Origin of the sequence: Streptomyces sp. NPDC051677, from assembly GCF_044453465.1 — a bacterium.
In the GTDB taxonomy this organism is placed as follows: Bacteria; Actinomycetota; Actinomycetes; order Streptomycetales; family Streptomycetaceae; genus Streptomyces.
Window position 1 is genome coordinate 92,043 of sequence record NZ_JBITCT010000018.1, and the last position, 57,671, is coordinate 149,713.

The 57,671-nt window shown below is 70.3% G+C and carries 38 protein-coding genes and 1 other RNA gene; 14 read left to right on the plus strand and 25 right to left on the minus strand.

What is annotated here, in order from left to right; translation table 11 throughout:
* Window positions 1-143: 143 nt before the first annotated feature.
* From ACIBAF_RS22505 to ACIBAF_RS22560, 12 genes are all read right to left on the minus strand, one after another.
* A complete protein-coding gene (locus ACIBAF_RS22505) occupies window positions 144-425 on the minus strand; it encodes an HU family DNA-binding protein (protein WP_004000874.1) in 282 nt (93 codons plus the stop codon).
* A 299-nt stretch (window positions 426-724) separates the two neighbouring features.
* Window positions 725-2,143 (minus strand): NAD-dependent malic enzyme, encoded by a 1,419-nt coding sequence (locus ACIBAF_RS22510; RefSeq protein WP_399465103.1) that lies wholly within the window; start codon window positions 2,141-2,143, stop codon window positions 725-727.
* A 313-nt stretch (window positions 2,144-2,456) separates the two neighbouring features.
* The gene (locus ACIBAF_RS22515; RefSeq protein ID WP_399465104.1) at window positions 2,457-4,853 is read right to left on the minus strand and encodes a HelD family protein; all 2,397 of its coding nucleotides are present in this window, start codon (window positions 4,851-4,853) and stop codon (window positions 2,457-2,459) included.
* A gap of 59 nt (window positions 4,854-4,912) precedes the next feature.
* On the minus strand, window positions 4,913-5,695 hold the full coding sequence (locus ACIBAF_RS22520; protein ID WP_399465106.1) for an anti-sigma factor family protein: 783 nt from the start codon (window positions 5,693-5,695) through the stop codon (window positions 4,913-4,915).
* Window positions 5,696-5,745: 50 nt separating this feature from the next.
* Window positions 5,746-6,267 carry a sigma-70 family RNA polymerase sigma factor gene (locus ACIBAF_RS22525; protein WP_010039908.1) on the minus strand — a complete coding sequence of 174 codons (522 nt, stop codon included), beginning with the start codon at window positions 6,265-6,267 and terminating at the stop codon, window positions 5,746-5,748.
* A 353-nt stretch (window positions 6,268-6,620) separates the two neighbouring features.
* On the minus strand, window positions 6,621-7,196 hold the full coding sequence (locus ACIBAF_RS22530) for a CGNR zinc finger domain-containing protein (protein WP_399465108.1): 576 nt from the start codon (window positions 7,194-7,196) through the stop codon (window positions 6,621-6,623).
* 229 nt (window positions 7,197-7,425) lie between these two features.
* Window positions 7,426-8,601: a uroporphyrinogen-III synthase gene (locus tag ACIBAF_RS22535; RefSeq protein WP_399465110.1), complete on the minus strand. Its 1,176-nt coding sequence runs from the start codon at window positions 8,599-8,601 to the stop codon at window positions 7,426-7,428.
* Window positions 8,602-8,702: 101 nt separating this feature from the next.
* Window positions 8,703-10,097 carry a nitrate/nitrite transporter gene (locus tag ACIBAF_RS22540; RefSeq protein WP_399465112.1) on the minus strand — a complete coding sequence of 465 codons (1,395 nt, stop codon included), beginning with the start codon at window positions 10,095-10,097 and terminating at the stop codon, window positions 8,703-8,705.
* Between the two features lie 162 nt (window positions 10,098-10,259).
* Window positions 10,260-11,189 carry a hypothetical protein gene (locus ACIBAF_RS22545; RefSeq protein ID WP_399465114.1) on the minus strand — a complete coding sequence of 310 codons (930 nt, stop codon included), beginning with the start codon at window positions 11,187-11,189 and terminating at the stop codon, window positions 10,260-10,262.
* A gap of 162 nt (window positions 11,190-11,351) precedes the next feature.
* Window positions 11,352-12,638 (minus strand): acyltransferase, encoded by a 1,287-nt coding sequence (locus tag ACIBAF_RS22550; protein ID WP_399465116.1) that lies wholly within the window; start codon window positions 12,636-12,638, stop codon window positions 11,352-11,354.
* Complete coding sequence (locus ACIBAF_RS22555; protein WP_399465221.1) at window positions 12,635-14,707, minus strand: glycosyltransferase; 2,073 nt, start codon at window positions 14,705-14,707, stop codon at window positions 12,635-12,637. The genes ACIBAF_RS22550 and ACIBAF_RS22555 overlap by 4 nt, the downstream gene beginning before the upstream one ends.
* 1,335 nt (window positions 14,708-16,042) lie before the next feature.
* Window positions 16,043-16,888 carry a hypothetical protein gene (locus tag ACIBAF_RS22560; protein ID WP_399465118.1) on the minus strand — a complete coding sequence of 282 codons (846 nt, stop codon included), beginning with the start codon at window positions 16,886-16,888 and terminating at the stop codon, window positions 16,043-16,045.
* Between the two features lie 649 nt (window positions 16,889-17,537).
* Here ACIBAF_RS22560 and ACIBAF_RS22565 point away from each other — a divergent pair.
* The 7 genes from ACIBAF_RS22565 (at window position 17,538) to ACIBAF_RS22595 (ending at window position 25,671) form a co-directional block, all read left to right on the plus strand.
* A complete protein-coding gene (locus tag ACIBAF_RS22565; RefSeq protein WP_399465120.1) occupies window positions 17,538-18,905 on the plus strand; it encodes an MFS transporter in 1,368 nt (455 codons plus the stop codon).
* Between the two features lie 168 nt (window positions 18,906-19,073).
* A complete protein-coding gene (locus ACIBAF_RS22570; RefSeq protein WP_399465122.1) occupies window positions 19,074-20,375 on the plus strand; it encodes an extracellular solute-binding protein in 1,302 nt (433 codons plus the stop codon).
* Window positions 20,372-21,292, plus strand: coding sequence for a carbohydrate ABC transporter permease (locus ACIBAF_RS22575; protein WP_399465124.1), 921 nt, complete (start codon window positions 20,372-20,374; stop codon window positions 21,290-21,292). The genes ACIBAF_RS22570 and ACIBAF_RS22575 overlap by 4 nt, the downstream gene beginning before the upstream one ends.
* A complete protein-coding gene (locus tag ACIBAF_RS22580; protein ID WP_399465126.1) occupies window positions 21,289-22,113 on the plus strand; it encodes a carbohydrate ABC transporter permease in 825 nt (274 codons plus the stop codon). The genes ACIBAF_RS22575 and ACIBAF_RS22580 overlap by 4 nt, the downstream gene beginning before the upstream one ends.
* Window positions 22,114-22,142: 29 nt before the next feature.
* Window positions 22,143-24,404 carry an alpha-xylosidase gene (yicI, locus tag ACIBAF_RS22585; protein ID WP_399465128.1) on the plus strand — a complete coding sequence of 754 codons (2,262 nt, stop codon included), beginning with the start codon at window positions 22,143-22,145 and terminating at the stop codon, window positions 24,402-24,404.
* Window positions 24,404-25,414 carry a LacI family DNA-binding transcriptional regulator gene (locus ACIBAF_RS22590; protein ID WP_399465130.1) on the plus strand — a complete coding sequence of 337 codons (1,011 nt, stop codon included), beginning with the start codon at window positions 24,404-24,406 and terminating at the stop codon, window positions 25,412-25,414. The genes yicI and ACIBAF_RS22590 overlap by 1 nt, the downstream gene beginning before the upstream one ends.
* 122 nt (window positions 25,415-25,536) lie before the next feature.
* Window positions 25,537-25,671, plus strand: coding sequence for a hypothetical protein (locus tag ACIBAF_RS22595; protein WP_399465132.1), 135 nt, complete (start codon window positions 25,537-25,539; stop codon window positions 25,669-25,671).
* 194 nt (window positions 25,672-25,865) lie between these two features.
* Here ACIBAF_RS22595 and ACIBAF_RS22600 read toward each other — a convergent pair whose 3' ends face one another.
* The 6 genes from ACIBAF_RS22600 to ftsE form a co-directional block, all read right to left on the minus strand.
* A complete protein-coding gene (locus tag ACIBAF_RS22600) occupies window positions 25,866-26,261 on the minus strand; it encodes a hypothetical protein (RefSeq protein ID WP_399465134.1) in 396 nt (131 codons plus the stop codon).
* Between the two features lie 81 nt (window positions 26,262-26,342).
* Window positions 26,343-26,729: a transfer-messenger RNA gene (gene ssrA / locus ACIBAF_RS22605) on the minus strand.
* A 103-nt stretch (window positions 26,730-26,832) separates the two neighbouring features.
* The gene (gene smpB, locus ACIBAF_RS22610; protein WP_079661909.1) at window positions 26,833-27,381 is read right to left on the minus strand and encodes an SsrA-binding protein SmpB; all 549 of its coding nucleotides are present in this window, start codon (window positions 27,379-27,381) and stop codon (window positions 26,833-26,835) included.
* A 45-nt stretch (window positions 27,382-27,426) separates the two neighbouring features.
* Window positions 27,427-28,614, minus strand: coding sequence for a S41 family peptidase (locus ACIBAF_RS22615; RefSeq protein WP_399465137.1), 1,188 nt, complete (start codon window positions 28,612-28,614; stop codon window positions 27,427-27,429).
* Window positions 28,615-28,681: 67 nt separating this feature from the next.
* Window positions 28,682-29,599 carry a permease-like cell division protein FtsX gene (ftsX, locus tag ACIBAF_RS22620; protein WP_399465139.1) on the minus strand — a complete coding sequence of 306 codons (918 nt, stop codon included), beginning with the start codon at window positions 29,597-29,599 and terminating at the stop codon, window positions 28,682-28,684.
* A gap of 60 nt (window positions 29,600-29,659) precedes the next feature.
* The gene (gene ftsE, locus ACIBAF_RS22625) at window positions 29,660-30,349 is read right to left on the minus strand and encodes a cell division ATP-binding protein FtsE (RefSeq protein WP_020132390.1); all 690 of its coding nucleotides are present in this window, start codon (window positions 30,347-30,349) and stop codon (window positions 29,660-29,662) included.
* A gap of 292 nt (window positions 30,350-30,641) precedes the next feature.
* Between ftsE and ACIBAF_RS22630 the strand changes: the two genes are divergently transcribed.
* A complete protein-coding gene (locus ACIBAF_RS22630) occupies window positions 30,642-30,836 on the plus strand; it encodes a hypothetical protein (protein WP_079661906.1) in 195 nt (64 codons plus the stop codon).
* Window positions 30,837-30,922: 86 nt separating this feature from the next.
* Here ACIBAF_RS22630 and ACIBAF_RS22635 read toward each other — a convergent pair whose 3' ends face one another.
* Window positions 30,923-31,117 carry an LPXTG cell wall anchor domain-containing protein gene (locus ACIBAF_RS22635; RefSeq protein WP_399465142.1) on the minus strand — a complete coding sequence of 65 codons (195 nt, stop codon included), beginning with the start codon at window positions 31,115-31,117 and terminating at the stop codon, window positions 30,923-30,925.
* Between ACIBAF_RS22635 and ACIBAF_RS22640 the strand changes: the two genes are divergently transcribed.
* Window positions 31,092-31,907, plus strand: coding sequence for a hypothetical protein (locus ACIBAF_RS22640; RefSeq protein WP_399465144.1), 816 nt, complete (start codon window positions 31,092-31,094; stop codon window positions 31,905-31,907). The two genes, ACIBAF_RS22635 and ACIBAF_RS22640, sit on opposite strands and share 26 nt — an antisense overlap.
* Window positions 31,908-32,143: 236 nt before the next feature.
* Here ACIBAF_RS22640 and prfB read toward each other — a convergent pair whose 3' ends face one another.
* The 6 genes from prfB to ACIBAF_RS22670 form a co-directional block, all read right to left on the minus strand.
* Window positions 32,144-33,247, minus strand: a complete 1,104-nt coding sequence (gene prfB, locus ACIBAF_RS22645; RefSeq protein WP_399465146.1) for a peptide chain release factor 2 — start codon at window positions 33,245-33,247, stop codon at window positions 32,144-32,146.
* A gap of 170 nt (window positions 33,248-33,417) precedes the next feature.
* Entirely contained in the window at window positions 33,418-33,921 is a 504-nt protein-coding gene (locus ACIBAF_RS22650) for a hypothetical protein (RefSeq protein WP_399465148.1), read from the minus strand.
* A 155-nt stretch (window positions 33,922-34,076) separates the two neighbouring features.
* Window positions 34,077-40,490: an RHS repeat-associated core domain-containing protein gene (locus ACIBAF_RS22655; protein ID WP_399465150.1), complete on the minus strand. Its 6,414-nt coding sequence runs from the start codon at window positions 40,488-40,490 to the stop codon at window positions 34,077-34,079.
* A 120-nt stretch (window positions 40,491-40,610) separates the two neighbouring features.
* Window positions 40,611-43,247 (minus strand): LamG domain-containing protein, encoded by a 2,637-nt coding sequence (locus tag ACIBAF_RS22660; protein WP_399465152.1) that lies wholly within the window; start codon window positions 43,245-43,247, stop codon window positions 40,611-40,613.
* Window positions 43,248-43,755: 508 nt separating this feature from the next.
* The gene (locus ACIBAF_RS22665; RefSeq protein WP_399465154.1) at window positions 43,756-45,009 is read right to left on the minus strand and encodes a serine/threonine-protein kinase; all 1,254 of its coding nucleotides are present in this window, start codon (window positions 45,007-45,009) and stop codon (window positions 43,756-43,758) included.
* A gap of 176 nt (window positions 45,010-45,185) precedes the next feature.
* A complete protein-coding gene (locus ACIBAF_RS22670) occupies window positions 45,186-46,895 on the minus strand; it encodes a serine/threonine-protein kinase (protein ID WP_399465156.1) in 1,710 nt (569 codons plus the stop codon).
* A gap of 334 nt (window positions 46,896-47,229) precedes the next feature.
* Here ACIBAF_RS22670 and ACIBAF_RS22675 point away from each other — a divergent pair, with 334 nt between their 5' ends.
* The 5 genes from ACIBAF_RS22675 to ACIBAF_RS22695 all read left to right on the plus strand — a co-directional run bounded on the left by ACIBAF_RS22675 (window position 47,230) and on the right by ACIBAF_RS22695 (window position 57,202).
* Window positions 47,230-50,835, plus strand: a complete 3,606-nt coding sequence (locus tag ACIBAF_RS22675; RefSeq protein ID WP_399465223.1) for an FHA domain-containing protein — start codon at window positions 47,230-47,232, stop codon at window positions 50,833-50,835.
* 143 nt (window positions 50,836-50,978) lie between these two features.
* Window positions 50,979-52,364 (plus strand): ABC transporter substrate-binding protein, encoded by a 1,386-nt coding sequence (locus ACIBAF_RS22680; RefSeq protein WP_399465158.1) that lies wholly within the window; start codon window positions 50,979-50,981, stop codon window positions 52,362-52,364.
* A 7-nt stretch (window positions 52,365-52,371) separates the two neighbouring features.
* Window positions 52,372-53,715, plus strand: a complete 1,344-nt coding sequence (locus ACIBAF_RS22685; RefSeq protein WP_399465160.1) for a carbohydrate ABC transporter permease — start codon at window positions 52,372-52,374, stop codon at window positions 53,713-53,715.
* An 88-nt stretch (window positions 53,716-53,803) separates the two neighbouring features.
* The gene (locus ACIBAF_RS22690) at window positions 53,804-54,655 is read left to right on the plus strand and encodes a carbohydrate ABC transporter permease (protein ID WP_399465162.1); all 852 of its coding nucleotides are present in this window, start codon (window positions 53,804-53,806) and stop codon (window positions 54,653-54,655) included.
* A gap of 171 nt (window positions 54,656-54,826) precedes the next feature.
* Window positions 54,827-57,202, plus strand: coding sequence for a CDP-glycerol glycerophosphotransferase family protein (locus ACIBAF_RS22695; protein ID WP_399465163.1), 2,376 nt, complete (start codon window positions 54,827-54,829; stop codon window positions 57,200-57,202).
* The last annotated feature ends 469 nt before the right edge of the window (window positions 57,203-57,671 follow it).

Genomic DNA, 57,671 nt, shown 5'->3' on the forward strand with positions numbered 1-57,671 from the left:
CGCGGGCTCGGCAGGCGGCGCGGGCCGGCCCACTCCCCCGGGCGGGCCGTGGTGGCAATGGTGGCGCGCACCCCGGGGGGGGGCGCCCCCCGAACGCGGGGGCCCGCCCCCCTCGTATGGCCTACATCGCTCTCAGCGGAGCGTCACTTGCCCTTGGCCGCTTCCTTGAGCTTCGAGCCCGCGGAGACCTTCACGCTGTAGCCGGCGGGGATCTGGATCGGGTCGCCGGTCTGCGGGTTGCGCGCGGTGCGAGCGGCACGGTGGGTGCGCTCGAAGGTCAGGAAGCCGGGGATGGTGACCTTCTCGTCGCCCTTGGAGACGATGTCGCCGACGACCTCGGCGAACGCGGCCAGCACTGCGTCGGCGTCCTTGCGGGTCACCTCGGCGCGGTCGGCCAGCGCGGCCACCAGCTCACTGCGGTTCATGTTGTTACTCCCGTGTTCTTCTTGCCGTTGAGGCGTGCCACGCGGCGGAGCCGCATGTGGGGCACAGCGAAGTCGTTGTGCTCGCGCCCAAAGACGCATCCTGCCCCTACCTGCGGCGGGAAAGCCAATCCGGCACCCGCACTCAGGCGTGAGACAACCCATGTGTGTCACACGAAGGGGGCTTGGCCCGGCGCAACCCTAGAGGGCCGCGATCGGCGCGAGGTTCCGCGACGCGCCGTCGCGGGGCCGTCGTGGCGATCCTCACAGCCGCACCGGCCCCGCACCTTACGCCCCAGAGCCTACGAGGCCGACGCGCCGACCGCCTTGGCGGCCTCCCGCACCGCCCCCGCCACCGCGCCGGCGACCTTGTCGTTGAAGACGCTCGGGATGATGTAGTTCGGGTTCAGCTCGTCGTCGCTCACGACCTCGGCCAGGGCCTTTGCAGCCGCCAGCATCATGTCGGTGTTGACCGTGCGGGACTGCGCGTCCAGCAGGCCGCGGAAGACGCCCGGGAAGACCAGCACGTTGTTGATCTGGTTGGGGAAGTCGGAGCGGCCGGTGGCCACGACGGCGGCCGTCTGGCGGGCGATCGCCGGGTCCACCTCGGGGTCCGGGTTCGCGAGTGCGAACACGATCGCGCCCTCGGCCATCGCGGCCACGTCGGCGCCGTCGAGGACGTTCGGGGCGGAGACGCCGATGAAGACGTCCGCGCCGCGCACGGCCTCCTTCAGGGTGCCGGTGAGGCCCTCGGGGTTGGTGTTGTCGGCGATCCAGCGCAGCGCCGAGCCGGGGGCCGCGTCGACGAGGTCCTCGCGGTCCGCGTGGACGACGCCGTGGATGTCGGCGACGACCGCGTTCTTCACGCCGGCCGCGAGCAGCAGCTTGAGGATGGCCGTGCCGGCCGCGCCGGCGCCGGACATGACGACCCGGACGTCCCCGATGCCCTTGTCCACGACACGCAGGGCGTTCGTGAGGGAGGCGAGGACGACGATCGCGGTGCCGTGCTGGTCGTCGTGGAAGACGGGGATGTCGAGGGCCTCGCGCAGGCGGGCCTCGATCTCGAAGCAGCGCGGGGCGGAGATGTCCTCCAGGTTGATGCCCGCGAAGCCCGGGGCGATCGCCTTCACGATCTCGACGATCGCGTCGGTGTCCTGGGTGTCCAGGCACAGCGGCCAGGCGTCGATGCCGGCGAACCGCTTGAAGAGGGCCGCCTTGCCCTCCATCACGGGCAGCGCGGCCTTCGGGCCGATGTTGCCCAGGCCCAGCACGGCCGAGCCGTCCGTCACGACCGCAACGGAGTTGCGCTTGATGGTGAGGCGGCGGGCGTCCTCGGGGTTCTCGGCGATCGCCATGCAGACGCGGGCCACACCCGGCGTGTAGATCATCGAGAGATCGTCACGGTTGCGGATGGGGTGCTTCGACGCCATCTCGATCTTGCCGCCGAGGTGCATCAGGAACGTACGGTCGGAGACCTTGCCGAGGGTGACGCCCTCGATGCCGCGCAGCTGCTCGACGATCTCGTCGGCGTGGGAGGTGGAGGTGGCGGCGATGGTGACGTCGATGCGGAGCTTCTCGTGCCCGGAAGCGGTGACGTCGAGGCCCGTCACCGAGCCTCCGTGGGACTCGACGGCCCCGGTGAGCTGGGAGACCGCGGTACCGCTCGCGGGCACCTCCAGCCGGACCGTCATCGAGTAGGAGACGCTGGGCGCCGTTGCCATGGCCGACTTCCTCTGCACTGCTGGGTCGCGGGTTTGCCGTCCGATCGTCGCACCTACCGACGAGTACGTGAAAGCCGCCCGGGATTGCGATCGTTTTGTTCTCAATAAAAGAGGCCCACATCACACGCGGTGATGTGGGCCTCTCCTGCGTTCATGACACCGACCCGCCATGCTCGCCTCGCGGCAAGTGGTCGCTCGTAGCGACGAAGGTTGGGCCCGGGGGCTTGGATCGAGCCGGTGTCACACCCAGGCTAACAAACGGATCCCCGATCGCCATTCCCGTCCGGGCAGTTCACAGGAAACCGTCGGCTGTTCAGTCCCGCAGGAGGTCCGGGACGCCGTTCGCGTCCGGTTCGTCGCGGTCCCCGGAGACGACCGTGAGCTGCTGCGTGGCCCGGGTGAGCGCCACGTACAGCACACGCAGGCCCGCCGGGCTCTCGTCCGCGATCTCCGCCGGAGAGACCACGACCGTGGCGTCGTACTCCAGGCCCTTGGCCTCCAGGCTGCCGAGGGCCACCACGCGGTCGCCGAGCCCGGCGAGCCAGCGTCTGGCCTCCTCGCGGCGGTTCATGGCGACGACGACGCCGACGGTGCCGTCGACCCGGTCGAGGAGCCGCTCGGCCTCCGCGCGGACGGTCGACGCCAGGCTGTCGGTGACGGCCGTGAAGCGCGGTACGACACCCGTCGACCTGACCGCCGACGGGGACTCGGCGCCCGGCATGGCCAGCGCCAGCACCTTCGCGGCCAGCTCGGCGATCTCGGCCGGGTTGCGGTAGTTCACGGTGAGCTGGAAGCGGCGGCGGGGGCGGGTGCCGAGGGCCTCGTCGCGGGCCTCGGCGGCCTCGTCGGGGTCGGACCAGGAGGACTGGGCCGGGTCGCCGACGACCGTCCAGGTGGCGTGCCGGCCGCGGCGGCCCACCATGCGCCACTGCATCGGGGTGAGGTCCTGCGCCTCGTCGACGATGACGTGCGCGTACTCGACGCGCTCCTGCGCGAGCCGCTCGGCGCGCTCGCGCTGCGATTCCTCACGCACCGGCATCAGCTCCTCCAGGCCGGTGAGCTGGTCCAGCGGGTCGAGTTCGCGGCGCTTCCTCGGACGCACCGGGGCGCCGAGGATCGACTGGAGCTCGTCGAGCATGGCGATGTCGTGCACGGAGCGGCCGTCCCGCTTGAGGGAGCGGGCGATCCTGCGGACCTCGCCGGGGTTGAGGATGCGGCGGGCCCAGCGGCCGAGCCGTCGTTCGTCGGCCATGGCCGCCAGGACGGCCTGCGGGGTCAGCTCGGGCCACCAGGCGTCGAGGAAGGCGATGAACGCGTCCTCGGTGGTCACGTCCTCGTCGAAGGAGGAGCGCAGCTCGGCGGCGAGCTCGGGGTCGGTGTGCCGGCCGGCCGCGCCGGAGCGCTCCCACAGGGCGTCCAGGAGCAGCTTGCGGGCGCGGGGGCGCAGCAGGTTCACGGGGGCGGTGCCGCTGAGGGCGCTCTGCCGGACGCGGTCCAGGTCGGCGGCCTCCAGCTCCAGCCGGCGGCCGAAGGCGACGACGCGCAGACGGGCGGGGGTGGCGCCGGCGCCGGAGGGGGCCGGGGGCTCGTCGAAGCTGAGCTGCCCCGCGCCCTGGCCGCCGCCGCTGCCGGCGCCGCTGCCGCTGCCGCCGTTCTCCAGCGCGCCGCGGGCCGCCTTCCGCAGCACCTTCAGCATCCGGTACGAGCCCTTGGCGCGGGCCACCGCCGGGGAGTCGTACAGGGTGGCCTCGGCGCCGTCGACGAGGGAGCCGATGGCGCGGATGGCGACCTGGCCCTCCTCGCCGAGGGAGGGCAGCACGCCCTCGGTGTACGCCACCAGCAGCGGGGTGGGCGAGACGATGAGGATGCCGCCCGCGTACCGGCGCCGGTCCTGGTAGAGGAGGTAGGCCGCCCGGTGCAGGGCGACCGCGGTCTTCCCGGTTCCCGGGCCGCCCTCGACGTAGGTGACGGAGGCGGCGGGGGCGCGGATGACGAGGTCCTGCTCGGCCTGGATGGAGGCGACGATGTCCCGCATGGTGTGGCTGCGGGCCTGCCCGAGGGCGGCCATGAGGGCGCCGTCGCCGATGACGGCGAGCTCGTCGCCGTCCAGGAAGGCCGTCAGCTCGGGACGCATCAGGTCGTCCTCGACGCCGAGGACCCGGCGCCCCTTGGAGCGGATCACGCGACGCCGGACGACGCGCCCCGGGTCGACCGGGGTGGACCGGTAGAAGGGGGCTGCCGCCGGCGCCCGCCAGTCGATGACCAGCGGGGCGTACTCGGAGTCGAGCACGCCGATCCGTCCGATGTGGAGCGTCTCGGCGATGTCGGCGGTGCTGTCGGGCCTGACGGCGCCCTCCGCGGGCTCCACGGCGGTGTAGGCGCCGTCGGGGCCCTTCTTGCCGTCCTTGCCGAGGAGCAGGTCGATCCGCCCGAAGAGGAAGTCCTCGAACTCGTTGTTGAGCCGGTTGAGGTGGACGCCCGCGCGGAACACCTGGGCGTCCCGCTCGGCGAGGGCGCCGGGCGTGCCGACCTGGCCGCGCTGGGCCGCGTCGTTCATGAGGAACTCGGCCTCGTCGATCTTCTCCTCGAGGCGGCGGTACACCCGGTCGAGGTGTTCCTGTTCCACGCTGATCTCTCGGTCCCGCACCGAATCCGGTGCGGCTTCCTGGACCGATACGACCGCGGTTTCCTGCTGTGCCTGAGCGGCCACCGGGCCCCCTTCTGACGTGCTGGGCAGCCGTCAACCGTACGCGAAGGGGGCCGGTGAGGCTACGCGTCGACCTGGACGAGCTTCTTGCCGTCGAAGGTCATGACCTCGAAGTGGTCGATGTCGTTGGGAGCGAAGGCCGCGCCGCCGACGACGTAGAGCGGGTTCTTCGCCTGTTCGGTCTTGGCGTTCGGCAGGCCGTAACCCCACTCCGGGACCGACCAGGAGGAGACCGTCTCGCGCTCGCCGTTCTTGCCGACGGCGATGAGCGAGCACTTCTCCGGGCCCGTCACGTTCTTCAGCTCGACGCCGATCTCCGTGCCCCACGCCTTCTCGCCCATGGCGACGGTCGCGGAGACCTTGGAGGCGGAGTCGGTCGCCGAGACCCGGTCGGAGAGCGTGTCGAAGGTCGACTTGGCGGCGTTGGCGGACTTGGTGGCGCTCGCCTCGGTCCCCTTGGTCCCGCTGTCGCCGCCGGTCGCCGCCAGCACCGTGAGCGGGCCGCCGATGATCAGCGCGGCCGCGGCCGCCACGAGGAAGAAGGAGCGGCGGCGCTTCTGCGCCCGGCGCTCGGACACCTCGTCGACCAGCCGTTCCGCGAGGCGCGGGCTGGGGCGGGCGGACAGGGAGTCTCCGATGGCGGGCGTGCCGGTGCCCGGCAGGTCCGCCAGGGCGGCCAGCATGGGCTCCATGCCGGCTAGCTCGTCCAGTTGCTGAGCGCACCACTCGCAGCCCGCGAGGTGCATCTCGAAGGCGGTCGCCTCGGCGTCGTCGAGGATGCCGAGGGCGTAGGCGCCGACGGTCTCGTGTTCGCTCGGGCTCGGAGATCCCACTGATCCCTGCATGGGGCCAGACATACCCGAACCACCTGCTCCGAATCCCCCGTAACCGCTCATCACGCCGTCACCCCCCGCTCCTCAAGAGCCAGCTTCATCGACCGCAGGGCATAGAAGACCCGTGAGCGCACGGTGCCGCTGGGTATGCCCAGCGTCTCGGCCGCCTCGTTGACGGTACGCCCCTTGAAATACGTCTCGACGAGCACCTCCCGGTGAGCCGGGGTCAGGTCGTCGAGCGCATCGGACAGCGTCATCAGCCACAGCGCCTTGTCGATCTCGTCCTCCGCAGGAATGACCTCCAGCGGCGACGGGTCGACCTCCTGCGGCCGGGCCTGCCGGCTGCGGTGGCCGTCGATGACGATGCGGCGTGCGACCGTCACCAGCCAGGGGCGTACCGATCCGGTCGCTCGATTGAGCTGACCGGCGTTCTTCCAGGCACGGATGAGCGTCTCTTGTACGACGTCCTCGGCACGCTGCCGGTCTCCGGCAACCAGGCGCAGGACATACGCAAGCAGGGGTCCGGCATGCTCCCGATACAGAGCACGCATCAGCTCCTCGTCAGGTTCCGAGGGCTGGGACATGCGATGTCGGGCCCTCGATCCACGTTCATTGGCCACGGCCGCATCCTTGCGCACGCCCACCTCCGGTGTCCGGGGGTTCCCCCAGTCGGTCGCTCGACGACGGGTACGGGAGCGGGGTGTTGAGCGTTCAAACCACGGCGACACTTTTCTTCTGAGTGTCATGACGAGGGGGACATGGCGGCACATTCCCACCCCGTTTTCTTTACATTTTCGCCACAGCGACAAGATCGGGCCGACTGCCCGGGGCGCGACACGAGTAAACGGCATGTAATCGAAATCACTTCGACAGTTGGACCGACCCGACTCCACGAAAGCCGCATACCAGACAGGGCAGTTGGAGAGGCGAAGGTTCGTCAGGTCCGCGCGAGCGCCGCCGCGCGCCGGCGATGCCGGGCGACCCGCTCCCGGTTCCCGCAGACCTCACTGGAACACCAGCGCCGCCGACGCCCCCGGGACGTGTCCACGTACACGATCGGGCAGTTGTCCCCCGCGCACTGCCGCAGCGCCGCCCGGGCGACGGGATCGGTCAGCAGCTCCACCGCGTCCCGGGCCACGGCGGCGAGCAGCGCGGCGCACTCCGGCGGCCCGTCCAACGCCCGCACGAGCGCACCGTCTTCGCCGCGTACGGCACAGGGGGTCGGGGGCGCGGCCCGGGCGACCTCGTTGACACGGGCGAGGGCGAGGTCGTACGACCCGGCGTCGCCCCGGGCGAGCCAGCCGTGCACCAACTGGCCGACGGTGCGACGCAGTTCCCGGAAGGCCGGCGGCCAGGAGGCGTCCGCGTGGCCGAGCGCGGTGCCCGGCGGGACGAGCCCGCAGCCGCGGATCCACGCATCCAACGGCGCCACGGCGTCCAGCCGTTCGAGGGGGTGCGCGGTCGCGAGCAGGTCGAGACAGATCCGTCCGGCATCGAACCGCAGCTCGTCCATGCGCGTGTCACCGCCAGCCGAGAGGCACTCATGAGGAAACCGTTCTTCTTCACAGTGCCAGTGCCGGGGCGGTAACCGGAACCCCCTGGGCCTCGCGACGCAGGTCAGTGCTTCCCAGCCTGTCCGGCGTCTGAGGACGAGGCCCTTTCGGGGCCGAAGCGGGGGTCTGGGGCGGCTGCCCCCGGGACGGCCACCCCGACCCCGGGTGCGGGACAACCCGCCCAAAGACCTACGCGTCCGCGTACTTCGCGTCGGCCGCCGGGTCCAGCGCCAGCCGATACCCCCGCTTCACCACCGTCTGGATCAGCTTCGGCGCCCCGAGGGCCGTCCGCAGACGAGCCATCGCCGTCTCGACGGCATGCTCGTCCCGCCCCGCCCCCGGCAGCGCCCGCAGCAGGTCCGACCGCGGCACGACCCACCCCGGCCGCCGCGACAGCGCCCGCAGCAGCGACATCCCCGCCGGAGGCACCGGCCTCAGGGACCCGTCCACCAGCACCGCATGCCCCCGGATCTCCACCCGGTGCCCGGCGATCGGCAGCGCCCGGGCCCGCCCCGGCAGCTCCTGGCACAGCAACTGCACGAGCGGCCCGAGCCGGAACCGCTCCGGGGAGACGGTGTCCACGCCCAGCGCCTGCAACGGCAGCGCGGTGACCGGGCCGACGCAGGCCGGCAGCACGTCGTGGTTGAGGGCGGCGAGCAGCTCGGCCAGCATCCCGCGCTCCTCAGCCCGCGACAGCAGGGACGCGGCCGCCGGCGCGCTGGTGAAGGTGATGGCGTCCAGTCCGCGCGAGACAGCTGCGTCGAGGAGCCGGTCGAGCGGCGAGATGTCCTCCGGCGGCATCCACCGGTAGACGGGCACCCCGACCACCTCCGCGCCCGCGGCCCGCAGCGACTCCACGAACCCCGGCAGCGGCTCGCCGTGCAGCTGGACGGCGACCCGGCGCCCGTCGACGCCCTCCTCCAGCAGCCGGTCGAGCACCTCGGCCATGGACTCGCTGGACGGCGACCAGTCCTCCGTCAGCCCCGCGGCCCGGATGGCGCCCTTGACCTTGGGCCCGCGGGCCAGCAGCTCGACACCGCCGAGCCGGGCGAGCAGCTGCTCGCCGAGCCCCCAGCCGTCGGCGGCCTCGACCCAGCCGCGGAAGCCGATGGCGGTGGTGGCCACCACGACGTCCGGCGCCTGGTCGATGAGGTCCTTGGTGGCGGCGAGCAGCTCGCCGTCGTCGGCGAGCGGCACGATCCGCAGCGCGGGCGCGTGCAGCACCGCCGCCCCGCGCCGCTGGAGCAGCGCGCCGAGCTCCTCGGCCCGGCGCGCTGCCGTCACGCCCACGGTGAAGCCCACGAGGGGCCCGTGTTCGACGGCGCCCTGGGGGCCGGAGGCCGGTTGTTGCTGTTCCTCGTACATAGCCCTCGTCCCGCACTCAAGTCGCGTGTACACCTACATGCCGACGAGCCTGTCAACGGTGCGTGACAGGCTCGGTTCGGCTACATGTCGCCAGTGTTACGTCACACCTCGGCGTAGCTGAGCTGCGGCTTCGCCTCGGATGCCGAGCTGGATGCCGTCACCCGGCCCGCCGGACGACGAAGGTATACGGCCCAGGTGACCACGAAGCACGCCGCGTAGAAGGCGAGGAAGGCGACGAACGCGCCGGTTCCGGAGCCGTAGGAGAGGAAGGACTGCCGGAAGGCCATGTTGATGCCGACGCCGCCGAGCGCGCCGACCGCGCCGATGAGCCCCATGGAGGCGCCGGACAGCCGCCGCCCGTAGGCAGCCGCCTCTTCCCCTTCGAGCCCCTTGGCGAGGGCCTTCGCCTGGAAGATGCCCGGGATCATCTTGTACGTCGACCCGTTGCCGAGGCCGCTGAGCACGAACAGCACCACGAAGACGGAGACGAAGAGCGGCAGCGACTTCTGCATGCTGGCGAAGACCAGGACGGCGGTGGCGGCGGCCATGCCGACGTAGTTGTACAGGGTGATGCGGGCGCCGCCGTAGCGGTCGGCGAGCCAGCCGCCGACGGGGCGGATCAGGGAGCCGAGCAGCGGGCCGATGAAGGTGAGGTAGGCCGCCTGGAGGGGCGTCCGGCCGAACTGGTTGGTCAGCACCTGACCGAAGGCGAAGGAGTAACCGATGAACGACCCGAACGTCCCGACGTAGAGGAACGACATGATCCAGGTGTGGGCGTCCTTCGCGGAGTCGATCGCCGCGCCGGTGTCGTTCTTCACGGACGCGAGGTTGTCCATGTACAGCGCGGCGAGGGTCGCGGCGATCAGGATCAGCGGGATGTAGATCCCGAGCAGCACGCGCGGGCCGCCGCTCGCGCCGATGACGGCGAGGGCGATCAGCTGGATGACGGGCACGCCGATGTTGCCGCCGCCCGCGTTGAGCCCGAGCGCCCACCCCTTCTTACGGAGCGGGAAGAAGGCGTTGATGTTGGTCATCGAGGAGGCGAAGTTGCCGCCGCCGATGCCCGCCAGCAGGCCGACCAGCAGAAACGTGTCGAAGGAGGTCCCGGGCTTCATCACCGTGAACGCGGCGATCGTGGGGATCAGGAGCAGACCGGCGGAGATGATCGTCCAGTTCCGGCCGCCGAAGATCGCGACGGCGAAGGTGTACGGCACCCGCACGACCGCCCCGACCAGCGTCACCATCGACGTCAGCAGGAACTTGTCGGCCGGGGTGAGGCCGTACTCCGGGCCCATGAAGAGCACCAGCACGGACCACATCGTCCAGATCGAGAAGCCGATGTGCTCGGAGAGGACGGAGAAGAGCAGGTTACGGCGGGCGATCTTCTCGCCCTTCTCGTTCCAGAAGGTCTCGTTCTCCGGGTCCCACTCCTCGATCCAGCGGCTCCCCTTCTTCGCGGGGGAAGGGGGTGCGGGGGCTGTACTCGGGGCTGTCATGACGCCTCCACGGTGCTCCGGGACTCGGGTGATTCGGGGGGATGAGCGGTGATGAGTCCCGAAGGTAGGGAGGGCGCGTTTCCGGGCTGTGCCTGTGGGTGACCGGAAAGGAACGTTGCTCTCACCTTGCGCGGCGGCCCGGTGAGAGGTTTTGGGGAGGGCTCAGCGCGGCGGCTGCTGCCCGTAGGGGCCGGGGGCCGGAGGCGGGTACTGCGCCGGGGGCTGCTGGGGGTGGGGCTGCTGGGGATACGGCTGGGGATAGGGCTGGGCCTGAGGCTGAGGGTACGGCTGCTGCTGGCCGTAGGGGCCGGGCTGGGGATACGGCTGCTGCTGACCGTAGGGCCCCGGCTGGGGATACGGCTGCTGCTGACCGTACGGTCCCGGCTGCTGGTGGGGCTGCGGCTGATGGGCCTGGGGCTGATGGGGCTGGGGCTGCGGGTGTCCGTAGCCACCGCCGCCCGTCGGGACGGCGCCGTACGGATTTTGGCCGTATCCGGCCGTCGCGCCCGGCGGGAGGTAGCGCACCCGTCCGGTCCCGTCGGTCATCGGCGCGAAGCCGGCGGCCTGCAGCCGGGCGGCGAACTTGGCGTTGCGGTGCCGGGTGACGACGAAGCCGATGCCGAAGACGCCCATGAGGACGACCCAGGCGACGGCGGCCGCGATGAAGTCGGTGCTCGTGCCGCCGAGCCGTACGCCGAGGATCGCGCAGCCGGCGGTGACGCCCAGCGCGCCGTACCCCATGCGCTTCTCGGCGCTCTTGCCGGTGAGGTCGAAGTTGATGCGCGCCTTCAGCAGCTCGAAGGCGTCCGGCACGACGGGCGGCAGGGAGACGCCGTCGGAGGCGTTCGGGTACTGCGCCCAGTTCTGTGCGGCACGCGCGCGTGCCTGCGGGGCGGGGTCGGGGACGATCAGCATCTTCAGCGCACTGCCCCGCGAGCCGCCCTGCCGGACGTCCGCGTACTCGTAGCCGAACTGCTGGGCCACGAAGGCGAGCCGGGCCAGTTTCTTCACGGAGGCCATGGGGCTGGTGAGCTCGACGGGCTCGCCTCCCGCCATCAACCGCAGCATGTTCTGCACCTGCCGCTTGCTCACCGGCGCTCATCTCCCCCATCAGCCGGACCACTGTTCACTTGCGCAACGCCCGGGCAGTCTTCCACACCCCCTCACCCCCGGGAATCGGCGGCCGACACGCTTTGACCTGCCCTTTACGACCCCATGCACGCCGGCGAACACCCCCGGCGGGGAAGGCGCGCCTCAGGCGCGGCGCGCTCCCCCTCGGCCGTCCGGCCACAGCCGGGGCCTGCGGCGGGCCGCCAGGTCCTCCACCCAGCCAAAGCAGACGACACAGGCCGCGGTGAGCAGCCAGATGAACGGCAGCTGCGGCCACGGGCTCTCCAGGACCCAGGGAGTGTTGGCCTCCAGCCACGGGACGCCCCACAGGCGGTCCCACACGGCCTCCACGATGCCGATGCACAGGTTGTGCCACAGGTAGATCGTCACGGCACGGGAGTTGAGCAGGGTGATCATCCGGTCCCAGCGGCGCAGCCGGGCCGGCCACTCGGTCCAGGACGGACTGATGTGCAGAAGCAGCAGGACCGCCGCGAACGACCACAGGGACTGCGCGAACGGCATGTCGTCGAGGTCGTGGCCCTCCCGCAGGTGGTGGCTCAGGGCGTACCAGAGGCCGACCCCGGCGACTGCCGGGGCCAGCGACGGGACGACGTAGCGGGGCAGCCGGCGCAGGATGCCCTCCTGGTGCGCCATGCCCAGCAGCCAGCACGCGCCGAACGCGCCGAAGTCGCTGAGGTTGGCCTCCAGCCGCCAGCTGGGCGCCGACAGCGCGCCGAACTCCAGCGCGGCGGACAGCACGACCGGCGCGAGGATCGTCGGCCAGGGCAGTCGGCGCAGGGCGCGCAGAAGAAGCGGGGAGAGCAGCACGAACCAGAGGTAGGCGCGGATGTACCAGAGGGGTACGGCCATGTCGACGGCCCAGTCGTCGCCGATCAGCCCCTGCACACCGGGCAGACCGTCGCCGTACGGCGGGTCGCTCAGCGGCAGGATCCAGTAGCCGAGGTGGAGCCACCACCAGCCGGGGTGCCCGTCGTCGTCCGGACTCCAGCCCGCCACCGCCATGCCCGTCACACCGACCGCGCCCAGCAGCCACAACGGGGGCAGCAGCCGGCGCAGCCGGCCCCGTACGACCTCCAGCGCGGGACGTCTGGCCAGCGAGCGGGCCATGAGGTTGCCGGCGAGGGCGAACATCACGCCCATGGAGGGGAAGACGATGGGCAGCCAGGCCCAGCCCATCAGGTGGTAGAAGACGACACGGAAGAGGGCGATGCCGCGGAGAAGATCGAAGTAGCGGTCACGACCGCCGCCCGGCTTCTTCCCGCTCCTCGACTCGTTCTGTGTCTCGCTCTTCGTCTCGCTCTTCGTCTCGTACTCAGCTGCCGTGCCGGCCGTTGTCGCGGCTTCGGGCATGGGTTGGGTGTCCGTGGGCTGGGTGTCCGTGGGCTGGGTGTCCGTGGGTTGGGTGTTCATCGGGCCGTTCCTCCGTCCATGGCCGGCGTCGGGGCGCCCGGGGGTGCGGCCACCTGGCCCTTGCGCCGCAGTTTCTGCCAGCGCAGCCGGCCGCCGGTGAGGGCGGTGATCCAGGACTGCAGCAGGACGATGTACATCAGCTGGCGGTAGAGGAGTTGCTGGAGCGGCAGGGAGATGAGGGGGGTGAGGCGTTCGCGGTCCAGGACGAAGGCGTAGGCCGCGCAGCCCGCCTGGACGGCGAGGACGCCGAACCAGGCCGCGATGGTCTTGCCGGTCGGGCCGAAGAGCAGGCCGTAGACGAGGAAGAGGTCGATGAGCGGCGCGAGGAGCGGGGCGACGACCATGAAGAGCGAGACGAGAGGGAGGCCGACCCGGCCGAAGCGCCCGGAGGGGCCCCGCTCGACCAGCGCACGGCGGTGCTTCCAGATCGCCTGCATGGTGCCGTAGCACCAGCGGTAGCGCTGGGACCACAGTTGCTGGACGGACTCGGGCGCCTCGGTCCAGGCGCGCGCCTTCTCCGCGTACACGACGTGCCAGCCGTCCCGGTGGATGGCCATGGTGATGTCGGTGTCCTCGGCGAGGGTGTCGTCGCTCATGCCGCCGACCCGGTCGAGGGCGGTGCGGCGGAACGCGCCGACGGCCCCCGGGATGGTGGGCATGCAGCGCAGGACGTCGTACATACGGCGGTCGAGGTTGAAGCCCATCACGTACTCGATGTGCTGCCAGGCGCCGATGAGGGTGTCCTTGTTGCCGACCTTGGCGTTGCCGGCGACGGCGCCGACCTTCGGGTCCGCGAAGGGCTGGACGAGTTCGCGGACCGTGGAGGGCTCGAAGACGGTGTCGCCGTCCATCATCACGATCAGGTCGTGCCGGGCGTTGGCGATGCCCCGGTTGAGCGCGGCCGGCTTGCCCGCGTTGAGCTGGCGGACGACGCGGACGCCGGGCAGGTTCAGGTCCTCGACGATGCGGGCGGTGCCGTCGCTGGAGCCGTCGTCGATGACGAGGATCTCGATCGGGTGCTCGCTCTTCATCAGCGAACGCACGGTGTTCTCGATGCACTTGGCCTCGTTGTAGGCCGGGACGAGCACGGACGCGGGTTCGGTGACGGGCGCGTCGGGGCCCCAGACGAAGCCCTTGCGGCGGGTGCGGCGGGTGTGGATCGCGGACAGCAGCAGCATCAGGCCGAAGCGGGCGAAGACGAGGACGCCGATGACGGCGAGGCCGACGACGAGGACGCCGGTGATGTCGTCGGAGGCCTCGACCAGGAAGACCCAGGCCTTGCCCTTCCACAGGTCGAGCCCGGTGACCGGGGTGTGCGCGCTGGGGGCGCGCAGGGCCTCGGTGAGGTTCTCGAACGTGTAGCGCTTCGCCTGGAGTTCGGGGAGGTAGGCGTCGAGGGCCTGGACCGTCTGGTGGCGGTCGCCGCCGGAGTCGTGCATGAGGACGATCGCGCCCCTGCCGTGCTGCGGTGTGGCGTTGCGGATGATCTGCCGGACGCCCGGCCTGCGCCAGTCCTCGCTGTCGGCGGTGGTGAAGACGGTGAGGTAGCCGCGGGAGCCGACGTACTCGGTGACCGGCCAGGAGACGTCGTCGAGGGCGTCGGCGGAGGAGGAGTACGGCGGCCGGAAGAGGGAGGTCCGGATGCCGGCCGCGCCCGCCAGGGCCAGCTGGTTCTGGGTGAGCTCCCAGTCGATGCGCTTCTTCGACTGGTAGGAGAGGTCGGGGTGGTTGAAGGTGTGCAGCCCGATCTCGTGCCCCTCGTCCACCATCCGCCGGACCAGGTCCGGATAGCGGGAGGCCATGGTGCCGGTGATGAAGAAGACGGCGTGCGCGTGGTGCTTCTTCAGGACGTCGAGGACCTCGGGTGTCCACTTCGGGTCGGGGCCGTCGTCGAAGGTGAGCACGATCTTGTGGTCCGGCACGTCCAGGCTGCTCTGGTGGCCGCTGCGGGTGTCGACGACCGGACCGCCGTCGAGGATCTTCTCCGGCACCTTGTCGGCGGCGGCCTCGGGGTGGATGCGGTAGTCGGCGAGGATCTCGCTGTGCACGTAGCCGCGCAGCATCAGCATCGCCATCATCGCGAACAGCACGAGCAGGGGCAGCAGGTGGCGCAGGCGCAGCGGCACCAGTCGCTTGCGTTCAGGCGGCGGCGCCGCCCCGTGCGCGGCCCCGCCGCCGCCGTGTCCCACGGCCCGCCCGCGCCGCGCCCCCGACCGCCGACCGGCCCGCCGCCCACCACCCGCCGAAGACGAATCGGACGCGGACCCGGGGGCGGCGGGGACGGCCTGACCGCCCGACGAATGCGCGGACTGCCCGACGACGGACCGTCGAGTCGAGCGCCGGCTGGTACGTGGTGCCATGAAGCTACATCTCCGAAAACGGCTCGCCACGCGCCGTGCGCGACGAGGGTGGGCGGTAAGGAGTTCTTCGTGCGGGGAGTTGGCTGGTGCGGGCGAGGAGTTGGCTGGTGCGGGCGGGGAGTTGGCTGGAGAGGGGTGACCCCTACGGGTCAGGCGACGGGAATCCGGCCGCGAAGGAACAGGCTGTAGATCAACCCACCAGGTCAGGCGGAGGACTTCCGATCGCGAGGGCCAGGTGGAGAGACCGACCAGCAAGGGCCGAGCGGCGGAGGCGGGATCACCCCGCCGGGGTCAGGCGACGGGGGCGATGCGAGGGGGCACCGGTTACGGGTCCTGCCGGCCACGGCGGTCGAAGAGCCCCGTCACGCCGGTGACCGAGGCCCCATCCAGCGCCCTGAACCCCGACCCCGGTCGCGTGCCCCCAGCCCCGGTTGCATGCGCCGGCCCCCGGTTGCTGCCCCCGGCCCCGGGCAACCCAGGTCCGGTGCCAGCGTCCAAAGGCCCACACCCGGACCCTTTGGCCGACGCCCCCCACGGGCCCATTCGACCGGCGCCACGAACTCCGCCGAACGACGCTCCACGGCCCTTGTGGTCGACGCCCCACGGTCTCCTTGGTCGCCGCCTTCGCGGACCCCGAGGCCGTGGCCAACGCCCCGCAGTTCCTTTGGCCGACGCGTTCGCAGGGCCCCTGGCCGACACCCCACGGTCTCCTTGGTCGCCGCCTTCGCGGACCCCGAGGCCGTGGCCAACGCCCCGCAGTTCCTTTGGCCGACGCGCTCGCGGGGCCCCTGGCCGACGTCCCCACGGCCCCTTCGGCCAGCGCCCACTCGGACCTCCTGGCCGACGTCCTCGCAGACTCCCGGCCGGCGCCCCTGCAGACCCCTGGCCAGCGCCCACTCGAACCTCCTGACCGGAGTCCTCGCAGCCCCCTGGCCAGCGCCCGCGCAGACCCCCGCCCGGCACCCGCACAGACCCCCGGCGGGCACCCGTGCAGACCCCCGGCCCGCGCCCCCGCTGGCCGCTTCCCGGCGCATCCCTCGTCCCTCAGACTGCTGAGGTCGATGCCGATGTCGTGGGGGCCGGGGTCGGGTCCGGGGGCCCGTTGGCGACTGTGGTGGTGGTTCCTCCGGCCGGGGACGGGGAGGCGGCGGGCGAGGGGGGCGCGGCGGGTGAGGATGCCGGCGGCGGTGGCGGGGAGGACGGGGGCGGCGCGACCACCGGGCTGCTCGGGCCGGGGGACGAGGACGCCGTGGGTGTGGGCCCCGCGCTGGGCCGGGCCGTCCCGCTCGCTGAGGGCCGGGCCGCCGGTGACGCCCCGCCCGGCGAAGCCGCGGGGCTCCCCGACGCGCCCGGCACCGCACTCGCCCCCGGCTTGCCCGGCACGGCACCGGGCAGGGAGGCGGTGTTGCCCGCGCCGCCCGGCAGCACCGCGCCCGGCATCCCGGGTCGCTCGGTCACGGAACCGTCCGGCGCCGACGGGTCGTCGACCTTGCCGGCCGCCGGCTTGTCGTCGTCGGCCACGCCCGGCACCGGTACCGGCAGCCAGGGTGCGCCGGCGTTGCCCGACAGCAGCGCGGCCACGATGACGACGGCGTACGCCCCGCACGCGGTCCCCACGAGGATGCCGATGCGGCGGAACGTCCGGCTGCGTCGGCCCGACTCGTCGACGAACACCGGGACGTCGGAGGCGCCGGCCTCGGGACCGTCGGCCCGCCCCTTCTTGAGGGGGTCGAGCTGCACCGTCACCTCGGCGGGATCGTTCCCGTTGCCGTCCGCCGCGCCGGGCTCCTCTCCCCAGGGATCCCGGAGATCGCTCGACCGTTCGTTTTCGGAAAGGCTGTTCGAGGCCTCCGGGCCCGACAGCAGACCGTTTTCACGCGGTACATCCATCAACGACCGGTATCTGCCGCTCTCTCCCGCCATGGACGTCAGGGAATGCCCCCCTGCCCCGGCAAGGCTCTGGGATCCTGCCCCCAGGAGCGGTACATCCCGGGTCGGCCTCGCCGCTTCCGGCCACTCCGGTTGGGCGTCTTCTCGCCAATTCTTCACGTGCGCACTTCCCCCCAAGGAACTGTTCTGGGTGCGCTTACGACCCCGAGCGCACGTCGGCGGAACCAGGCCCCCACCTGGCTCCTGCGCCCCTTTTACCCCATTGCGCTCAGGTCGACGAATCTAGCGCAGGCTTGGGCCCTGTGTTCGCGATGTGTCATTTATGGTCAGAAGTCATGTTCATGCCTATGGCCGGATTTAGGCCCTTGACGGCTCCCCGGAGTCACGTTCTCGCAGCCCCGCCCCGGATCCCGGCCCGTCGAAGCGCATCGAGGGCCGAAGGGACCAGCCCCTTTCGTCACACCAACGACACAGACGGACAAAGGGACCCGGTCGACAGGGGGGTCAAAGGAGCTTCCAGGCATGGCCGGAAAATTCACTCCAACGGACGCTGGATTGCCCGCTTTATCCGCGATGCGCCGAGCCAGTCCCCCAGCCGACGACCGGAAAGTGTTGGACCCCTTGATCACCACCGAGCGACGGTTGCCCCATGCCGCACCCGACCTCCCAAGACCCCCACCCCAACTCCCCCAGCCCCGAACCGGCCCCCGCCCCCCGCTCACACACCCGCAGCCCCAGCCACGAACCCGCCCCCGAGCCCCGCTCTTTCACCCCCAGCCCCAGCCCCACCCCCAGCCCCACCCCCGAAACTGCCTCCGACCCTCGCTCCCTCAACCCCTACCGCCGTCTCCTCGCTCACCCCGGCGCCCTCGCCTTCACCGTCGGCAACCTCCTCGCCCGCCTCCCCATGGGCATGTTCAGCGTGAGCGCGGTCGTGATGATCGCCGGCTCGCGGGGCTCATACGCCCTCGCCGGCGCCGTCACCGCGACCGGCCTCGCCGCGACCGCCCTGGTCGCGCCCTGGATCGCACGGCTCGTCGACCGGCACGGCCAGGCCCGGATCGCCGTCCCGGCCACCCTCTTCGCCGCCCTCGGCAGCCTCGCGCTGCTCCTCTGCGTCCGGTACGGCGCCCCGAACTGGACCCTGTTCGCCGCGTACACCGCCACCGCGACCACGCCCAACATCGGCGGCATGTCCCGCGCCCGCTGGAGCCACCTCCTCGACGGCGACCCCACCGCCCTGCACACCGCGAACTCCTTCGAACAGGCCGCCGACGAACTCTGCTTCATGCTGGGCCCGGTACTCGCGGCCTTCCTCTGCGGCACGTACTTTCCGGAGGCCGGCACGCTCCTCGGCGCGCTCCTGCTGGTCACCGGCATGCTCACGTTCGCCGCCCAACGCGCGACCGAACCGCCCCCGCAGCCCCGCCCCAGAGGCGCCTCGCCGCTCCGCGCCCCCGGCATCCCGCCCCTCCTCGCCGTCTGCCTCGCCCTGGGCGCGGTGTTCGGCGCGACGGAGGTCGTCACGATCGCCTTCGCGGACGAGCAGGGGCACCGCACCGCGGCCGGGGTCGTCCTCGCCCTCCAGGCCGCCGGATCGTGCGCGGCCGGACTCGCGTACGGGGCGATACGGCTCTCCGGCCCGGCCTCCCGTCGCCACCCCCGGTGCGTGGCCGCGATGGCCGCTCTCCTCACGCTCCCGCTGCTCGCGGCGGCCCTCGTGGGCTCGCTCCCGCTGCTGGCCGGAGCCCTCCTCGTCGCCGGGATGGCGACCGCGCCGACCATGGTCACCACCATGGGCCTCGTCCAGGAACGCACCCCCGAAGGCCGTCTCAACGAGGGCATGGCCCTGGCGGTGACCGGACTGCTCGGCGGTATCGCCCTCGGCAGCGCGACCGGCGGCTGGACGGTGGAGCACCTCTCCCCCGCGACCGGCTACGCCGTGCCCGTCGCGGCCGCGGCCGCCGCCCTGCTCATGGCGGCCGGTTCCCGCACCCCTTCCCCCACGCCCCATTGACGCGATCACACCAGCCACATACCTTCCCCCGTCGAAGCGCTTCGACGTCACGCATCGAATCGATTCGACGAACGAAGTCGACGAACGAATGTCGACGAAACGAGTCGACGAACGCCGCGTGACGGCTGTTCTGCCCCCAGCACCATCCGACTCCCCCGGAGGCACAGGATGTTGACGGCACGAAGGCGTGTGGCGGCGAGTGCGGCGGCGGTCCTCACCGGATCCCTGCTCCTGGCCTCCTGCGGCGGCTCGGACGGCGGCGGCTCCTCCGACGCGAAGACCCTGCGGCTGTGGCACTACGAGGCCCCGAACAGCGCGATGGGCGTGGCCTGGACGGAGGCGATCAAGGAGTTCGAGGCCACGCACCCCGGTGTGAAGGTGAAGTTCGAGGAGAAGAGCTTCGAGCAGATCCAGAAGACCGCCCCGATGGTCCTCAACTCCTCCGACGCGCCCGACCTCATGGAGTACAACAAGGGCAACGCGACGGCGGGCCTGCTCTCCAAGCAGGGGCTCCTCACCGACCTGTCCGCCGAGGCGACGAAACGCGGCTGGGACAAGCTGCTCAGCCCGGGCGTGCGCACCACCAGCCAGTACGACGGCGACGGCGTGATGGGCTCCGGCAAGTGGTACGGCGTGACCGACTACGCCGAGTACACGATGGTCTACTTCAACAAGGACCTGTTCGCGAAGTACAAGATCGCCGAGCCGAAGACGTTCGACGACCTGGTCGCCGCGATGAAGAAGTTCACCGAGAACGACATCACCCCGCTCGCCAACTCCGGCGCCGAGTACCTCGCCCAGCAGTACGTCTACCAGCTGGCCCTCTCCAAGGCGGACCGCTCCTGGGTCGACTCCTACGAGCTGTACAAGGGCGAGAAGGCCGACTTCCACGACGCGGCCTGGACCTACGCCGCCGACACCTTCGCCGACTGGGTGAAGAAGGGCTACGTCGGCAAGAGCTCCACGAGCGCCAAGGCCGAGGACGCCGGCGTCTCCTTCCTCCAGGGCAAGGCGCCGATCCTGTTCTCCGGCAGCTGGTGGTACGGCCGTTTCCAGGACGAGGCGACCTTCGACTGGGGCACCACCCTGTGGCCCGGCTCGACCCTCACCCCGGGCTCCGGCGGCAACCTCTGGGTCGTCCCCAAGAGCGCGAAGAACAAGGAGCTCGCCTACGACTTCATCGACATCACCCTGTCGAAGAAGATCCAGAACCTGCTGGGCAACAAGGGCGGCGTCCCGGTCGCGGCGGACCCGGCCGCCGTCACCGACCCGAAGGCCAAGGAGCTGATCACCAACTTCAACACGGTCAGCAGCCGCGACGGCCTGGCCTTCTACCCGGACTGGCCGGTCCCCGGCTTCTACGACGTCCTGGTCTCCGAGACCCAGAAGCTGATCACCGGCAGCGAGAAACCCGACGACTACCTGAGCAGTCTCCAGAAGGCCTACGACAAGGGCGCACCGAAGCGATGAGGGCACGCGCCCCCAGAGCCCCCCGCGACTCCTACGCCCTCTTCCTCCTCCCCGGCGCCCTGGCCTTCCTCGCCGTGATCGTCGTCCCGTTCCTGATGAACACGGGCGTGAGCTTCACCGACTGGCAGGGCGTGGGCAGCCCGTCGTGGTCCGGGCTCGCCAACTACCGGGAGCTGGTCGACGACACGGAGTTCTGGGAGTCGTTCCGGCACAGCCTCTTCATGGTCGTCGCGATGGCGGCGATCCCCACGGCGGTCGGACTGGTCCTGGCCGCCGCCCTGTTCGACTACGTCGGCAAGCACTTCGGCTCCCGGATCGCCGCCGTCCTGCGGGCCTGCTTCTACCTGCCCCAGGTGCTGCCGATCGCGGTCGCGGGCATCGTGTGGAGCTGGATCCTGGCTCCCGACGACGGCTCCCTCAACGAGCTTCTCGAAGCGGTCGGCCTCGGCGGATGGCGGCAGGACTGGCTCGGCGACCCCGACGTCGCGCTGTACAGCGTCATGGGCGTGATGGTGTGGGTGCAGCTCGGCTTCCCGCTGGTCGTCTTCATGGCGGGCCTGCAACGCGTCGACCCCCAGCTGCACGAGGCCGCCGAGCTGGACGGCGCCGGCTGGTGGCGCCGCTTCCGGCACATCACGCTGCCGCAGATCCGCCCCGAGCTGTACGTCGTGCTGACCTGGTGCACGGTCGCCGCGCTGAAGGTGTTCGGCGCGGTGTACGTCCTGACGAAGGGCGGCCCCGGCGGCGCGACCGACGTCCCGTCGTACTTCTCCTTCACCACGTTCTTCGAGAAGACCCAGGTCGGGTACGGCGCCGCGATCTCCACGGTGCTGACCGTGATCATCCTGGCCCTGTCCCTGATCGGCCTGAGACTGCAGACCCGCGCGGAGGACGCCGAGGAAGGGGCGCGCACATGACGAGGTCCCTGCGCCGCTACCCCGTCCTGATCGCCCTCTGCCTGGCCGCGCTCTTCATGATCGTCCCGTTTCTGATCGTGGCGGTGAACGCGGTCAAGTCCCCGGCGGAGTACTCCCGAAACGGCCCGCTGAGCCTGCCCGAGGGCCTGTATCTGGACGGTCTGAAGGACTTCTGGGAGCGGGTGGACTACACCCAGAAGCTGATCAACTCGGTCGTCATCAGCGGCTCGGTGGCGGTGCTCGCGGTCGCCCTGTCCGTCCTGACCGCGTACGCCATCGGCATCGGCCGGATCAAGGGCCGCACCTGGGTCCTGGCCTTCTTCGTCCTGGCGAACATGCTCCCGCAGGAGGCGCTGGTCTACCCGCTCTACTACCTGAGCAAGCAGGCCGGCCTGTACGACACCAGGCTCAGCGTGATCATCGTCTTCACGGTGATCCAGTCGGCCTTCGGCACGTATCTCCTCTCCTCCGTCCTCGGCCGGTTCCCGCGCGAGATCATCGAGGCCGCCCGCATCGACGGCGCGACCAAGTGGCAGGTGCTGTGGCGGATCGTCGTCCCGGTCAGCCGCCCCACCCTCGGCGTGCTCCTCGTCTTCTTCTTCATCTGGACCTGGAACGAGTTCCTGCTGCCGCTGGTCATGCTGGTCTCCAACGACAACCAGACCGTGTCGGTGGCCCTCGGCGTCCTCCAGGGCCAGCGGCTGATGGACGCCACGATGACCAACGCGGCCGCCCTCCTCGGCGTGCTCCCGGCCCTCGTCTTCTTCCTCGTCTTCCAGCGGACGCTCACCCGCGGCATCGCCGTGGGCGCCGTGAAGTAGTGAGGACCGAGCAGTAAGGACCCCCGCCCATGAAGTTCTCCGACGGATACTGGCTGCTGCGCGAGGGCGTCACCGCCGCCCACCCCGCCGAGGTCCTCGACGTCACCGCCTCGGACGGCGCCCTGGAGATCCATGCGCCGACCCGGCCCATCCGCAGCCGCGGCGACCTGATGACGGGACCGGTCATGACGATCAGAGCCCACACCCCGATGCCCGACGTCATCGGCCTCACCCTCACCCACTTCACCGGCGAGCGCCCCCGCGAGCCCGCCTTCGACCTCACCGGCACCGACCCCACCCCCCAGCTCGCCTACGACGACGACCACGCGACGCTGACCTCCGGCGCGCTGTCCGTGAAGGTCGCCCGCTCCGGGCCCTGGCACGTGGAGTTCCTCGCCCACGGCCGCACGCTCACCTCCAGCGGCCCCAAGGGCATGGGCATCATGCGGGACGCCGGCACCGGCGGCCACTACCTGCGCGAACAGCTCAACCTGGGCGTGGGGACCGCCGTCTACGGCCTCGGCGAACGCTTCGGCCCGCTGGTGAGGAACGGCCAGGCCGTCGACATCTGGAACGCCGACGGCGGCACCGCCACCGAACAGGCCTACAAGAACGTGCCGTTCTACCTCACGGACGCGGGCTACGGCGTCTTCGTCGACCACCCGGGCAAGGTCTCCTTCGAGGTCGGCTCGGAGACGGTGTCGAAGGTCCAGTTCAGCGCCGAGACGCAGGAGTTGACGTACTACGTCATCCACGGCCCCACCCCGAAGGAGATCCTGCGCAGGTACACCGCCCTCACCGGCCGCCCGGCCCTCCCGCCCACCTGGTCCTTCGGCCTGTGGCTGTCCACGTCGTTCACCACCTCCTACGACGAGGAGACCGTGACGTCGTTCATCGAGGGCATGCGGGACCGGCAACTCCCCCTCTCCGTCTTCCACTTCGACTGCTTCTGGATGCGGGAGTTCAACTGGTGCGACTTCCGCTGGGACCCCCGCGTCTTCCCCGACCCGGAGGGCATGCTGGCCCGGCTGAAGGCGAAGGGCCTGCACGTCAGCGTGTGGATCAACCCGTACATCGCGCAGCGCTCCCCGCTGTTCGCGGAGGGCCGGGAACTGGGGCATCTGCTGCGCAGGCCCGACGGGAGCGTCTGGCAGTGGGACCTGTGGCAGCCCGGCATGGCCCTCGTCGACTTCACCAGCCCCGCCGCCCGCGACTGGTACGCGGCCAAACTGGAGGCGCTGCTCGCGCAGGGCGTCGACTGCTTCAAGACGGACTTCGGCGAACGCGTCCCCGTCGACGTGGCGTGGGCGGACGGCTCCGACCCGGAGCGGATGCACAACTACTACACCTACCTCTACAACCGCACCGTGTTCGACGTCCTGCGCAAACACCGCGGCGAGGGGGAAGCGGTCGTCTTCGCCCGCTCGGCGACCACCGGCAGCCAGCAGTTCCCCGTCCACTGGGGCGGCGACTGCGAGGCGACCTACGAGTCGATGGCGGAGTCGCTGCGCGGCGGACTGTCCCTGGGGCTGTCGGGCTTCGGCTTCTGGAGCCATGACATCGGCGGCTTCGAGGGCACGCCCACCCCGTCCCTCTTCAAGCGCTGGCTGGCCTTCGGCCTGCTGTCCTCCCACAGCAGACTGCACGGCAGCTCCTCCTACCGGGTGCCCTGGCTGTTCGACGAGGAGTCGGTGGACGTCCTGCGCCGCTTCACCCGCCTGAAGCTGCGCCTCATGCCATACCTGTACGAGGCCGCGCGCGTCGCTCACGAGGAGGGCGTGCCGGTGATGCGGGCGATGGTCCTGGAGTTCCCCGACGACCCCGGGTGCGCGCACCTGGAACGGCAGTACATGCTCGGCCCCGACCTGCTGGTCGCGCCGGTGTTCAGCGACGAGGGGGAGGTGGCGTACTACGTCCCCGAGGGCACGTGGACGCACTACCTCACCGGCCGTACGGTGACCGGCCCGCGCTGGGTCAGGGAGCGGCACGGCTTCCTCGGTCTGCCGCTGCTGGTGCGGCCCGGCGCGGTGCTCCCGGTGGGCGCCCACGCCGACCGGCCGGACTACCCGCACGCCGACGGGGTCACCCTGCGCACCTACGGCCTGGGGCGCGGCGCCCAGGTGACGGTACGGGTCGGGGACGTGACGTTCACCGTCGTCCGGGAGGGCGACACGCTCCGGGCGTCCGCGAGCGACCCCTCGGCGCCGTGGGCGCTGGCGGCCGGCGACCGGGTCGCGCGGGCGGAGGCGGGCACCGGGTTCCTGACACTGGACATCGTGGAGGCGGGCTGATGGTGAAGATCACCGATGTGGCACGGCACGCCGGGGTCTCCCCCAGCACGGTGTCGTACGCGCTGAGCGGCAAACGCCCGATATCCGCGGAGACCCGCAAGCGGGTCGAGGAGGCCGCCCGTGAGCTGGGCTACCGCCCGCACGCGGGCGCCCGCGCCCTGGCCAGCAGCCGCTCCAACGTGCTCGCGCTGGTCGTCCCCCTGCGAACCGGCATCCACGTCCCGGTCGTCATGCAGTTCGCGGTGTCGGTGGTGACGGCCGCCCGACGGCACGACCACGACGTCCTGCTGCTGACCCAGGAGGAGGGCGAGGAGGGCCTGCGCAGGGTCGCGGACACGGCTCTGGTCGACGCGCTGATCCTGATGGACGTCCAACTCCACGACCCCCGACTGCCGTTGCTGCGCTCCCTGGACCGGCCGTCCGTGATGATCGGCTTCCCGCTCGAAGCCGACGGGCTGACCTGCATCGACCTCGACTTCAGGGCGGCGGGCGAGCGGTGCGTGGAGCATCTGGCGCAGCTCGGGCACCGGGTGGTGGGGCTCGTCGGCTCACCGCCGGAGGTGTACGTGCGCGGGACGGCGTTCGCCCAGCGCGTGGTCCAGGGTTTCACCGCGGCCGCCGACCGCGCCGGCCTCGCCTCCACCGTCCACCCCTGCGAGGCGACCCCGGCCGCGGCCCGCCACGTCGCGGAACAGCTCCTGCGCGAACAGCCGGCGCTGACGGGCGTCGTCGTCCACAACGAGGCGATCCTGGAACCCCTGATCGACGCGTTCGAGCAACTCGGCCTGCGCATCCCCGGCGACCTGTCGGTGACGGCGATCTGCCCCGACGAACTCGCCTCCACCCTCCGCGTCCCCGTCACATCGATCGCCCTGCCGTCCACGCAGGTGGGCGAACAGGCGGTGGACCTCCTGATGCGAAAACTGGACAACGACCCGGTCCCCCAGGCAACCCTGCTCCCACCCCACCTCACGCCCCGCGCAAGCACGGCCCCCCGCACGATCGGATGAGCCGCCGAGCATCCGATCCCAGTACCTGTCGGGCATCCGGTGTGCTGTACTTGGACGCAAGGAGGGCCATCGCCCGGACCGGTTATCCAGACGATGGCCCAAGCTCAACAGGAGCTTGTCGGATGCCCCCATCTGGTTTGGGGACATCCGGCTACCTGCTGAGCCACCAGAGCAGCCACCTCCTCGCGTGCCTCGCGACCCGCTCCGGCAACAGCCGGATCAGCCGGATGACGAGAGTCGGCTTCTGCTCCTCGTGACAGCCCATCTGGGGGCGTCCTCCCTTCGACGTGAGGCGGCCATCACCAGGTCCCGGGACCGCTCTCCTCGGGCCGGGCCCCGAGGAGAGGGGGCCCGGAATGAAGGGAGGACGCACCCGTCGGGCACGTCACGGCGTCAGACTACCGCCTCCGACACCCCCCGTGTGCGGCAATCCACAGACAGTGACCGATGGTCAGTCGCGGCTGCTCCGGTGGACCGGGTCGGCAGGGTCGACCGGGTTGGCGAGGCGGGTGCCCAGGACGGCGCAGGAGACGCCCTGGACGCCCTCGTAGGTGACGGTGCGGCCGGGGGCGAGTTCGGTGGCCAGGCGTTCGGCCAGGGTTTCGCCCTGCTCGTGGAGGCGGAGGAAGGCGGCGTCCCAGCGGGCGTCGTCGCGGCCGGTGAGCCAGGTGTTCATGGCCGCGTCGATGTCCCGGGCCCAGGCGGAGAGGTCGGCGGCGAGGGCGGCGGACAGGCCGAGGGCGGCCCGGGGGTCGTCGGGGGCGAAGTCGTCGTAGCCGCCGGTGCGGACCGGGTGGGCCTTGTACTCGCCCAGGAGCGTGATGTGCAGCTCCCGCTCGCCGTCCACGCAGCCTCCTCGCCGCCGTCGTCGTACACAGCAGAAGACCCCGCTCCTCGAAAGGGGCGGGGTCCTCTGTTCACATGGGATGAGTGGAGATGGCGGGAATCGAACCCGCGTCCAACGGTGCAAAATCAGGGCTTCTCCGTGTGCAGTTCGCTGCGATTTTCTCGGCCCCGGTGATCACGCGAACAAGTCGCCGACGGGCCCAGTCACTGTTTGATTTCCCATCCGACCCCGTGACCGGGCCAGATGGTTTAGTTCCCTAGATTATGCCAGGATCCGGGCCGGGAACACTCCCGGGCTGACACCCTTTAGGGTCCTACATCACTGCTTATCAGGCAGCGAGGGCGTAGGACTGGGAATCGCTCTTGGTATTGGCGATTATTTTTTGCGACATATGGTTTACGAGATCATTGCCGCTTCCTCGACACGCTTCCCCTGCTTCAACAGCCGCTGTCGAAACCGATCATCCCCATGTTGATTTTTCAAGCCCTCCGAAGAGGTGTCGCACCCGCCGTGGGGTGCTTGTGCCATCGTACGTGACCAACGCACGCCAATGCCACCGTATTCCCCGCCGCTACGCGTGCCGCTGCTTCCGCTTCGCCGCCGCGATCGCCCGGTCCGTCTCCCGACGGTCCTGCTTCTCGCGCAGGGTCTGGCGCTTGTCGTACTCCTTCTTGCCGCGCGCCAGCGCGATCTCGGCCTTCGCCCGGCCGTCCTTGAAGTACAGGGCGAGGGGCACGATCGTGTGACCCGTCTCCTCCGACTTCACCGCCAGCTTGTCGATCTCCTCGCGGTGCAGCAGCAGCTTGCGCTTGCGGCGCGCGGAGTGGTTGGTCCAGCTGCCCTGGCTGTACTCGGGGATGTGCGCGGCGTGCAGCCACGCCTCGTTCCCCTCGATCTGGACGAAGCCGTCGGTCAGCGAGGCCCGGCCCTGGCGCAGCGACTTCACCTCGGTGCCGGTGAGGACGAGCCCGGCCTCGTAGACGTCGATGATCGCGTAGTCGTGCCGGGCCTTCTTGTTCTGCGCGACGATCTTCCGCTTGCCGTCCTTGACCTTGCCGGACGCGGCCGCCCCGCCCTGCTTCGGCTGGGACTCCTTCGGTACGTACATTCCCTTGCTCATAGTCCCGCCATTTTCGCACCTCGGAGGGGCCGGAGGGAAAGTCGATTACGAAGCGTCCCCGAGACCGCTCAGTATCGTCTCCGCGCGCGCCAGCGCCCCGGTGTCCGCCTCCAGGTCAGGGGTGATGCCGTGGCCGTCGACGCTGTGGCCGGCGGGGGTGCGGTAGTGGCCGACGGTGAGCTCGGCGACGGAGCCGTCGGGCAGCCGGTTCGGCATCTGGACCGAGCCCTTGCCGAAGGTGCGCGAGCCCACGACGACCGCGCGACCGCGGTCCTGGAGGGCGCCGGTGAGCAGCTCGGCCGCGCTCATCGTGCCGCCGTCGACGAGTGCGACCAGGGGTCTGCCCGTGTCGCCGCCGGCCTCGGCGTGCAGGGCGCGCTGCTCGCCGTCGACGTCGTAGGTGGCGACGAGGCCGCCGTCGAGGAAGGCGGAGGCGGCGGTGACGGCCTCGGTGACCAGGCCGCCGGAGTTGCCGCGCAGGTCCAGGACGATCCCGGCGTCGGCCGGGGCCTGGCGGACGGCGGTGCGCACGCTGTCGCCGACGCCCTTGGTGAACGCGGCGACGGTGATGACGGTGATGCCGTCGGCGAGCCGGTGCACGGTGACGGAGTCCGTGGACAGCAGGGCCCTGCGCAGGGTCTCGCTCCACGCGCGCGTGCCGCGCTGCAGACCGAGCCGGACGGGGGTGCCGGCGGACGCGTCCTTGGCGTCGCCGCGCAGTAAGGAGACGACGTCGGTGACCGGGAGCCCGTCCACGGCCCGCCCGTCGACACTGCGCAGCCGGTCGCCCGCGCGGAGCCCGGCGACGGCCGCGGGCGAGCCCGACTGCACCTTGGTGACCTCGATCCGGCCGTCCCGCTCGCGCCGCGCCTCCAGGCCGACGCCGGTGTACCGGCCGTCGAGGGACTCCTCGAACTCCTCGTACTCGCCCTCGGAGTAGACGGCGGCCCAACGGTCCCCGCTGCGGCTGACGGCGCGCTCGGCGGCCTCCATCGGGGACTTGCCGTCCGCTGCGGCCTTCTCGGCGGCCCGCGTCACGTCCTCGGAGTGCCCGGCGGGGGCGGTGGAGGGAGTCACACTGCCCGCGGCGCCCACGCCCCTGCGCCCGCCGCCCAGTTCCTGCGGCAGCGAGCCGGTCGCCGCACCGGCGACGAGCACGCTCGCGAACACCAATGTCAGGGCGGCCCCGCGGCCGAAACGGCGGGGCTGACAGAACAGGTCACGGCCTGACATGGCGGTGAGTCTAGGGGAACGCGAAGGGCCGCACGGTCGGTTGACCGTACGGCCCGCGGGGCGTGCGTCACACCTTCAGGTACTTGCGCAGAGCGAAGAAAGCGGCCAAAGCGGGCATCAGCAGGCTGGTGGCGAGGATGAGCGGGAGCTTCGTCAACACGGCGTCCCAGCCGATGAAGTTGATCAGGTTCAGCTTCTCGGAGAGGGCCAGGCCGTTGTCGATGATGAAATACCGGGCGATCACCAGGAATCCGCAGGCGACCGTGCCGCCGATGAGCCCGGCGACCGCGGCCTCGGCGATGAACGGCGCCTGGATGTAGAAGCCGGAGGCGCCGACGAGCCGCATGATGCCCGTCTCACGCCGTCGGCTGAAGGCCGAGACGCGCACGGTGTTGACGATCAGCATCAGCGCGACCACCAGCATCAGCGCCATCACCGCCCGCGCCGCCCAGTTCATGCCGTTGAGCAGCCCGAAGAGGTTGTCCAGGATGCCCTTCTGGTCCTGCACCGACTGCACGCCGTCACGCCCGTCGAAGGCGGTCGCGATGACCTGGTACTTCTCCGGGTCCTTCAGCTTGATGCGGTACGACTCCTGCATCTGGTCCGGCGTGAGGGAGCTGGCCAGCGGGGAGTCGCCGAACTGCTCCTTGTAGTGCTTGTAGGCCTCGTCCTGCGACTCGTACGTGACCTTCTCGACCACGCCCATCTTGTCGAGGTCGGACTTGATCTGCTTCTTCTGGTCGTCGGTGACCGCGCCCTTGGCGCAGTTCGGGTCGGACTCGGCGTCGCTCTTGTTGCAGAGGAAGATCGAGACGTTGACCTTGTCGTACCAGTAGCCCTTCATCGTGCTGACCTGGTCGCTCATCAGGAGCGACCCGCCGAAGAGCGCCAGGGACAGGGCGACGGAGACGACGACGGCGAAGGTCATCGTCAGGTTGCGGCGGAGACCCACACCGATCTCCGACAGTACGAACTGGGCGCGCATGGCGAGTTGTTCAGGCCTTTCCGGGGACGTCCGCGAGGGCGGGGGCGATGGCGGGGCGGGTCAGTGCTGGTAGCCGTAGACGCCGCGCGCCTGGTCGCGGACGAGGCGGCCCTGCTCCAGCTCGATGACGCGCTTGCGCATCTGGTCCACGATGTTCTGGTCGTGCGTGGCCATCAGCACGGTCGTTCCCGTCCGGTTGATCCGGTCGAGCAGCTTCATGATGCCGACGGAGGTCTGCGGGTCGAGGTTGCCGGTGGGCTCGTCCGCGATCAGCAGCTTGGGGCGGTTCACGAAGGCGCGCGCGATGGCGACGCGCTGCTGCTCACCACCGGAGAGCTCACCGGGCATCCGGTCCTCCTTGCCGCCCAGCCCGACGAGGTCGAGCACCTGCGGCACGGACTTGCGGATCTCGCCCTTCGACTTGCCGATGACCTCCTGCGCGAAGGCGACGTTCTCCGCCACCGTCTTGTTCGGCAGCAGCCGGAAGTCCTGGAAGACCGTCCCCAGCTGGCGGCGCATCTGCGGCACCTTCCAGTTGGAGAGGCGCGCGAGATCCTTGCCCAGGACGTGCACCTGGCCGTGACTGGTGCGCTCCTCGCGGAGGACCAGCCGCAGGAAGGTGGACTTTCCGGAGCCGGAGGACCCCACGAGGAACACGAACTCGCCCTTCTCCACCTCGAGGGAGACATCCCTGAGTGCGGGGCGGGTCTGCTTGGGGTAGACCTTGGAGACGTTGTCGAATCGGATCACGGATGCACCACGGGTCGCCGGGGGTAGATGAGCGTGACCATACGCGAACCGGGTGCGCAAGCGCAGGCGCAGGGAGGGGTTGCGGAAGGCTTGTGGGCTTTTGTCTGGGCCTGTGAGGGGGCGCGGGGAACTGCGCGACAAGCCCCCACCGGCCCGCAGCCGCGAGACAAGAGCAAGCCCCCCGCCGGCAGCGAGCCGCGCAACCTCCGGAGGAACCTGGCAGAGTGGTAGGGGAACGTTCGCGTTCCCGTAAGCGTTGTGTCCATGGAACCGGTGCAAGGAGGGCGAGCGCATGACGTACGACCGGCTGGTGTGCGCTAACTGCGCCGCGCCCGTGAGCGAGGGCCGGTGCCCGGTGTGCCGCGCGAACCGCGAGCGGCTGCAGCAACAGGAGAACTTCTTCGCGGGGCTGAACCCCATGGCGCTGATCGCGCTGCTGGCGGTGCTGGTGGCGGCGTTCGCGCTGCTGGCCCACCAGACCGCGTAACCCCCGGCGGGACACGCGAAGGGGCCCGGAGCTGATGCTCCGGACCCCTTCGCGCGCACGTCAGGTACGGGTGCGACTACCTACCGTCAGGCAGCGGCCCCGCCGCGGCCCTCCACGAGGCGCGGCAGCACGCGGAAGCCGATGCCGCCGGCGATCATCGTGGCGGCGCCGATGATCAGGAACATGGTCTGCCCGGCACCGGTCTCGGCCAGCTCCTTGCCGCCGCCCTGGGCGGCCGCGTCGGAGGTGTCCGAGGTGTCGGTCAGCGCGGAGCTGCCCACCTCCTGGGTGGAGGCGCCGTCGGTGTCGGTGCCCGTACCGGCGGAGGCGCTGCCGGCCGAGGTCGAACCGGCGGTGGTGCTGCCCTCGGAGGACGAGCCCGAGGAGGTGTTGCCCTCCGAGGCCGAACCCGAGGACGTGTTGCCCGTCGAGGTACCGGAGGAGGTACCGGTGGACGTCCCGGCGGAAGTGCCGGTGGACGTGCCCGCCGAGGTACCGGTGGACGTGCCCGCCGAGGTACCGGTGGAGGTACCCGAGGACGTGCCGGTCGAGGTACCGGTGGACGTGCCCGCCGAGGTACCGGTGGACGTGCCGGTCGAGGTGCCCGAGGACGTGCCGGTCGAGGTACCCGCCGAGGTGCCCGTGGACGTGCCGGTCGAGGTACCCGTCGACGTACCGGTGGACGTGCCCTCCGAAGTACCGGTGGACGTACCCGTGGACGTGCCCTCCGAAGTACCGGTGGACGTACCCGTCGAGGTACCCGTGGAAGTACCAGTCGAGGTACCGGTGGAGGTGCCCTCCGACGTGCCGGTGGACGTGCCCTCCGACGTGCCGCCGATGGTGCAGATCCCGATCGGGCAGGGCTCCTCGCCCGTCTGCGGGGTGACTTTGCCGTCGCCGGACGTCGCCACAAGGCCGCTGAGGCCACTCTCGTCACCGGCGGCCGAGGCGACGCCGGCGACCGTCAGTGAGGCGCCCGCGGCGATCACGGCGCCGGCGGCTATGCGCGCGACCCGGATCCGCGTCTTCTTTGTCATATGGTTGCTACCCCCAGTAGCTGATCGTCGATGAGGCCGCGCTCGGGACTGTGATCGACGGAGGTAGCAGAGATGCAGCTGGATTCCCCCGGTTCACATGCGCCCCAGAGATACGCATGCCACAGTGCACCCTCCCCATTTTTCAAAGCAGCGTCAAGGTCGTTGCGTACGCAATGTCCAAGTCAGGGCGCTTTGCGCGATGGTGGTGCTGTGAATGTGACGTAAAAGGTAACCGCCCCTGATCCAGGGGCGGTTACCTTGTCGACAAAACTACTTCTCTTGCTGCTTGCGCCAGCGAATTCCGGCTTCCAGGAACCCATCGATCTCACCGTTGAACACGGCCTCGGGGTTACCGACCTCGAACTCGGTGCGCAGGTCCTTGACCATCTGGTACGGGTGCAGGACGTACGAACGCATCTGGTTGCCCCAGGAGCTGCCGCCGTCCTTGAGGGCGTCCATCTTGGCCCGCTCCTCCTGGCGCTGCCGCTCCAGCAGCTTCGCCTGGAGAACGTTCATGGCGGTCGCCTTGTTCTGGATCTGCGACCGCTCGTTCTGACAGGAGACGACGATGCCGGTGGGCAGGTGGGTGAGGCGCACCGCGGAGTCGGTGGTGTTCACGCCCTGGCCGCCGGGCCCGGAGGAGCGGTAGACGTCCACCCGCAGCTCGGACTCGTCGATCTCGATGTGGTCGGTCTGCTCGACCACGGGGAGGATCTCGACGCCCGCGAAGGAGGTCTGCCGGCGCCCCTGGTTGTCGAAGGGCGAGATGCGCACCAGACGGTGCGTGCCCTGCTCGACGGAGAGCGTGCCGTACGCGTACGGGACCTGCACGGCGAAGGTGGTCGACTTGATGCCGGCCTCTTCGGCGTACGACGTCTCGTAGACCTCCGTCTTGAAGCCCTTCTGCTCCGCCCACCGCAGGTACATGCGCTGCAGCTTCTCGGCGAAGTCCGCGGCGTCGACGCCACCGGCCTCGGCGCGGATGTTGACGAGCGCCTCGCGGGCGTCGTACTCCCCGCTGAGCAGCGTGCGGACCTCCATCTCGTCCAGCGCCTTACGGACGGCGGCGAGTTCGGACTCGGCCTCGGCGCGGGTGTCCGGGTCGTCCTCCTCCTCGGCCATCTCGAACAGCACGGCGAGATCGTCGATCCGGCCGCGCAGCGCGTCCGCCTTCCTCACCTCGGCCTGGAGGTGGGACAGCTTGCTGGTGATCTTCTGCGCCTCGTCCGGGTTGTCCCACAGGGACGGCGCGGCCGCCTGCTCCTCGAGCACGGCGATGTCTGCCCTCAGCTTGTCGAGGTCCAGAACGGCCTCGATCGACTCCATGGTCGAGGAGAGGGACTTGAGCTCTTCGGATACATCGACGACTGCCACGCCTCCAGCGTAACGGCTCCGCCATGCGGCGGGCTCCGGCGGACGCCCATCATGAGCATCACGCGCTGTGCGGCCAGCACTTCCGCGACCCGACAAGCGGGAGCTGAACCCGGTTCGGACTGAAGAGCCGAAAGCGGCCCGCAAGTAGCGACGGCGGACCGCTTCGACCATCAGGGCCTCTCTCGCTTGATCCATTCGACCAGGATCGCCGCCCCGAGAAGCAGGGCTCCAAAGAGTGCGGACCAGGGAATACTCCGCGACATATCAATAAGTGGGCTGACCAGCCAAAACACGCCCGATAGCACTATCCATCCACCCACGAGCAGCAAGACTTGCGTTTGGGGTGAAATGGTTTCTGCTTCAGCCTGTCGGTCTTGCTGCCGTGCCACATCGAACCTACCGGTCCTCTCGTAGAAGGCATACTGCCATCGTGAAAGTCGACTGGCAGCCCAGCAGAAGAATCCCACACCAATACCGGTCAGGGTCGCCTGCAGCAACACCAAGGGATCACCACTATCAGACAAAGCCAAAGCGACCAACGCCGTCATCACGCCTCCGCAGATCACACCGACTCGCACGGGGTGACGAGCCACTGCCACCTCGAAACGGGTGGGAGGCTGGCCCGATCCGAGGAAGCGGTCAACCGCCAGCAACATCTTTTTCCAGTCCCGCATGACCAGCCCTCCTTCTGAAACCCTTTTTGTCACCGTGCCCGAGCCTACGGGCAGCATCATCCCGCCGACATATCGCGGAACGAGGCACAACCGACTCGTTCCCCGCGCGATCCACGCCCTAGCGCAGCGGCAGGGCGCAGATCACGAAGGGGCAATCACCAAGATCTTCTGGCAAGATCCCCAACTTCCCGGATCGAGGCCCACCGAGTCGCAAGCGGCGCGACGTACCGGTTTGCACCGAAGGAGATCACTGTCAGCACACCCTGTGTGAGAGCTGCCTCAGCGTAGCCCGCATATGTCTTGTTCTCTTCGTCGGACAGGGCATAGTCGATCGCCCCAGAGGCCATCGCAGCGACCACAACGCATCCGGCTGCGAGGGTGCCACCCGTGATGAACGCGCACCCCATCCCCAGGACCACGCCGGCCACCGGCCCTGCGGCCTTTTTGAGGATCCCAAGGGTCTTGTCCCAGCCACTCTCTTTCCCGAGTTGCTTCTTGTAGGTCTTCTGCACATCCTTCATGCAGCCGGTGCTGCCCTTAGCTCGGCTTATATAGCATCCGAAGAAGCTTGCGGCGGCTTCCTGGAGCTCCTTCGTTTTCTTGTCGTCCGCCAGTCCCTCGATCCAGGCTTTGGCCTCTCCATTTCCAAGATAGACACTGCCGCGATAACCAAGGTCCTTGGTCAGCCATTCGGCCACCTTCGGGTCCAGCTTGAGGCGTTCTTTCTCCGTAACGGACTTGCCCTTCCCAGAGCCCAGAATGGATCCGTCGCCTACTGCCGTTCCCTTGGTGTAGTCAGTCGTTCCCGTGTTTCGGTCATATCCGACGGCGTCCTGGATCGCTTTGTCGCAATACTCCAGCGAGTACTCGCAAGAGTTGGGCCGCGAGCCTATCTCGGTTCCCGTCGGATCCCAGAAAGTGACCGGGTTCTGGGCTCCGTAGCTGTACCCGTTCAGCGTCTGCGGCGCTTCGAGCTGCAGTACTGGGTCGGCACTGAGGAACTGGGCGATGGTCGGATCGTACTCGCGGGCTCCGATGTGGGTCAGGCCCGTGCCGGTATCGCGGGTCTTCCCGAGGAATCCCTTGTCGTCCGGCCAGGAACCGGAGACGGCCTTGCCCCGGTCTTGCCCGAAGGGCGTCGTGTAACGCTTGGTGAAGGTCTGGTTCGTGTCCGGGTTGAGCGCCAGGCTGGAGGTGCCGTGATGGTCGCCTGTGAGATAGGTGACCTTGTCGGTACCGGATTGGTTGGACCGGACGGCGGCCGTGATGCCGCTCGCTGAGTAGTTGCGCTTGGCCCAGGTGGTGCCGTCGGCCCGAAGGTGGAGTTCGGTGGCGCCGGTGTACAGGACGCTTTCACCGTTCTCGGTGGTGCGGATCAGCAGGGTGCCGGAAGCGTCGTAAAGGTAGTCGGTCGACGCTTCGTTCTCCGTCAGCTGGGCCAGCTTGCCCTCGTCGGACCAGATCAGGCTCTGTGTGGCGGTGTCTCCGGGGCGGCTGGTTGTGTTCCCGGAGGCGTCGTAGGCGTAGGCACGCTCCGGGTTGGTGCAGTCGGTGCCGGTTGTGGTTCCGGTCAGGGTGTGCGGCTGCGCAGAATTGGTGTAGCAGTAGTTCGTCTTCGTGTCGCTGGTGCTCTGGTGCACCGTCTCGCTGGTCCGCTGGCCGGCGTCGTTGTAGGCATAACTCGTCCAGTACGGTGCCGGACCCGACAGGCTGGTGGCGCTGCGGGTGTCGGCGCAGTTCTGGGAGGCTGGGGTCCAGGCCTCGGTCAAGCGTTGGTGGCCGTCGTAAGCGAAGCACTGCGTGTCCGCCGAACCGGAGCCGCCGAGCGTTGTCGGGTCACTGATCGACGTGACGTTGCCGGTCTGGTCGTAGCTGTAGTTGAGGTCCTGAAGCATGTAGCCGTGGGTCTGGTCCGTGACATGGCTGCGGGCCAGGCGGCCGGTGCCGTCCTCGTAACGGTTGGTGACATAGACACTCTTGTTGTCGCTGCCGCCCGCGCCCAGCGTCAGCTGTTGCGGCTGGGAGAGAGCGGAGTAGGAGACGTCGAGCACACCGCCGATTGTGGCCAGGTCGCCCAGGTCGTTATAGGTGAAGCCGATCGTCTCCGACTCCAGGCCGCCCATCGCGGGCTCACTGCTGTTCTGCAATGTGCCGTCGAGGTTGTAGAACGCCTCGGACTTCAGCACGGCCGCCTCGCCCGCCTTCACGAACGGATCGGTGGCGGGCAGTTCGAGCTGGGTCGCGGTGGCCCGGCCCAAGCTGTCGTAGGCGGTGACGGTCTGTGTGTACGCGTCGCCTGTCCTGCCACCCACGTAGCGGGTGGCGGAAGCGGGCAGGCCCTTCAGCACCGTGTCGTAGGTGTACCCGGTGAGCTGGTTGGCGTCCGTCCGTGCGCCCGTCCAGGTGCCGGTGACCCGGCTCAACTCGTCATAGCCCACGATGATGGACTTGCCGCGCGCGTCCGTGGTCTTGGTCACTCGGTCCAGGAGGTCGAATTCGGTGCTCGTCGCTCCCTTGTCGGGGTCCTTCGCGCTGTTCTGGCGGCCGAAGAGGTCGTAGTCGTACGACCATGTGGCGCCGTCCGGCCCGGTGATCGTCTTCTGCTTGCCGTCCAGGGTGTAGACGAACTTCGTGGAAGCGTACGAGGCACCAGGACTCGTCCCGAAGGCAGTGTCGGCCGGGCTTGCGCTCTCGTAGGCGCGGGTTTCCGTCGTCCGTCCGCGTACATCGGTGATGGTGCGCTGGGCTGATCCGCCCTGAAGAGCGGTCGTCGCCACGGAGTCGCCGGTGTAGCTGGTGCTGGTGGACCATTTCTCGACACCGAGCACGTACAGCGTGTTGGTGGTCGGTCGGCCCGCTCCGTCGAACACCGTAGCCGTCTGCTTCGGGGCCTCACCGTACTCGGCGCGTGTGTACGTGCCGTTAGGGGTGCTGGTGGTGTCGAAGATGTCGGCGTACGTCTCGTAGGCCAAACCCCTGGTGTCATAGCGGGTGTCCGTCAGCAGACGGCCACCCAGTGGAGTCGGCGACTGGATCTGCAGCGGGCGCAGGAGCGAGTCGTACAGCGTGTAGCTGGTGTTGTACGTCTTGCCGTCCTTCTTGAGGGTCGAGGTCGATACCCAGGATGGCTTGCTGTTGTCCAGGCGGTAGGCGAAGGTCACGTTGGCCGCATCAGAGCCTCGGATCCGGTTGGGCAGCCAGACAGCGGTGACCCGCCCCAGAGCGTCATAGGCGCTCTCGGTCTTGCTGTTGTTGCGGTCGTAGGTGCGCAAGGTCAGACCGCGCCGTGCGTCGACGAAGTTGATTGTCTTGAACTGCATAGGCGCGGCGTCGGTGACGATGGTCCTGGTCAGCGGTCCCGCGTCGGTCGGCGTGTACGCCGTCGTAGTGCTCTTGCCGTTCGCGTTCGTCACACTCAGCGGACGTCCCAGGACGTCGTACGTGGTGGTCGCCGTCGTCTGCCAGCCCGAGGGGAGCCTGTCGCCGTTGAGGTCCGACGTCGCGGCGTAGCCGGTGGCGCGGCCCGTCCAGGTCTGCTGGCCCTTGGTCGGCTTCTGGGCGGCCGACCACGTGGTGGCGTTCGCTGTGTCATAGACGACCGCAGTGTCCGCCAGGACGTCCCCCCGGGTGTCCTTGGTCGCTGGCAGTGTCAAGGCGGTGTCCGCCGTCGCACACGCGTCGGCTACCACGCGGGTGCGTGAGACCAGGCTTATCAGGCCGGCCTCGGTGTTGCGGGCATACCAGGTGCGGGTGCAGGTCTCGTCGTCGTTCTTGCCGACCTGGCCGGAGTCCTCGACGGTGACCGGCAAGCCGTAGCTGTCGAAGGTGGTGGCGGTCTGCCGCTCGCGCCACGTCTGGGATGCCGACAGGTACGTGTAGGCGTGCGTCTTCTGGGTTCGGACATAACGGGCCACGTGATCACCGGCATTGGGTACCGTCTGGCGGGCGGTCTCCCGCGACCATGGGTCCTTCACTGTTGCCGAGACAGCGATGTTGCCGTCGTACGTGACCTGTTGGCGCAGCTGACCGGCGTACTGGTCGGTGTCAGTGAGCGTCGTAACCCCTAGGGCTGGGGTGGCGAGGGGGGCGACCGAGGCCGTCTTTGCGGTGCCGTCCTCGTTCTTGTCGCCGTGCATGCCCTGCATATAGAGGGAGACGGTCCTGGAACGCGTGACATCCGTCGCGCCGGTCCATGAGGTGACCTGGCGGTAGCCACGCCAGTCCGACCAGGTGCGCTCGTCGGCCGGGGTGAACGGATTGTCGCTGTAGTGCCAGGCTGCGCCGCTGTAGGAGTAGGCATGCTCAACCGCCTCGTTGGCCGCCGCCGGGTCAGAGACGGTCACCGCCAGCACCCGGTACTTGTGGAACCAGTCGATCGACGCGTCCTCGGCACCATTGATGTGCCAGAACTGCGGAAAGCACGAGCGCGTGTTGGAACCCGGAGTGGCGCCCGTCACCTCGCTGCGCACACACTCCTCTCCGGACAGGGTCACTGAAGTGATCGCCCCCGTCTCCGAGGTGATCGTCGAGACACGCGGCCGGGTCAAGGGCAGAATGTCGTCCGTGGCGTCGACTCTGTTGGGGCGCATCTGGTACGTGAACAACATCGGGTTGAGCGCGATCGCCGAGTCGCCCGCCCTACCGGTCCGCTTGAGGGACTTCAGGGTCAGCGCCTGATCGGAGCTGTCGCCGATGTCCCCACCGTCCAGGTACTGCTGGACCATGTCCCAGGAGTCCACCGGGTCGTAAGTGGCCGTGGTGGCGTTGTAGGAATGGGTGTCGATCCCGGTCAGGCGTTTACGCGAGAAGAAGGACGGGCCCGTTGCCTTGCACTCGGCGTCTCCGCTCGAGCAGATCGCGTCGAACGGAACGTCCGGCCAGTTGTCCGCAGTGTCCTTCGTGAGGCTGGAGCAGTCGACGGCGGTGCAGCGCTCGGCGTGAGTGAAGGTGACCTTGGCGTCCGCCTTGTCGGTGAACAGTGCCCCGGCCCGCAGACCGTATTCGACGCGAGTCAGGTAGCCACCGCGCGTGTAGGCCGCGTTCGCCGTGGTTGCCTTGTTCTTCTTGTAGAAGTTCGACTCCTTTGTGTACCAGTACGTGGACGCGTTACCGCGGGTGTCCTCGACCACGTCGAGGTTCCACCGCCACGCCTGTGTGAGTGACCGGTCCGCGAAGGTGTCACCGGCCGAGTAGCCCGGCTCGCCTGCGTCGTCACCGAACACCGGCACCGTCCATACGGAGTTGGTGCGCTGGGTATCCGCACCAGCCAGCTTGTTCAGACCGAAGAGGTACTTCTTGCCGTCGCCCGTCGTCACGGTCCAATACTCGCCGTCGTCGTCGCCGTTGTCCCCGCCCGTGGAGCGGGTGACTTTGGAGGCGTCGTCGTTCTCCAAGCGCCACTGGCCACCGTCGCCGTCCTTGACCAGACGGGTGGACTTGCCGTTCAACACCAGGCGGGCGTTGTCATACTTCCAGCAGAGGTCGAAGAGGTCTGTGTGCCCGTCGTCGTCGCATACGCCGTACGAGCGCTCGATGTAGGACTCAGTGAGCGTGAAGCCCTCACCGACCGCCGAGCCCTGGTTGTTGGTCGCCGCGGTACGGCCGTCCACACTGCCCGAGTCGTACGACAGCGACAGCGGCGGCACCGGTCCCGCCGCAGCCGGTGGCATCGTGAAGTCGTACGACCACGTGAAGGAGCCTGCGCTGTTCCCCGACTGCCAGGAGGAGGATTCCGAGAGCGGGGTGGCGGAGTAGTCTCCAGCGCCCTTGGGCGACTGCCCCGAGCCCGTACCGGTCGCGGTGACGGCCAGCACGGTGGCAGTCGACGTGCTGTCAGCGGCCCGCAAGAGCTGCGTGGACCGGCCTACGGCGGATTCCGCAAGGCGAACCTTGGCCGACACCCGCTGGTGCGCGAAGTCGTTCTGCGAAGAAAGCGCAGTCTGTGTACGGCATTCCTGCTTCTGCGGTGCCGTCAGGACACAGGCAGGCAGTTGTACGAGCTTCAGCCGCTGGGACCAGTCACCGCCGACAGCCGAGGCGAATCCGCTGTAGTCGACGCTCACTTCAGCGCTGCCCCCCGTGGCCGCCTCGGCGGTCAGCAGCACTCCGGTGATTCCGGCCTCTCGGCCAGCCTTTTGATCCAGCACAGTGACACGTGCAGTACCAGCTGCGGCCTGGCCCCCGGCTTGCGGTACTAGCGCGACAGGCAGACCACCCGCCCTCGCCACGACCGTCTTGCCGGCCATCAGGGCGAGTGTCTCCTCGCCTTCCCCAGGCCACTCCGCCTGCCGTTCAGCCTGTGCCTGTTCGGCCTGCTCAGCGTTGGCTTTCTGCTCACGGGCGACCTGTTCCCGGACCTTCTTCGCACCCGGCCCCTTGACCACCTTCACGTCGCTGACTCGGGGCTTCGGCACATCAGGGCGTCCGAGTCCCGTCAATCCCGCAGTCTCGGCCGCCTGCGCCACACTCACAGGCACGACAAGCGCCAGAGCCAGTGACTGCAGCAGAAGCCTGCCGGCGCGACGCCGACCACTCCATCGCCATCTTGAGGTGCCCACGCCAAAGATCATCGCTTTTCGTCCCCCGCCCAGTTCCGTAAGAGATGTACGTCAAGTCGTTCTCAGGCCGTCACACAACGCCTGTCGACTGCGAGGGGAGAGCAGCCGAGAGCTGCCCTCCCCCACCGCCCGTCAGTCGCCGACGCTCTCGTCCAGCTGCGCGCTACTGGCCATGGCCCCGGCCCAGAGCCGCGCCTCCCATACCCTGCCGGGCAGGTAGTGCTTCCAGGCGCCGGCGACGAAGCCCTTACCGAACGTGAAGTCACCGCTGCCGAGCTTGACCGTGAAGGCTTGGGCACTGCCGTTCTGGTTGTGCCCAAGGTAGAGGCTGATCGTCCCGTCCAGCGCGTCGTAGATGCCGGTCAGCCGCACCGGGCTGTCCAATTCGGCGACATCGTCGGAGGCAACGGCCGAGAAGCTGCCGTCATCGTTGAGTCGCCCGAACTGCCACTTGCCGACCGGGACGGTCCGTTCCTCCAACGCCTCCTCGTCCCAAACGGTCTGTTTGCCGGTCAGCTGGTAGAAGAATCCCCACGCGGACCCGTCCGCGGTGCGCTGCCCCAGTACCTGCCCGATGTAGCCCACATCCTTGGTCAGGATCTTCGCGGCATCCAGTTGCACCAGGGTCGTCACCGTGAACGAGGCGTGCTCGTATACCACGGGACCCACTGTGGTCGCCGCGCCGTCGACCCCGTCGAACACGATGGTGCCGTCTTCCAGCGCCGCGCCGCCCGTCAGGGCCAGACTCTTGCCGTACCCGGAAGTACTGTCGGGTACGGTCGTGCCACTGCCACGTTCCGCGTTCCAGTCCGCCACCAACTCAACGCCGGCGAATTCCTCCCCGGACACCAGCAGCCGGGACTCTTCAGCAATCTCCTGTCCGGTCAGTGCACGCTGCCAGACGGAGACTTCGTCGACCGATCCCTGAAAGTAATAGCCGGGGCCTGTGCTGAACTGGTGCCGACCGAAATCCAATGGTGCTGTCGACGGGTACGAGCCCTCCACGCTCTGGCCCTGGTACTGCCTGCGGCCGTCCACGTAGAGCATGAGCTTGCCCGTCGCCGGATCGTAGGTACCGGCCAGATGCGTCCATACGCCGACCTGCGCCGGATAGACCGCGTACTGGCCGGCGTACCAGTCGGTTGCGCCCGGCTGACGGATACCGAAGAACCAAGTCTTCTTACTGGCCTCGTACTCAAAGAGGAACGGGCTGCTGACACTGTCTTTCGTCGAGAGCACTGCGGCACTGACGTCGTCACGTTCCAGCCGCACCCAAGCGGAGAGGGTGTAGGCCGAGCGGGTCTCGAGTACTGGGGCGCCCGTCTGTGCGTAGGCAGTGGACCCGTTGAGGGACAATCCCCTATCAGTGATCGACGTCTCCAGCGGAAGCCCCTGGGAGTCACGGGTGATCAGCCCACGGCGCCCTCTGTCGTCCCGCATTGCGTCACCGCCCAGTGTGGCGTTGTCCACTCCGTCGGATGTCGCCGAGTCCAGCGCAGCACCGCTCGCCTCGCCGAAATGCCACCGCCCGACCGGCCCGTCGCCGGCGCTCACCAGGAAATCGACCGCCATCTCCGCGCCGTAGCGGCCGGTGCCGACGTTGTCCTTGGCGCGCACATACAACGTGGTCAGGCCCGCCTTCTCCGGCGTGATTGCGACCGCCGTCGTCAAGCCAACCTGGTCTGCCGACCACGCATCCGTACGGGACAGCCTGTACTGGTAGGCAGCGATGTTTGTCTCCCCCGACGCAGGCGCGAACGTGAACATGCCCTTCACGCCCGGTCCGCCCTGCCCGGCGCATGCGTTGGTCGTGCACTCCGTGTACGGGGAACCGAAGGTCACCGTCGGCGCCTTGGGCGCAGTCGGATCGACCTTGAAGTAACAGGGCGTGCTGTAACCGGAGTTCAGGCGGTTACTGCCATCCTCGTAATAAGAAAGGGTCAGGGCCCTTAGCCGGTACAGAACACCTTCTTGTAGCGTCGGCAAGCTCCTCGACTGCTTGACCAGGTTCCCTACATAGCCGGAGGTTGGGCTGTCGATGTCCGTGTGGGCAAGCGTCCACGTCGTACCGTCGTACTTCTCCGTGTGCCACCGGATGCGGAGATTTGCCCCGACCGAACCGCCGACAGCGGTTCGCGGCTTGCCCTGTACCAGCGGCGTCGGATCGGACACCACATTCGGAGACGCCGAACTGCTGGAGCACACATAGGAAGAGCCCGTGACCGCGCCGACCTCAGTGGGCGTGGCCGGCAGACCCACGTACTTCACCGCGATCACGGCGTCGTTCCTGAACCGCTTCCACGCCGAGGCGTCGGCCTCGTCATGTGCCCGCACCTCGAACGTGAGCATGGAGAACTTGCCCGCCGCGAAGTTCTTCACCGTCGGCGTCAGGTTCTCGTTCGTCTCTTCCGGGTTGTCATTGAACTCGATAGGCGCGTCCGGCAGGTCCGGGTCGCACAGCGAGCCACGCCCGGCAGAGACATTGCGGTCCACCATCAGGTCCAGCTCCGCCGGCCGCGTCGACCACGTGGTGGAGGAAGAGATGTTGTTCGTACGGACCAGGTCCACCCAACGCGGATCACACTGGAACGCCCAGGGTTCCGTCACCCGAAACGTGGCGTCCAGAACGTTCTTGCCCTTCAGGCTGGCCGGCGAGAACTCGGCTCCGATCCGGAACCCGACGGCGCCGTCTCCCCCTGTTGAGCGGGCGTGACCAGAATCGCCAAAAGGGCGGCGAAAGCAGCCGTCGCAGCCCCGGACCTCCGCCATCGAGCATGCGCATGACATCTCGCTGACCGTCTGCCGCCCCGCTTGCCCTGCACTGAGATGCGCCCCCCACAGTCACATGTTCCTCAAGTTCCCCACATCCAAAGGCTCTCCGTCACCTCCCGTCAAGGCGGCATAACCATGCGCAGTGCCCTTTGTTGCGCAGAGAACATCCTGCGCCACTGGTAGATCCGGCAGGTATGGCGAGGGGAGCCGTCTCAAAATCGAATGCCAGAACAGGGCGATACTCCCGTTCGGGCCCTTCCTGGCGGTGGACACACCGTTTCCCGAGCCACCGCTTCGGGCGCTGATGTCGGCTCCGGACACGGTCCCCTGCTCGTCGAGCGCGCAGACCGAGAGGTGGGGGGGCCGGGACCAGTTCCCCGCAAGGCGGTGTGAGCCGAAACTGCCACATCCCCCAGCCGGACCGACTCCCGGCCTGCTCACCGGAGGAGCATCCGGCGCGCCGCCGCTCAGACACCGGCCGGCAGAGGCACGCCGGGCGGTGCTTCTACGGCGTTGTCGGAGAGGATGTGCTCGTCGTGTCCTGCGGGGTCGCTCCCGCGTCGTCGCCCGAGGTGGCCGCCCAGGTGCCGATGCCCGCGGCGGCGACCAGCGCCGCCGCGGCCACGCCCAGCGTGATCCGGCGCCGACGCGTGGCGGAACGGTTCCGTGCCGAGCCGGGGCGCGGTGCGCCGGCCGCCCTCGGCACCCGGGCCGTCCCGTGCGCCCCGCCCGCCAGCTCGTCCGGCGCGGGCACGCGCATCGACGTGTGGGTGTCGCGGTTGGAGTCCGGCTTCGCGCCCGGCACCAGCGGGACCGAGCCCCGCCGGACCCTCCCGGAGGGGGTCTCGGGGGCGGACGCGGCGGGCGCGGTCTCGTGCGGCTCGGCGCCGTCCTCCTGCTCGGGGTCCGGCGAGTCGACGTCCAGCGGCGGCATCCCCGCCAGCGTCGGCAGCTGCTCCCGCAGCCGTGCGGCCAGCTCGGACGCCCGCAGTCGGGAGGCCGGCGCCTTCGCCAGGCACTGCACGAGCAGTTGCCACAGCTCGTCCGGGATGCCGGGCAGCGGGGCGACGGACTCGGTGACGTGGCGGCGCAGCACCGCGCCCGGGTGGCCGCCGCCGAACGGGGTGAAGCCCGCGAGGAGCTCGTACAGCACCGTCGCCAGGGCGTAGATGTCGACCGAGGCGCGCGGCGGCAGACCCTCGACGATCTCCGGGGCGAGGTAGTCCGGCGTGCCGATGATCTTCGTGGCGCGGGTCCGTTTGGGGGTGTCGATGAGTTTCGCGACGCCGAAGTCGGTCAGCAGCGCGCGGTGCGAGCCGCCGGGGCCGAGCGGGCCCTGCATGTCGAGCAGGATGTTCTCGGGCTTCACGTCGCGGTGCACGATCCCGGCCGCGTGCGCGGCGGCCAGGCCCTCGGCGACGTCCGCGACGATCGCCACGGCGGCCTCGGGCGCCAGCCGCCGGTCCCGTTCGAGGCGGGTGCGCAGGTCGGTGCCCCGGACCAGGTCCATGACCAGCGCCAGGTCGTTGCCGTCGACCACCAGGTCCCGTACGGACACCACGTGGGGGTGTTCCAGACCGAGCAGTGCCGTGCGCTCCTGCACGAAGCGGCCCACGAGCTCCTCGTCGGAGGCGAGGTCCTCGCGCAGGAGCTTGACGGCGACGGGGCCTTCCGGCCCCTCGCCCAGCCACACCGTGCCGGCGCTGCCCCGTCCCAGGATCTGGTGGGCGGTGTACCGGCTGCCGATCTTCCGTGCCAAGACTGCTCCTACAGACGCGTGTTGCCCATCAAAGTACGCGTCCGAAGAGCCAACCTTCACCGCGGAGACGGAAATCACCCGTCAGATGTCGACAAGTCCACAAACTCGCGGTCAGGGAAGGTGCGAACCCGGTGCCGATCGGCATCCACCGGTGGCCGATGGCGGCCGCCTACGCCTCAGTTCCCGCCGGTGTCCGCGCCGCTCCCGCCCAGGTCGCTGATCCACCCGGTGACGTCGCCGATCCAACCCGTGACCAGCTGCCAGTAGCTCTTGCCTGTGCCGATCCAGCCCTGCAGCGGGCTGAACTCCCAGACCAGCCAGCCGGCCACGAACAGGATGACGATGGTGAACAGGCAGCCCTTGAGACAGCCCAGCCCGGGGATCCGCATCGGGTTGGCGCTGCGCTGCCGCGGCTCGCGCGGCTGCCGGGGCTCCGGCGCGGGCCGCTGCTGCGGCTGCTGGGGCTGAGGCGGCGGCGCGTACCGCTGGGGCTGCTGGTGAGGCTGCTGGGCTTGCGGAGGCGCGTACTGCTGCTGCGGCTGCCCCTGGTACCCGTAGCCGGGCTGCTGCTGGTGCGGACGCTGCGGAGGCCGCTGCTGCTGCGGTTGCTGCGGGGGATACGGCTGCTGCTGCGGCTGCTGGCGGTTGACCTGCCGCTGGGGGCGGCGGCGCAGCGGGTCCTCGCCGGGGTCGAGGTACTGCTGGACCTGGGTCTGCTCGTTGCGGGCGCGGGCGCCCTGCATCTGGGACTGCCAGGGGTGCGGCTGCTCGGGCTGCTGCCCCTGCTGTCCCTGCTGACCGGGCTGGTGCGGCGGCACCGGCGGCAGGACGGCCGTCGGATCGGCCGCGCCCTGCGGACCGCCCGTGTGCGGCAGGACGGCGGTGGGGTCGGCGGCGCCCGCCGGGCCGGTCGTGTGCGGCAGGACGCTGGTCGCGGCGTTCGGGTCGTAGGCGCCGCCGGGCACGGTCGCGGGCGAGGGGTCGGGCGCGAGCACATGGCCGACGCCCTCGGCGGCGGCGATCTGCATCGAGTTCGCGTGCACCCCGATGCCCTCGGCGACGATCCGCAGCCCGCGCGCGAGGTTCTCGGCGCTCGGCCGGTCGTCGGGGTTCTTGCGCAGACAGCGCTCGATGACCGTCCACAGCGGGTCGGGGACCGTGGAGGGGCGGCGCGGCTCGGCGCTCAGGTGCTGGTGGAGGACCTCCAGGGCGGAGCCGCCGGAGAACGGCGGACGTCCGGTGACCAGCTCGTACAGCAGGATGCCGGCGCCGTAGATGTCGACGGCGGAGGTCTGCGGGCGGCCCTCGGCGGACTCCGGGGCGACGTACGCGGGCGTGCCGACGAACTCGCTGGTGCGGGTCAGGCCCGGGGAGTCGGCGAGGCGGGCGATGCCGAAGTCGGTGAGCAGGGGGTGCATCTCCCCGCCGTTCTGCCGCAGCAGGACGTTGGCCGGCTTCAGGTCGCGGTGCACTACGCCGTCGGCGTGGCTGGCGGCGAGCGCGTCGGCGACCTGGGCGGTGAGCAGGGCGGCGGCGACGGGCGTGAAGGGGCCGTTCTCGCGCAGATAGCGGTGCAGGTCGGGGCCCTCGACGAGGTCCATGACCAGCGCCAGCAGATCGCCCTCGACGACCAGGTCGCGGACCTGGACGATGTTCGGGTGGGTCAGCCGCAGCAGCACGGACCGCTCCCGCAGGAAGCGCATCACGACGTCGGGGTCGTTGGCCAGCTCTTCCTTGAGGACCTTGATCGCGACGGTCTCTCCGGGCTGGCCGGGCACGGCCGCCTCGGCGCCCGCGGTCTCGCGCTGGCGGGCTCGCCAGACGGTGCCCGTGGCGCCGCGTCCGAGCGGCTCCTCGAGCAGGTACTTGCTGCCGACTGGCCGCACGTCACGCGCTCCCTGCTGCTTGCTTACCTGTCTGTCCGTGTTCCGACCCACTGTAGTGCCGACGTACGGACAGCGGGCTGTCGTCCTGGTGCGAAGGAAAGACGCGTGACTCGGTCTTCCTGGTTGCCGGAGCCGGACGTGACCGATCTCAACTGATCATCGGTGACGCACTTGTCAGGCACTTTTGCGGGCAGAGCCGACCAATCAAGATCACTTGCCAACGGGTGGTGGGCGCGTTGTCAGTGACAGGTGCGAGGATGCCTTCAGTACTGGCCGCTGTGCTCGTGTGGGGTGGGGGAAGTCCGCGCCCGTGCAGAAGGGACCGCTGACGGCGATGCAGATCCGGCTGACCGTCGTAGACCCGCAGGGCCCGCACCCCGAGGCGCGGGGCCGGGCCGCGAGCTGCGACGTGCTGGTCACGGCGCCCGCCGGCACGGCCCTGGCCGCGGTGGCGTCCGCGCTGGCCGCGGCGGTCTCCGGGGAGGGCGCCGCGTCGTCCTCGTCCGCCGCGGCGGTCGTGCTGTACGCGGGCGTGGAGCGGCTCGACACCCAGCGCTGCACGCTCGGCGAGCCCCCGCTGATCGACGGCGCGGTGTTGTCCCTGGGCGCCCCGGCCGACCCCGAACCGCACCCTGAGGTCGACGACGCCCCGGCCCGTCTGCACGTGGTGGCCGGGCCCGACGCGGGCGGGGTCCACCTCCTGCACGGCGGCCAGGTCCGCGTCGGCCGCTCCGCCGACGCCGACGTGCCTCTCGACGACCCGGACGTCTCCCGTCTGCACTGCGCGGTGACGCTCTCGCCCGACGGCCGCCTCACGGTCGCCGACCTCGGCTCCACCAACGGCACCGCCCTGGACGGCACGCCCGTACAGTCCCGCCCCGTCCGCCTCACCCCCGGCGCCCTGCTCCGCATCGGCGAGTCGGCCCTGCGCCTGGCCCCGCCCGGCGGCCCGGGCCCCCGGGTGGCGACGACCCCGGACGGCGAGGGTCATGTCCGGGTGCCCTGCGGGGGGACGGAAGCGGCGGAGACGCCTCACGCGCGCGTGACAGGCGGCAGCGCACCGGCCGCGGGCGGGCCGGGCGGCCAGGGGGGCCCTTCCGGTCCGACCGGTCACGCCTACGGCACGGTGGGCTGGAGCGGCACGACGGACACCCGGGGCGAGCGCCTGCGCGGCTCCCGGGAGACGCAGCTGGTGCCGGACCAGGGCGCCGCGCCGCGCATCGAGAGCCGACGCGGCGACAGCGAGGCGCGCACGGCTGACGCCGGACGCCGGACCCCGCCGGGAGTCGTCCCCTCGGGCGGCGCACCGGGTGCGGGGGGCGGCTCCATGGACGCCCCGGCGACCCACGGCGGCCGCTCGGGCCTCGGCTCGTTCGCAACGGCGGAGGACGACTTCCGCGGGCCGCACACCTCCCACGGCTCCCATGAGTCCCACGCCTCCCCCACCCCGCAGCAGCCGCCCGCCGCTTCCCCCGCTTCCCTCGCCTCCCCCTATGACGGCCCCGACGGCCCCGACGGCGGCCCTGACACCGACTCCCGGAGCGCCTCGCGCCGCAAAGGCACCCCCCTGCGCGGCACCGACGTGCCCCCGGGGGTGCGCAAACGCGGGGGGCTCTCCGCGTGGGCGCGGCGGCTGGCCGGGGGCCGCGGGGGCGACCAGGAGACGGCCGCCCCGGGGGACCACGACGACGAGCCGGCCGGCGCCGAGTCGCAGCCGTCGGCCGCCGTCCCGCCGCCCGCCCCCGAGACCTGGCCGGACCCGGCGGCGCTGCTGCTGACGGCGCTGGGCCCGGGCCCCAGGCTGTGGGAGCGGGGCCCGGGGCACCCGGAGGCGCTCACCGTGCGGCTGGCCACGGCCGACCGGCCGGCGCCGGACGGCTCGGGCCTGCTGCCCGCCGTCCCGGTGACGGCGGGGCTGCGCGAGGTCGGCGCGCTCGGTCTGGCCGGGCCGCGCCCGCGGCTGTCGGGGCTGGCGCGCGCGGTGCTCGCCCAGCTCGCCGCGCTGCACTCCCCCGACGTCCTGGAAATCGTCCTGATCAGCGCGGACCGCGCGCGTTCCGAGGAGGAGCGCATCGCCGAGTGGTCCTGGCTGGGCTGGCTGCCCCAGCTGCGGCCCGGGCACGGCCAGGACTGCCGTCTCCTCCTCGCCTACGACCGCGACCAGGCCACGGCCCGCACCGACGAACTCCTGCGCCGCCTTCAGGACCATCTCTCCGACAGCGCGAGCGGCGTGGACAGCGGTACGACGCCGGCGCAGGCGCCCCCGCCCCGCGGCACCGCCCGGCGTCCCTCCTGGGCGGTGGCCGACGACTCGACGGGCGGCGGCTTCCCCGGCCCGTACACGGTGGTCGTCGTGGACGGCGACCCCGGCGGCGCCGACCTGCGGGAAGCCGTGAGCCGACTCGCGGTGGCCGGTCCGCGCGCGGGCATCCACGTCGTCTGCCTCGCCGAGACGCCCGCGGCCTCCCCTGCCGCCCCGGTGACGGAGATGTACGAGGCGGCCTGCGCGGCGGCGCCCACGTTCCGCGCGTGCGGGGCGGTCGCGCTGCTCAGCGGGGACGTGGCGACGGCGCTGCGGCTGCTGCGGGTCGCGCGGGCCGGCGCGGAGACGGAGCGGCCCGGCCCGGTGGGTTCCGGCACGGTCGGCGCCGTGGACGCGGTCTCCCTGGCCTGGGCGGAACGCTTCGCGCGGGCCCTCGCACCGCTGCGCCCGGACGGCGCCGCCGGCGGCGAGCGGCACACGCGTGTGTCGGCGCCGCTGCCCCAGGCGGCGCGACTCCTGGACGAGTTGGGCCTCGCCCGGGCCACGCCCGCCTCCCTGATGGCCCGCTGGGCGGACGCGGCGGACGACTCCGACGCGCTCGGCGGCCGGGTCCGGGCCGTCCTCGGCGCCGGTCCGCGCGGCCCGGTCGGGGTGGACCTCGTCGCCGAGGGCCCTCATCTGCTGATCGAGGGCCCGACCGGCAGCGGGCGCACGGAGCTGCTGCGGGCGGTCGTCGCCTCGCTGGCCGCCGCCGAGCGCCCGGACCGGCTGGGCGTCATCCTGCTGGACGGCCGCGACACCGTCGGCAAGGGCAGCGGCGGCCCGGGCGACGGCCTTCAGGTCTGTACGGACGTCCCGCATGTCACCACCCACCTCACCGCCAACGACCCGGTGCGGATGCGGGAGTTCGCGCAGTCGCTGAGCGCCGAGCTGAAGCGTCGGGCGGAGCTGCTGGGCCGCTCCCACTTCGCGGAGTGGCACACGCACCGCGCGGTCTCCGGCCGCATCGTCCCGCAACGCACCCCGCACACCCCGCCCCCGGGAACCGGACCGGGCAGCACCGCCGGCACAGCCGGGTCCGGCGCCGCCGACCTGGAGGCGCCGCCCAGCACCACCCTCCGTCTGCGCCCGGGAGCGGCCGCCCGGCAACGCACCGAGACGGCGTCGCCGCTGCCCCGTCTGGTGGTCGTGGTCGACGACCTGGACGCCCTCGTCGCCCCCGCTCTCGGCTCCCCGGGCCGGCCCGCCGCCGGCTCCGTCATGCGCGCGCTGGAGGCGGTGGCCCGCGAGGGCGAGCGGCTCGGCGTGCACCTGGTGGCGGCGGCCGGCCCCGGAGGCCGTACGGCGGAGTCGGAGCCGGCCCGCATGTCCACCGTTCGGATCACTCTCGACCCGCCGGGTTCCGGCGCGGACGAACCGGCGCCGGGCCGAGGCCGCCTCAAGGGCGCGGACGGCCGCCTCACCCCGTTCCAGGGCGGCCGGGTAACGGGCCGTATCCCCCGCACGGCGACGCTGCGCCCCACGGTGGTCCCCCTGGAGTGGCCCCGGATGGGCGACCCCCCGACCCGCAGACCGGTCCGAGAACTGGGCAACGGCCCCACGGACCTGGCCCTGCTGGCCAGCGCCCTGGAGCGGGCGGCACGCCAACGCGCCCCGTTCAGCCCGTCCGGCGTGTGAGGAGCGGCGCCCGCCGATCACGACGCGGTCACGATCCCCCGCTTGACAGCGGGGGCGCTCTTGCCGAGGCATGGGTCCCGGCGTAGACCAGTGCCCACGGGACAGCGCTCAACGTTCGACGAGGAACGAAGAACGGGGCAGTGATGCGCAGCACCAGCGACGACACCATCCGGACACGCAGGACCGTGAAAGCAGCCGCGGCACTCCTGGCGGGGGCCCTCGCACTCTCGGCCACGGCGTGCAGCAGCGATGACGACAAGAGCGGCGGAAGCGACAGCAGCACCGGGACCAAGGAGTCCGGCAGCACTCTCACCCTCCCCAAGCTCGACGGCACCACGCTCGAAGTGGCCGCCGTCTGGACCGGCACCGAGCAGGCGAACTTCAAGAAGGTCCTGGCCGAGTTCGAGAAGCGCACCGGCGCGAAGATCACCTTCGTGCCCGCACAGGACCCGATCATCAACTTCCTGGGCTCGAAGATCGCGGGCGGCTCGCCGCCGGACGTGGCGATGCTGCCGCAGCCCGGCGCCATCAAGCAGGCCGCCGACAAGGGCTGGGCCAAACCGCTGGGCGCCGAGGCCCAGGCGGAGCTCGCCAAGAACTACTCGCAGGGCTGGCAGGACATCGGCAAGGTGGGCGGCAAGCAGTACGGCGTCTACTACAAGGCCGCGAACAAGTCGCTGGTCTGGTACAACGCCAAGGTCTTCGAGAACGCGGGCGCGGCTGAGCCCAAGACGTGGAAGGACCTGCTGGCCACCGCGCAGACGGTGTACGACTCCGGTGTCACGCCGTTCTCGATCGGCGGCGCCGACGGCTGGACGCTCACCGACTGGTTCGAGAACGTCTACCTCTCCCAGGCGGGCCCGGAGAAGTACGACCAGCTCGCCCAGCACAAGATCAAGTGGACGGACCCCTCCGTGAAGGAGGCGCTGACCACGCTCGCCCAGATCTGGGGCAAGAAGGACTGGGTGGCGGGCGGCGCGAAGGGCGCGCTGCAGACCGAGTTCCCGGCCTCGGTGACCCAGACCTTCACCGGCGGCGACCAGCCGAAGGCGGCCATGGTCTACGAGGGTGACTTCGTGCAGGTCAACATCGCCGACACCAAGTCGAAGGTCGGCACGGACGCCAAGGTGTTCCCGTTCCCGACGGTCGGCGCCACCGCGCCCGTGGTGTCCGGCGGCGACGCGGCCGTCATCCTGAAGGACTCCAAGGGCGCGCAGGCGCTGGCCACCTTCCTGGCCTCGCCGGACGCGGCGGAGATCCAGGCCAAGCTCGGCGGCTACCTCTCGCCGAACAAGAGCGTCGACATCTCCGTGTACCCGAACCAGGTGCAGCAGACGATCGCCAAGGCGCTGATCGCGGCCGGCGACGACTTCCGCTTCGACATGTCCGACCAGGCCCCGCAGGCCTTCGGCGGCACGCCCGGCAAGGGCGAGTGGAAGGACCTGCAGGACTTCCTGAAGAACCCGACGAACGTGGCCGGCACCCAGGCGAAACTGGAGTCGGACGCGGCGACGGCGTACGGGAACTGACCCGGCGATGGCGACGCCCGCGGCGGCGGGGGCTCCCGGAGCCCCCGCCCCTCCTCGCTCACGCAAGAGCGTGACCGGCACCCGCAGGACCGTGGCAGCGCTGTTCCTGCTGCCCGCCCTGGTGCTGCTCGGCGCGCTCGTGGTCTACCCGATCGGGTACTCGGTCGTGCGCAGTTTCTACGACCAGTCCGGCGACGGCTTCGCCGGCGTCGACAACTACAAGGCCCTCTTCACCGACGACGGCATCCGCACCGCGCTGAAGAACAACGTCATCTGGGTGGTGTTCGCGCCGACGGTCGCCACCGCACTCGGGCTGATCTTCGCGGTGCTGACCGAACGGGTGCGCTGGGGCACCGCGTTCAAGCTGGTCGTCTTCATGCCGATGGCGATCTCCATGCTGGCCGCCGGCATCATCTTCCGGCTGGTCTACGACCAGGACCCGGACAAGGGCGTCGCCAACGCGGTGTGGGTGGGCGTCCACGACACGTTCGCCCAGGCGTCGGCGTTCCCGAAGGCCCATCCGGGACGCGAGTCGCCGCTGCGGGCCGACCAGGGCGGCTTCATCACCAGGACGCCCGTCCAGGCCGGCGTCCCGGTCGCCCTCCCCCTGGTCGGCGTCGCCCCCGACCAGATGCCCGACGACGCGAAGAAAGCCGTCCGGGCCCAGCCCGAAGGCGACAAGGTCACCGGCACGACCTGGCAGGACTTCACCCGCGGCAAGGGCGTGGGCACGCTCGGCGCGCCCGACCCGTCCGAGCTGGGCTACGCCGGGATGAAGATCGAGGCGGTGAAGGACGGCAAGGTGGTGGCGTCCACGAAGGCCGCCGCCGACGGCGCCTTCAGCCTCCCCGCCAAGGCCGACGGCGCTCAGCTCCGGCTCCCCGCGAGCAACTTCAAGGAGGCCTACAACGGCCTGGACTGGCTGGGCCCTTCGCTGGTCACGCCGTCGATCATCGGCTCGTACATCTGGATGTGGGCGGGGTTCGCGATGGTGCTGATCGCGGCCGGTCTGGCGGGTGTGCCGCGGGAACTGCTGGAAGCCGCGCGCGTCGACGGCGCCAGCGAGTGGCAGGTGTTCCGCAGGGTCACCGTGCCGCTGCTCGCACCGGTCCTCGCGGTCGTCACCGTCACCCTGATGATCAACGTGCTGAAGGTGTTCGACCTGGTCTTCATCATCGCCCCGGGCTCCTCGCAGGACGACGCGAACGTGCTCGCCCTGGAGCTGTACCGCAAGGGCTTCTCCGAGGACCAGCCCGGCATCGCCAGCGCGATCGCGGTGTTCCTGCTGCTGCTGGTGATCCCGGTGATGTGGTTCAACGTGCGTCGGCTCAGGCGGGAGGTCAGGCGGTGAGCGTGCTCCTGTCTTTCTGCTGGGGGTCTGAGGGTCGTCCCCCAGGTGAAAGCAGTAACGTGCGTCGGCTCAGGCGGGAGGTGCGGCGATGACGAAGCGGCTCGAATGGGTCATGGACAAGCTGAACGGCGGTCTGGTCCGCGTCTTCCTGATCATCGTCGGCCTGTTCTGGCTCGTGCCGACCATCGGACTGCTGATCTCCTCGCTGCGCGCTCCCGAGGACATGAGCGCCAGCGGCTGGTGGAAGGTGTTCTCCCAGCCCTCCCAACTCACCTTCGACAGCTACCAGAAGCTCCTGGAGAACAGCGACATCACCAACTCGCTCGTCAACACCGTGCTGATCACGGTGCCGGCGACGGTCCTGGTCGTCGTCATCGGCTCGCTCGCGGGCTACGCGTTCGCGTGGATGGAGTTCCCGGGCCGCGACTGGTGGTTCCTGGGCGTCGTGGGGCTGTTGGTGGTGCCCGTGCAGGTGGCGCTGATCCCGATCGCCGAACTGTTCGGCAAGATCGGTCTGTTCGGGAACATTCTGGGCGTGATCCTGTTCCACGTCGGGTTCGGGCTGCCCTTCGCGGTGTTCCTGCTGCGGAACTTCTTCGCGGAGATCCCCCGCGAACTGCTGGAGGCGGCCCGCCTCGACGGGGCCGGTGAACTGCGGCTGTTCGCCCGGGTCGTGATGCCGCTGGGCGGCCCGGCGATCGCGTCCCTGGGCATCTTCCAGTTCCTGTGGGTGTGGAACGACATGCTGGTGGCGCTGGTGTTCACCAACGCCGACAGCCAGCCGATCACGGTCGCCCTGCAGACGCAGGTACGGCAGTTCGGCAACAACATCGACGTGCTCGCGCCCGGCGCGTTCATCTCGATGGTGATCCCGCTGGCCGTGTTCTTCGCGTTCCAGCGGCAGTTCGTGTCCGGCGTGATGGCGGGCGCGGTCAAGTAACCCCGGAAAGCCGGAAGGGGCGGGCCGAGTCATCGGCCCGCCCCTCTCCGTTCACCCACGATCCCCTCACGCACAATCCCCTGTATGCCACACGAACCGTAACCAATTCACCCCATTGGCCGTTTCCGGGCAAGGCCCTGTCCCCCGCCCGCGCCGACCCATGGATGTGCCTTGCCCAGGTTCAGTGTCATCGTCCCCGCGTACAAGGTTCAGGCGTATCTGCACGAGTGCCTCGAATCGGTGCTGTCCCAGTCGTACGCCGATCTCGAACTGATCGCCGTCGACGACCGTTCGCCGGACGCCTGCGGCGAGATCATCGACGAGTTCGCGGCCCGTGACGCGCGGGTGCGCGCCGTGCACCTGCCGCAGAACGTGGGTCTGGGGCAGGCCCGCAACGCGGGGCTGGCGCAGGCGGGCGGCGACTACCTGCTGTTCCTCGACGCCGACGACACACTCACCCCGGACGCCCTGCGCACCATCGCCGACCGGCTGAAGGAGACGGGCGAGCCGGACGTCCTGGTCTACGACTACGCGAGCACCCACTGGACGGGCGAGACCGTCCGCAACGAGTGCGCCGACCTGCTCTCCGAGGAGGGCCCGGCGCCGTTCCGGCTGGCGGACCGCCCGGGGCTGCTGAGCGTCCTGCCGGCGGCCTGGAACAAGGCCTACCGGCGGGAGTTCGTCGAACACGAGGGCCTCACGTTCCCGCCCGGCCGCTACGAGGACGCTCCGTGGACGTACCCGGCGCTGCTGGCGGCGCGGACGCTGGCGACGCTGGACCGCGTCTGCGTGCACCACCGCCGGCATCGCCAGGGCACCGCCCTGTCCACCACCAGCCGGGGGCACCTCGACATCTTCGAGCAGTACGACCGGGTCTTCGCGTTCGTCGAGCGGCGGCCCGAACTCGCCGAGTGGCGGCCGGTGTTGTTCCGCCGCATGGTCGACCACCTGTCGACGGTCTTCACCAGGCGCGACCGGCTCCCGCGCGACTCGCGCGCCGAGTTCCTGCGCAGGGCCCGCGCCCACTACCGCCGTTACCGCGTCCCGGGCGCGTCGGTCCCTCCCCCGCTCTCGGCTCCGCTCAAGTGGGGGCACCCCCACCGCTCGCGGCTGCGCCACGCCCTGGTCCACTTCGGCGTGCACCGCACCTACCGGCTGTTGCAGGTGTCGATGCGCGTGCGCCGGCGCACGCACAAGGCGGTCTCGAAGCTGTCCCGCGCCCTGCGGGCGGCCGTCCTACAGGCCTACTACCGCGTCCAGTTGCGGCTGCCGCTGCGCGCCGACCGGGCCGTGTTCGCCGCGTACTGGGGGCGCGGGCACAGCTGCAACCCGGGCGCGCTGGAGGAGGCGTTCCGCACGTTCGTCCCGCAGGTGCGCACGGCGTGGATCGCCCGGCCCGAGCACCAGGGGGCCGTCCCGCCGGGCCCGCGCCAGGTGCGCCCCGGCACGGCCGCCTACTGGACGGCGCTGGCCCGCTCCAAGTACCTCGTCAACAACGTCGACTTCGACCGACGGCTGGTCAAGCGGCCCGGCCAGGTCTTCGTGCAGACCCAGCACGGCACGCCCCTCAAGCACATGGGCCTCGACCTCCAGGAACGCCCGGCGGCAGCCCGTGACATGGACTTCGACGAGCTGCTGAAGGGCGTCGACAAGTGGGACTACGTGCTGTCCGCCAACCGCCACACCAGCCTCACCTGGGAGCGCGTCTACCCGGGACGCTACGAGACCCTGGAGTACGGCTATCCCCGCAACGACGTCTACCAGAAGGCGACGGCGGCGGACGTGGCCCGGCTGCGCGAGTCCCTCGGCATCCCGCGCGACACGGTCGCCGTCCTGTACGCGCCGACCCACCGTGACTACCGGCGCGTCCAGCGCTCCCACCTCGACCTGGAACGCGTGCTGCGCCGCCTGGGCCCGCGTTTCGTGGTGCTGTCCCGCGCGCACCACTGGCAGGAGGCCCCCGTGGTCCGGCGGGTGGCCGGCGTCATCGACGTCAGCGACCATCCCAGCGTCGAAGCCCTCTGTCTGGCCTCGGACGCCCTGATCACCGACTACTCGTCCCTGATGTTCGACTACGCCAACCTGGACCGCCCGATCGTGATCCACGCCGACGACTGGGAGGCGTACGAGGCGGCCCGCGGCACCTACTTCGACCTGCGGACCTTCGCCCCGGGCGCGGTCGCGCGCAGCGAGGACGAGCTGATCGACATCTTCTCGACCGGCCACTGGCGCGGCTCCCGCTCGGCCCAGCTGCGGACCGCGTTCCGCGAGCGGTTCTGCGCCCACGACGACGGCCGCGCCGCCGAGCGGGTCGTCCGGCGGATCGTGCTGGGCGAGTCGGAGCTGCCCGCGGTGGTGCCGCTCGCCGAGCGCCGCCCGGCGCCGTCGACGGCGCAGTCGGCGACGGCGACGCAGCGGGCTGAGCAGCCGGCGGCGGTGCCTTCGGCGCGCACCCCGCTCGCCCCCGCACCCCAGCCCTCCGCCACCGGCCCCGTCACCGACCCGGCCACCGACCCGGCCACCGGCCCCGTCGCCGACAGCCACTGAACGCCGTTCGCGCTTCGAGGTTCGCGCTTCGAGACAGAGAAAGAGGCAGACCGATCGGCGCGTCTTTGGGAGTACGGCTGATCTGCGCACGGGGGAGCGGTGGGCGCCCGGGGGCGCCGGGAGTGCGGCGGGACGGCGTCCGGATCCGCCGTGCGGCCTAGCCGCCGGGAGCAGGAGGCCGCGAGGGGGAAGACGCGAGGAATGCGCCCCACTGCCCGCCTCTTCCGGCCTCCGACGCCGTACCAGTTCTTCGGCACCCTGGTCTGGCTGGCGATGTCGCTCGCGTACTGGCGGGACCCGCTGGGGCGCGCGGCGGTGACCGGCCCGTTCAACCTGCTGGTGTTGCTGACCGGGATCGGCCGTTTCACGCGTGTGCTGACGGACCGTCGCCGGGCCGCGCTCCTGGGCCTGGGCCTGTTCGCCCTGGCACTGCTGTGGGGCGGCGACGGGTCCTGGCCGGACGGCGGCG

What these genes read in the sequence shown, in the direction of transcription:
- ACIBAF_RS22505 (WP_004000874.1), bottom strand. Translation starts at nt 425, where the DNA reads ATGAACCGCAGTGAGCTGGTGGCCGCGCTGGCCGACCGCGCCGAGGTG.
- ACIBAF_RS22510 (WP_399465103.1), bottom strand. Translation starts at nt 2,143, where the DNA reads ATGGCAACGGCGCCCAGCGTCTCCTACTCGATGACGGTCCGGCTGGAG.
- ACIBAF_RS22520 (WP_399465106.1), bottom strand. Translation starts at nt 5,695, where the DNA reads ATGCAGGGATCAGTGGGATCTCCGAGCCCGAGCGAACACGAGACCGTC.
- ACIBAF_RS22525 (WP_010039908.1), bottom strand. Translation starts at nt 6,267, where the DNA reads ATGTCCCAGCCCTCGGAACCTGACGAGGAGCTGATGCGTGCTCTGTAT.
- ACIBAF_RS22530 (WP_399465108.1), bottom strand. Translation starts at nt 7,196, where the DNA reads ATGGACGAGCTGCGGTTCGATGCCGGACGGATCTGTCTCGACCTGCTC.
- ACIBAF_RS22535 (WP_399465110.1), bottom strand. Translation starts at nt 8,601, where the DNA reads ATGTACGAGGAACAGCAACAACCGGCCTCCGGCCCCCAGGGCGCCGTC.
- ACIBAF_RS22540 (WP_399465112.1), bottom strand. Translation starts at nt 10,097, where the DNA reads ATGACAGCCCCGAGTACAGCCCCCGCACCCCCTTCCCCCGCGAAGAAG.
- ACIBAF_RS22550 (WP_399465116.1), bottom strand. Translation starts at nt 12,638, where the DNA reads ATGAACACCCAACCCACGGACACCCAGCCCACGGACACCCAGCCCACG.
- ACIBAF_RS22555 (WP_399465221.1), bottom strand. Translation starts at nt 14,707, where the DNA reads ATGCTGATGCTGCGCGGCTACGTGCACAGCGAGATCCTCGCCGACTAC.
- ACIBAF_RS22560 (WP_399465118.1), bottom strand. Translation starts at nt 16,888, where the DNA reads ATGGATGTACCGCGTGAAAACGGTCTGCTGTCGGGCCCGGAGGCCTCG.
- ACIBAF_RS22565 (WP_399465120.1), top strand. Translation starts at nt 17,538, where the DNA reads ATGCCGCACCCGACCTCCCAAGACCCCCACCCCAACTCCCCCAGCCCC.
- ACIBAF_RS22570 (WP_399465122.1), top strand. Translation starts at nt 19,074, where the DNA reads ATGTTGACGGCACGAAGGCGTGTGGCGGCGAGTGCGGCGGCGGTCCTC.
- ACIBAF_RS22575 (WP_399465124.1), top strand. Translation starts at nt 20,372, where the DNA reads ATGAGGGCACGCGCCCCCAGAGCCCCCCGCGACTCCTACGCCCTCTTC.
- ACIBAF_RS22580 (WP_399465126.1), top strand. Translation starts at nt 21,289, where the DNA reads ATGACGAGGTCCCTGCGCCGCTACCCCGTCCTGATCGCCCTCTGCCTG.
- yicI (WP_399465128.1), top strand. Translation starts at nt 22,143, where the DNA reads ATGAAGTTCTCCGACGGATACTGGCTGCTGCGCGAGGGCGTCACCGCC.
- ACIBAF_RS22590 (WP_399465130.1), top strand. Translation starts at nt 24,404, where the DNA reads ATGGTGAAGATCACCGATGTGGCACGGCACGCCGGGGTCTCCCCCAGC.
- ACIBAF_RS22595 (WP_399465132.1), top strand. Translation starts at nt 25,537, where the DNA reads ATGCCCCCATCTGGTTTGGGGACATCCGGCTACCTGCTGAGCCACCAG.
- smpB (WP_079661909.1), bottom strand. Translation starts at nt 27,381, where the DNA reads ATGAGCAAGGGAATGTACGTACCGAAGGAGTCCCAGCCGAAGCAGGGC.
- ACIBAF_RS22615 (WP_399465137.1), bottom strand. Translation starts at nt 28,614, where the DNA reads ATGTCAGGCCGTGACCTGTTCTGTCAGCCCCGCCGTTTCGGCCGCGGG.
- ftsX (WP_399465139.1), bottom strand. Translation starts at nt 29,599, where the DNA reads ATGCGCGCCCAGTTCGTACTGTCGGAGATCGGTGTGGGTCTCCGCCGC.
- ACIBAF_RS22630 (WP_079661906.1), top strand. Translation starts at nt 30,642, where the DNA reads ATGACGTACGACCGGCTGGTGTGCGCTAACTGCGCCGCGCCCGTGAGC.
- ACIBAF_RS22650 (WP_399465148.1), bottom strand. Translation starts at nt 33,921, where the DNA reads ATGCGGGACTGGAAAAAGATGTTGCTGGCGGTTGACCGCTTCCTCGGA.
- ACIBAF_RS22655 (WP_399465150.1), bottom strand. Translation starts at nt 40,490, where the DNA reads ATGATCTTTGGCGTGGGCACCTCAAGATGGCGATGGAGTGGTCGGCGT.
- ACIBAF_RS22660 (WP_399465152.1), bottom strand. Translation starts at nt 43,247, where the DNA reads ATGGCGGAGGTCCGGGGCTGCGACGGCTGCTTTCGCCGCCCTTTTGGC.
- ACIBAF_RS22675 (WP_399465223.1), top strand. Translation starts at nt 47,230, where the DNA reads ATGCAGATCCGGCTGACCGTCGTAGACCCGCAGGGCCCGCACCCCGAG.
- ACIBAF_RS22680 (WP_399465158.1), top strand. Translation starts at nt 50,979, where the DNA reads ATGCGCAGCACCAGCGACGACACCATCCGGACACGCAGGACCGTGAAA.
- ACIBAF_RS22685 (WP_399465160.1), top strand. Translation starts at nt 52,372, where the DNA reads ATGGCGACGCCCGCGGCGGCGGGGGCTCCCGGAGCCCCCGCCCCTCCT.
- ACIBAF_RS22690 (WP_399465162.1), top strand. Translation starts at nt 53,804, where the DNA reads ATGACGAAGCGGCTCGAATGGGTCATGGACAAGCTGAACGGCGGTCTG.